The organism is Myxococcus eversor (assembly GCF_010894455.1).
Taxonomy (GTDB): Bacteria; Myxococcota; Myxococcia; order Myxococcales; family Myxococcaceae; genus Myxococcus; species Myxococcus eversor.
This window is the reverse complement of record NZ_JAAIXY010000013.1, coordinates 230,292-287,962: the sequence shown is the minus strand read 5'-3', so window position 1 is coordinate 287,962 and position 57,671 is coordinate 230,292. Positions and strand designations below refer to the sequence as shown.

Annotated in this window: 42 protein-coding genes and 1 pseudogene (2 of these 43 cut by a window edge); 20 read left to right on the top strand and 23 right to left on the bottom strand. The window is 69.2% G+C overall.

Going from position 1 to position 57,671, the window contains the following annotated elements; genetic code table 11:
* The 4 genes from G4D83_RS26285 to G4D83_RS26270 all read right to left on the bottom strand — a co-directional run.
* Window positions 1–1,050: the 5' portion of a glycoside hydrolase family 43 protein gene (locus tag G4D83_RS26285; protein WP_163867577.1), read on the bottom strand. The gene continues 381 nt to the left of window position 1, outside the view; only the first 1,050 of its 1,431 coding nucleotides appear in the window; it begins with the start codon at window positions 1,048–1,050; its stop codon lies off the left edge, out of view.
* Window positions 1,051–1,149: 99 nt separating this feature from the next.
* The gene (locus G4D83_RS26280; RefSeq protein WP_163867576.1) at window positions 1,150–1,419 is read right to left on the bottom strand and encodes a DUF2277 domain-containing protein; all 270 of its coding nucleotides are present in this window, start codon (window positions 1,417–1,419) and stop codon (window positions 1,150–1,152) included.
* A 139-nt stretch (window positions 1,420–1,558) separates the two neighbouring features.
* Window positions 1,559–2,830 carry an RNA polymerase sigma factor gene (locus tag G4D83_RS26275; protein WP_163867575.1) on the bottom strand — a complete coding sequence of 424 codons (1,272 nt, stop codon included), beginning with the start codon at window positions 2,828–2,830 and terminating at the stop codon, window positions 1,559–1,561.
* Window positions 2,831–2,989: 159 nt separating this feature from the next.
* Entirely contained in the window at window positions 2,990–4,324 is a 1,335-nt protein-coding gene (locus tag G4D83_RS26270) for a replication-associated recombination protein A (protein WP_163867574.1), read from the bottom strand.
* 267 nt (window positions 4,325–4,591) lie between these two features.
* Here G4D83_RS26270 and G4D83_RS26265 point away from each other — a divergent pair, with 267 nt between their 5' ends.
* Together G4D83_RS26265 and poxB are read left to right on the top strand one after the other, a co-directional pair.
* Window positions 4,592–4,948 carry a YciI family protein gene (locus G4D83_RS26265; RefSeq protein WP_163867573.1) on the top strand — a complete coding sequence of 119 codons (357 nt, stop codon included), beginning with the start codon at window positions 4,592–4,594 and terminating at the stop codon, window positions 4,946–4,948.
* A 116-nt stretch (window positions 4,949–5,064) separates the two neighbouring features.
* Entirely contained in the window at window positions 5,065–6,792 is a 1,728-nt protein-coding gene (gene poxB / locus G4D83_RS26260; protein ID WP_163867572.1) for a ubiquinone-dependent pyruvate dehydrogenase, read from the top strand.
* A 5-nt stretch (window positions 6,793–6,797) separates the two neighbouring features.
* Here the strand turns inward: poxB and G4D83_RS26255 are convergent, their stop codons facing one another.
* The gene (locus tag G4D83_RS26255) at window positions 6,798–7,259 is read right to left on the bottom strand and encodes a 2,4'-dihydroxyacetophenone dioxygenase family protein (protein ID WP_163867571.1); all 462 of its coding nucleotides are present in this window, start codon (window positions 7,257–7,259) and stop codon (window positions 6,798–6,800) included.
* 112 nt (window positions 7,260–7,371) lie between these two features.
* Between G4D83_RS26255 and pdxR the strand changes: the two genes are divergently transcribed.
* Complete coding sequence (pdxR, locus tag G4D83_RS26250; protein WP_163867570.1) at window positions 7,372–8,799, top strand: MocR-like pyridoxine biosynthesis transcription factor PdxR; 1,428 nt, start codon at window positions 7,372–7,374, stop codon at window positions 8,797–8,799.
* Between the two features lie 23 nt (window positions 8,800–8,822).
* Here pdxR and G4D83_RS26245 read toward each other — a convergent pair whose 3' ends face one another.
* Entirely contained in the window at window positions 8,823–9,206 is a 384-nt protein-coding gene (locus G4D83_RS26245; RefSeq protein WP_163867569.1) for a VOC family protein, read from the bottom strand.
* 124 nt (window positions 9,207–9,330) lie between these two features.
* Between G4D83_RS26245 and G4D83_RS26240 the strand changes: the two genes are divergently transcribed.
* The 4 genes from G4D83_RS26240 (at window position 9,331) to G4D83_RS26225 (ending at window position 14,915) form a co-directional block, all read left to right on the top strand.
* Window positions 9,331–9,930 (top strand): DUF998 domain-containing protein, encoded by a 600-nt coding sequence (locus G4D83_RS26240; RefSeq protein WP_163867568.1) that lies wholly within the window; start codon window positions 9,331–9,333, stop codon window positions 9,928–9,930.
* Between the two features lie 184 nt (window positions 9,931–10,114).
* On the top strand, window positions 10,115–11,458 hold the full coding sequence (locus tag G4D83_RS26235) for a hydroxymethylglutaryl-CoA reductase, degradative (RefSeq protein ID WP_163867567.1): 1,344 nt from the start codon (window positions 10,115–10,117) through the stop codon (window positions 11,456–11,458).
* Window positions 11,455–13,719 (top strand): MMPL family transporter, encoded by a 2,265-nt coding sequence (locus tag G4D83_RS26230; protein ID WP_163867566.1) that lies wholly within the window; start codon window positions 11,455–11,457, stop codon window positions 13,717–13,719. Before G4D83_RS26235 ends, G4D83_RS26230 begins: the two co-directional genes overlap by 4 nt.
* Window positions 13,716–14,915 (top strand): glycosyltransferase family 2 protein, encoded by a 1,200-nt coding sequence (locus tag G4D83_RS26225; RefSeq protein WP_163867565.1) that lies wholly within the window; start codon window positions 13,716–13,718, stop codon window positions 14,913–14,915. The genes G4D83_RS26230 and G4D83_RS26225 overlap by 4 nt, the downstream gene beginning before the upstream one ends.
* Here the strand turns inward: G4D83_RS26225 and G4D83_RS26220 are convergent.
* Window positions 14,858–16,264: an FAD-dependent oxidoreductase gene (locus tag G4D83_RS26220; protein WP_163867564.1), complete on the bottom strand. Its 1,407-nt coding sequence runs from the start codon at window positions 16,262–16,264 to the stop codon at window positions 14,858–14,860. The two genes, G4D83_RS26225 and G4D83_RS26220, sit on opposite strands and share 58 nt — an antisense overlap.
* Window positions 16,265–16,326: 62 nt before the next feature.
* On the opposite strand from G4D83_RS26220, the gene G4D83_RS26215 reads away from it, so the two are divergent.
* From G4D83_RS26215 to G4D83_RS26200, 4 genes are all read left to right on the top strand, one after another.
* Window positions 16,327–17,373 (top strand): phytoene/squalene synthase family protein, encoded by a 1,047-nt coding sequence (locus tag G4D83_RS26215; protein ID WP_163867563.1) that lies wholly within the window; start codon window positions 16,327–16,329, stop codon window positions 17,371–17,373.
* Window positions 17,370–19,340, top strand: a complete 1,971-nt coding sequence (locus tag G4D83_RS26210; protein WP_240356596.1) for a 2,3-oxidosqualene cyclase — start codon at window positions 17,370–17,372, stop codon at window positions 19,338–19,340. Before G4D83_RS26215 ends, G4D83_RS26210 begins: the two co-directional genes overlap by 4 nt.
* A gap of 464 nt (window positions 19,341–19,804) precedes the next feature.
* On the top strand, window positions 19,805–20,395 hold the full coding sequence (locus tag G4D83_RS46410; protein ID WP_240356594.1) for a DUF6310 domain-containing protein: 591 nt from the start codon (window positions 19,805–19,807) through the stop codon (window positions 20,393–20,395).
* 1 nt (window position 20,396) lies between these two features.
* The gene (locus G4D83_RS26200; protein WP_163867561.1) at window positions 20,397–21,155 is read left to right on the top strand and encodes a DUF5953 family protein; all 759 of its coding nucleotides are present in this window, start codon (window positions 20,397–20,399) and stop codon (window positions 21,153–21,155) included.
* Window positions 21,156–21,192: 37 nt separating this feature from the next.
* Here G4D83_RS26200 and G4D83_RS26195 read toward each other — a convergent pair whose 3' ends face one another.
* Complete coding sequence (locus G4D83_RS26195; protein ID WP_240356592.1) at window positions 21,193–23,262, bottom strand: lipoxygenase family protein; 2,070 nt, start codon at window positions 23,260–23,262, stop codon at window positions 21,193–21,195.
* Window positions 23,263–23,475: 213 nt separating this feature from the next.
* On the opposite strand from G4D83_RS26195, the gene G4D83_RS26190 reads away from it, so the two are divergent.
* The 4 genes from G4D83_RS26190 (at window position 23,476) to mxcH (ending at window position 30,498) form a co-directional block, all read left to right on the top strand.
* Window positions 23,476–25,503 carry a lipoxygenase family protein gene (locus G4D83_RS26190; protein ID WP_163867560.1) on the top strand — a complete coding sequence of 676 codons (2,028 nt, stop codon included), beginning with the start codon at window positions 23,476–23,478 and terminating at the stop codon, window positions 25,501–25,503.
* Window positions 25,504–25,523: 20 nt separating this feature from the next.
* Window positions 25,524–26,960 carry a cytochrome P450 gene (locus G4D83_RS26185; protein WP_163867559.1) on the top strand — a complete coding sequence of 479 codons (1,437 nt, stop codon included), beginning with the start codon at window positions 25,524–25,526 and terminating at the stop codon, window positions 26,958–26,960.
* Entirely contained in the window at window positions 26,957–27,802 is an 846-nt protein-coding gene (locus G4D83_RS26180) for a fatty acid desaturase family protein (RefSeq protein ID WP_163867558.1), read from the top strand. Before G4D83_RS26185 ends, G4D83_RS26180 begins: the two co-directional genes overlap by 4 nt.
* A 167-nt stretch (window positions 27,803–27,969) precedes the next feature.
* Window positions 27,970–30,498, top strand: a complete 2,529-nt coding sequence (gene mxcH, locus G4D83_RS26175; protein ID WP_163867557.1) for a TonB-dependent siderophore myxochelin receptor MxcH — start codon at window positions 27,970–27,972, stop codon at window positions 30,496–30,498.
* Between the two features lie 60 nt (window positions 30,499–30,558).
* Here mxcH and G4D83_RS26170 read toward each other — a convergent pair whose 3' ends face one another.
* From G4D83_RS26170 to G4D83_RS26130, 9 genes are all read right to left on the bottom strand, one after another.
* Window positions 30,559–31,782, bottom strand: a complete 1,224-nt coding sequence (locus G4D83_RS26170; protein ID WP_163867556.1) for an MxcI — start codon at window positions 31,780–31,782, stop codon at window positions 30,559–30,561.
* 35 nt (window positions 31,783–31,817) lie between these two features.
* Window positions 31,818–33,365 carry a PepSY-associated TM helix domain-containing protein gene (locus tag G4D83_RS26165; RefSeq protein ID WP_163867555.1) on the bottom strand — a complete coding sequence of 516 codons (1,548 nt, stop codon included), beginning with the start codon at window positions 33,363–33,365 and terminating at the stop codon, window positions 31,818–31,820.
* Window positions 33,362–33,619: a hypothetical protein gene (locus G4D83_RS26160; protein ID WP_163867554.1), complete on the bottom strand. Its 258-nt coding sequence runs from the start codon at window positions 33,617–33,619 to the stop codon at window positions 33,362–33,364. The genes G4D83_RS26165 and G4D83_RS26160 overlap by 4 nt, the downstream gene beginning before the upstream one ends.
* A complete protein-coding gene (locus G4D83_RS26155; protein ID WP_163867553.1) occupies window positions 33,619–33,921 on the bottom strand; it encodes a hypothetical protein in 303 nt (100 codons plus the stop codon). The genes G4D83_RS26160 and G4D83_RS26155 overlap by 1 nt, the downstream gene beginning before the upstream one ends.
* Before the next feature lie 383 nt (window positions 33,922–34,304).
* The gene (locus G4D83_RS26150) at window positions 34,305–35,576 is read right to left on the bottom strand and encodes a hypothetical protein (protein ID WP_205522712.1); all 1,272 of its coding nucleotides are present in this window, start codon (window positions 35,574–35,576) and stop codon (window positions 34,305–34,307) included.
* Window positions 35,577–35,739: 163 nt separating this feature from the next.
* On the bottom strand, window positions 35,740–37,830 hold the full coding sequence (locus tag G4D83_RS26145) for an FUSC family protein (RefSeq protein ID WP_163867552.1): 2,091 nt from the start codon (window positions 37,828–37,830) through the stop codon (window positions 35,740–35,742).
* A gap of 347 nt (window positions 37,831–38,177) precedes the next feature.
* Complete coding sequence (locus G4D83_RS26140; RefSeq protein ID WP_163867551.1) at window positions 38,178–39,503, bottom strand: leucine-rich repeat domain-containing protein; 1,326 nt, start codon at window positions 39,501–39,503, stop codon at window positions 38,178–38,180.
* 163 nt (window positions 39,504–39,666) lie between these two features.
* Window positions 39,667–40,251: a hypothetical protein gene (locus tag G4D83_RS26135; RefSeq protein ID WP_205522711.1), complete on the bottom strand. Its 585-nt coding sequence runs from the start codon at window positions 40,249–40,251 to the stop codon at window positions 39,667–39,669.
* Between the two features lie 129 nt (window positions 40,252–40,380).
* Window positions 40,381–42,126, bottom strand: coding sequence for a CocE/NonD family hydrolase (locus G4D83_RS26130; RefSeq protein ID WP_163867549.1), 1,746 nt, complete (start codon window positions 42,124–42,126; stop codon window positions 40,381–40,383).
* A gap of 156 nt (window positions 42,127–42,282) precedes the next feature.
* On the opposite strand from G4D83_RS26130, the gene G4D83_RS26125 reads away from it, so the two are divergent.
* On the top strand, window positions 42,283–42,870 hold the full coding sequence (locus tag G4D83_RS26125) for a TetR/AcrR family transcriptional regulator (RefSeq protein ID WP_255203577.1): 588 nt from the start codon (window positions 42,283–42,285) through the stop codon (window positions 42,868–42,870).
* A gap of 15 nt (window positions 42,871–42,885) precedes the next feature.
* On the opposite strand, the pseudogene G4D83_RS26120 reads toward G4D83_RS26125, so the two are convergent.
* A pseudogene (locus G4D83_RS26120) lies at window positions 42,886–43,197 on the bottom strand ((R)-mandelonitrile lyase); the annotation flags it as partial.
* An 88-nt stretch (window positions 43,198–43,285) separates the two neighbouring features.
* Complete coding sequence (locus G4D83_RS26115) at window positions 43,286–44,644, bottom strand: hypothetical protein (protein ID WP_163867547.1); 1,359 nt, start codon at window positions 44,642–44,644, stop codon at window positions 43,286–43,288.
* A gap of 457 nt (window positions 44,645–45,101) precedes the next feature.
* Between G4D83_RS26115 and G4D83_RS26110 the strand changes: the two genes are divergently transcribed.
* The gene (locus G4D83_RS26110) at window positions 45,102–46,091 is read left to right on the top strand and encodes a hypothetical protein (protein WP_338041944.1); all 990 of its coding nucleotides are present in this window, start codon (window positions 45,102–45,104) and stop codon (window positions 46,089–46,091) included.
* Window positions 46,092–46,197: 106 nt separating this feature from the next.
* Here G4D83_RS26110 and G4D83_RS26105 read toward each other — a convergent pair whose 3' ends face one another.
* A complete protein-coding gene (locus G4D83_RS26105; RefSeq protein WP_163867545.1) occupies window positions 46,198–47,739 on the bottom strand; it encodes a hypothetical protein in 1,542 nt (513 codons plus the stop codon).
* A 363-nt stretch (window positions 47,740–48,102) separates the two neighbouring features.
* On the opposite strand from G4D83_RS26105, the gene G4D83_RS26100 reads away from it, so the two are divergent.
* Window positions 48,103–50,514 carry an ABC transporter permease gene (locus G4D83_RS26100; protein WP_163867544.1) on the top strand — a complete coding sequence of 804 codons (2,412 nt, stop codon included), beginning with the start codon at window positions 48,103–48,105 and terminating at the stop codon, window positions 50,512–50,514.
* Window positions 50,515–51,082: 568 nt separating this feature from the next.
* Here G4D83_RS26100 and G4D83_RS26095 read toward each other — a convergent pair.
* From G4D83_RS26095 to G4D83_RS26085, 3 genes are all read right to left on the bottom strand, one after another.
* Entirely contained in the window at window positions 51,083–52,450 is a 1,368-nt protein-coding gene (locus tag G4D83_RS26095; protein WP_163867543.1) for a tail fiber domain-containing protein, read from the bottom strand.
* 108 nt (window positions 52,451–52,558) lie between these two features.
* Entirely contained in the window at window positions 52,559–53,317 is a 759-nt protein-coding gene (locus tag G4D83_RS26090; RefSeq protein ID WP_163867542.1) for a hypothetical protein, read from the bottom strand.
* Between the two features lie 10 nt (window positions 53,318–53,327).
* On the bottom strand, window positions 53,328–55,115 hold the full coding sequence (locus tag G4D83_RS26085) for a HEAT repeat domain-containing protein (protein WP_163867541.1): 1,788 nt from the start codon (window positions 55,113–55,115) through the stop codon (window positions 53,328–53,330).
* 345 nt (window positions 55,116–55,460) lie between these two features.
* On the opposite strand from G4D83_RS26085, the gene G4D83_RS26080 reads away from it, so the two are divergent.
* Both G4D83_RS26080 and G4D83_RS26075 read left to right on the top strand, forming a co-directional pair.
* A complete protein-coding gene (locus G4D83_RS26080) occupies window positions 55,461–56,696 on the top strand; it encodes a GAF domain-containing sensor histidine kinase (RefSeq protein WP_163867540.1) in 1,236 nt (411 codons plus the stop codon).
* Between the two features lie 63 nt (window positions 56,697–56,759).
* Window positions 56,760–57,671, top strand: partial view of a hypothetical protein gene (locus tag G4D83_RS26075; RefSeq protein ID WP_163867539.1) — the 5' portion only. The gene runs 465 nt beyond the window's last position; the window shows 912 of its 1,377 coding nt (coding positions 1–912); the start codon lies at window positions 56,760–56,762; the stop codon falls past the right edge of the window.

The window sequence follows — 57,671 nt, the reverse complement described above, 5'->3', positions numbered from 1 at the left end:
GCGGCGCGTCCCCACCAGCGACAGGCCGTCCGCTGAGAGCGCCTGGCCGTAGATGGGCGTGGGCTGGCCCACCGCGTTCCCATCCGCCTTCCACACCAGGTACCCCGTCCCCGCGGTGTCCGTGAAGAACGTGGCGTCAATCATCCCCATGCCCGCGTCGTGGATGAGGGGCCTGCCCAAGTCCGTGAAGGGGCCCAGCGCGCTGGTGGACGTGGCGGCGCCGATGGACAGCTTCCCGTCCGTGTGGCGCGCCGTGTAGTAGGCGATGAAGCGGCTGCCCACGCGGTGGATTTCCGGCGCCCAGAAGTCACCGGAGGCCCACGACGGCCGAGTCCCCGAGGGGAAGATGGAGCCCGCGCCCGTCCACGTCACCAGGTCCGTGGAGACGCGCAGCGGGAAGGCGCTGGCCGCGCCGCCGGACGTGCACGCGGCCACATAGCGGGTGCCGTCGTGGATGACGCCCGGGTCCGCGCAGTCCACGGCGACGACGGGGTTCTGGTACAGGCCGCCGCAGCCCGTGTAGCGGAAGGACATGCCGCACGCATTCGCTCCCGAGAAGTAGGGCCCCCAGCCGTTCGACAGCACGGCGTGGGAGTTGGGGGACGCGTTCACACAGGCCCTGTCCCAATACACGCGGCCCCCGACGTCGTCGTACTGCGCGGGGTGGTTCGCCGGATGCAGCCACGCGGCGCCGTATGTGACGCGCGTGGCGCAGGCCCCCGCGCCGGGGCAGGTGGTGTCGAGCGCCATCACACAGCCGTTGTGGCCCGTGAAGTACGGCTTCCAGCCGTTGGAGAGCACGGCGTAGGAGTTGGTGCCCTCGTTGACGCAGACGCCATCCCACGTCACCAGGTCCGCGGCGATGTCATAGCCGGGGTGACCCGCGGAATGAATCCACCGGTCTCCGTAGGTGATGCGCGTGTTGCATGCGAGCGCCCCGGTGGCACTCGCGGGCGCACTGGCTTCAGGCGCCTCCGGACTCCCGCTTCCACAACCCACTTCGAGCAGCGAGGCGACAACCACCACGGACCACCACGAGGACCGCTTCATCGGACGACCTCAGGACGCAAGGGCCAGCCTCGGCCGCATGCGCCGTGTGCACTGCGTGGGAACAGTCGGTCAGCGCTTGCTCGAAGGCGGCGCGGGACTTCAGCCGGCCTCTGCCTTCTTGTAGCGCAGCTTCTTCAGTGCCTCGAACCGCACCCTGTCTCTCGGGGGCGTCGTCGCCACCAGCCCGTCCAGCATCCGCTTCGAGCTTCGGTAGATTTCCTCGACGGCGACCTCGAACGCGTCGGCGTTCTGCTTCGACGGCTTGCGCGTCCCGGCGATCTTCCGGACGAACTGCAAGGCCGCCGCGCGGATGTCGTCATCCGTGGCGGGGGGCGAGAAGTTGAACAGGGGTTTGATGTTCCGGCACATGCGCACAGGGTAGTCCAACTCCCCCGCACGGCGGCCCTGGAGCCACGTCACCCGGGACGAGCGGCTGCTTGCGCACGACGGTCAACGCTTCGGCTCCAGGCGTCGCGGAAGATTTCCGCGAGAGTACGCGTCCTGGCGCTCACGCCTCCTTGCGAGCGCAGGCGGCGGCGCGGTCCAGGAGCAGGGCCTGTTCGCGCACGTTGCGGGTGAGCGTGGCCGCCCGCTCGAACTCCTTCCGGGCTTCGTCGAAGCGGCCCAGCTTGCGCAGCAGGTCTCCGCGCACGCTGGGCAGCAGATGATAGTGGGCGAGCGAGGGCTCCGAGGTCAGCGTGTCCACCACCGCCAGTCCGGCGGCGGGGCCATACGCCATCGACAGCGCCACCGCGCGGTTCAGCTCCACGACGGGCGACGGGGTGAGCCGCCCGAGCACCGCGTACAGCGACGCGATGCGCGCCCAGTCCGTATCCTCTGGCTGACGCGCGCGGGCATGACACGCGGCGAGCGCGGCCTGCAACGCATACGGCCCCTGCGCCCCGCCCAGCTTCTCCGCGCGCTCCAGCGCCGCGAGCCCGCGGCGGATGAGGAGCTGGTCCCAGAGCGCGCGGTTCTGTTCGAGCAGCAGCACGGGCTGACCGTTGGGCCCCACGCGGGCCCGCGAGCGTGACGCTTGAATCTCCATCAGCGCGACGAGCCCGTGGACCTCCGGCTCCTGGGACGCGAGCTCCGCGAGGATGCGTCCTAGCCGCAGCGCGTCCGCGCACAGCTCCGGCCGCATCCAGTCGTCGCCCGCCGTCGCGGAGTAGCCCTCGTTGAAGACGAGGTAGATGACCTCCAGCACCGACGACAGGCGGACCGCGAGCTCCTCGCCCCGGGGCAGCTCGAAGGGCACCTTCTCCTCGGAGAGCGTGCGCTTCGCCCGGACGATGCGCTGGGCGACGGTGGTGGACGGCACCAGGAACGCGCGAGCAATCTCCTCCGTCGTCAGGCCCCCGAGCAGCCGCAGGGTGAGCGCGACGCGGGCCTCCGTCGACAGGATGGGGTGGCAGGCGATGAACATCAGGCGCAGCAGGTCGTCGCCCACCTCGTTGTCGAGCGCCGCGTCCAGGTCCGGCGCGCCGTATTCCTGGTCCGACTCCAACTCGTGGCCCAGCTCCTCGTGCTTGCGCTCGACGCGCTTGCCCCGGCGAAGCTCGTCGATGGCGCGCCGCTTGGCGGTGGCCATCAACCACGCGCCCGGGTTGTCCGGGATGCCTGCCGTGGGCCAGCGCTCCAGCGCGGCAACCAGCGCGTCCTGCGCGAGCTCCTCGGCGAGCCCGACGTCACGCACCATGCGCGTCAGACCGGCGATGAGCCGAGCGGACTCGATTCGCCAGACCGCTTCGATGGCACGATGTTTCTCGGAGACCGTCACGCGGCGGAATAGAGCACCCTCATCCGGCGATGCAAGGACGGCCCGCGCCCGGACGAAGAGAACACTCGCGGGGGCGACAGGTGCCCAACGGCCACAGTGTGCCGTGTGTTGCGAGGGGTGCCCACACCGACCCGCGTCCCGTTGACTTCCGGTCCGTGACTACTCGTCCCGGCTGGCCTTGTCCTCGCGCCACCAGTGGCTCATGCGCTCGTGGACCTCCGCCTCGTAGCCCTCCTTGCTCGGACGGTAGAAGACGGAGCGCTCCAGCGGCGCGGGCAGGTACGTCTGCCCCGGGGCGTAGTGGTCCTTGAAGTCCCAGGGCGGCGTGTAGCCCTTGCCGTGCCCCAGCTCCTTCATCAAATCCGTGGGCGCGTTGCGCAGCGGCAGCGGCGGCGCCGCGTTGGGGTGCTCCTCCAGCGCGGCGAGCGCGGCGTTCATCGCGGCATAGGCGCGGTTGCTCTTGCGCGCGGTGGCCAGCGTGACGACGGCATGCGCGACGAACAGCCGCCCCTCCGGCATGCCCGTGGAGTGGAAGCCCTCCTCGCACGCCCGGACGATGGTGATGGCCTCCGGCATCGCCATGCCCACGTCCTCCACGGCGATGACCTTGAGCCTGCGCCACAGCGACACCACGTCCCCGGTCTGCAGCAGCTTCGCCGCCCAGAAGATGGCGCCCTGCGCGTTGGAGCCCCGGCAGGACTTCTGGAGCGCGCTCAGCAAGTCGTAGTGCTGGTCTCCATCCTTGTCGTGCCGCGAAAGCCCCGTGCCCACCGCCTCGCGCGCCGTGTCCACAGTGATTTCGCCACCGTCCGCCGTCAGCCCCGCGGCCATCTCCAGCGCGCCCAGCGCCTTGCGCACGTCCCCCGCCCCACCCCTCGCCAGCAGCGCGAGCGTGTCCTCGCCCACGTTCAGCTTGCGCTTGCCCAGCCCGCGCTTCTCGTCGGTGAGTGCCCGCTGGAGCGCGCCCTGGATGTCCGCGAGCGTCAGCTCCTGGAGCTGGAAGACACGACACCGGCTGACGAGCGCGGGGCGCACCTCGAAGCTGACGTTCTCCGTCGTCGCGCCCAACAGGACGAACAGGCCGCTCTCCACGTGCGGCAGCGCCTGCTCCTGGACGTTCTTCGCCCAGCGGTGGATTTCGTCGACGAAGAGCACCGTGCGGCGCGAGTACTGGTTGCGCGCGCGCTCGGCCTCCGCCACGACTTCGCGGATGCGCGGAATGCCGTCCGACACGGCCGACAGGATGACCAGCTCCGCGTCGACGCTGGAGGCCAGCATGCGCGCCAGCGTCGTCTTGCCCACGCCGGGCGGTCCCCAGAACAGCGAGGAGACAATCTGCTTGCGCTCCATCAACCGCCGCAGCGGTCCTCCGGGGCCCAGCAGGTGGGACTGACCGATGAACTCATCGGGAGTGCGTGGCCGCATCCTCTCCGCGAGGGGAGCGAAGCGATTCACGTCGACGGAAGCGGAGAAGAGGTCAGGGCCAGCGCTCATCGCCCCGGAAGCTCTCCTCTCCGACGCGCGCGGTCAACCACCGAGGAACACCGTTCGTGTCGCGCGGTCTTCTCTCACCCATGGTGCGGCGGCGGGTCCACACCCGTCGGATACCGGACAGGGAAAAGCGGGCCGGTCCACCCGAATGGAAAACGCACCGTGCGACTGGCGACGAAGCGATGGAGAGCGAGCAACACGCGCGCGGTGGCTCGACGCCGTGTCATGGGGCTGGCGTAAAGTCATGGCTCTCAAAAAGGAGGGAGCGCGATGTCATTCATGCTGCTGATGATGGAGGCCCCGGGGAAGCGCCAGGCCCGGCCAATGGAAGAGGGCCAGGCCGCCTACGCTCGGATGATGGCCTTCCAGGAGAAGCTCCGAACCAATGGCGTGCTCATCACGGGCGAGGCGCTCAAGTCCGACGACAACGCGGTACGCATCGAGAACTACGGCGGCAAGCGCACGGTGAGCGACGGTCCCTTCACCGAGTCGAAGGAAATCATCGGCGGCTTCTTCCTCCTCAACTGCAAGACGCGCGATGAGGCCCTGGAATATGCCCACGCGTGTCCCGCCAGTGAGTGGGGCATCGTCGAGCTGCGCGAAATCGCGAGCAGCTGTTACGAGTAGGCCGTAGCGCCGCCTGGCCGCGGGATTCCCTCCCGCGTCCGGGGCGACCGGCAGAGCGCCTGCATCCTCGCTGACTCGGGTTGTCTGGAGGCCTGGCGCCGCCCAGCTTCATCCCCATGAGTCACTCCAGTGTGGCGGATGCGCTCGTCCAGACGCTCATCGACGCGGGTGCGGAGCGCATCTACGGCGTCGTCGGTGACAGCCTCAATCCCATCACCGACGCCGTGCGCCGCAGCCAGGGCAAGCTGCGCTGGGTCCGCATCCGGCATGAAGAGTCCGGGGCCTTCGCCGCCTCCGCCGAAGCGCAGCTCAGCGGCAAGCTCGCGGTGTGCGCGGGGAGCTGCGGCCCGGGCCACCTGCACCTCATCAACGGGCTCTATGACGCCCACCGCAGCTACGCCCCCGTGCTGGCGCTCGTCTCTCACATCCCCAGCGACCAGATTGGCACCTCCTACTTCCAGGAGACGCACCCGGAGCTGCTCTTCCGCGAGTGCAGCCACTACTGCGAGATGGTCTCCAACCCGAAGCAGACCCCTCGCTTGTTCCGGCTCGCGGCGCAGACGGCGCTGGCGAAAGGCGGCGTGTCCGCCGTGGTACTCCCTGGAGACATCGCCGCGCTCGACGCCGGCGAAGACGTCCCTTCCACCTTCTCCACCATTCCCCCCATGGTGCGTCCGGTCGACGCGGAGCTGGACAAGCTCGCCGCGCTGCTCAACTCGGCCTCGCGGGTGACGGTGTTCTGCGGCAGCGGCTGCAAGGGCGCCCACGCGGAGGTGCTCGCGCTGGCCAAGGTGCTCCAGGCCCCCGTGGGCCATGCGTACCGGGGCAAGGAGTGGGTGGCGTACGACAACCCCTACGACGTGGGCATGACGGGCCTGCTGGGCTACGGCGCCGCGTACGAGGCGATGCACGCGTGCGACGTCCTGCTCCTGCTGGGCACGGACTTCCCCTACGACTCGTTCATGCCCGTGAAGCCCAAGATTGCCCAGGTGGACGTGCGGCCGGAGCATCTGGGACGCCGCTCGCGCCTGGATCTGGGCGTCTGCGGCGACGTCCGGGAGACGCTGCGCGCCCTGCTGCCCCGGCTGGAGCAGAAGGAGGACCGCCGACATCTGGAGAACGCCCTGGAGGAACTGGCCAAGGCGCGCCGCAAGCTGGACTCCCACGTGCGCAACGTCGGCTCGCACCGGCCGCTGCATCCGGAGTTCGTCGCCGCCATGCTCGACGAGGTGGCCGCCGACAACGCCGTCTTCACCGTGGACACAGGCATGTGCAACGTGTGGTCCGCCCGCTACCTGCGCGCGACGGCCGAGCGGCGCATCATCGGCTCCTTCACGCACGGCTCCATGGCCAACGCGCTGCCGCAGGCCATTGGCGCGCAGCTCCTGTACCCGGGCCGACAGGTCATCTCCATGTCCGGAGACGGCGGCTTCGCCATGCTGATGGGCGACTTCCTCACCCTGGCGCAGTACGACTTGCCGGTGAAGGTCGTCATCTTCAACAACAGCTCGCTGGGCATGGTGAAGTTGGAGATGCAGGTGTCGGGCTACCCGGACACGGAGACGGACCTGGTGAACCCGAACTTCGCGAAGCTGGCGGAGGCCATGGGTGTCATGGGGCAGCGCGTGGAGGCCCCCGAGGACGTGCGCGGCGCCTTCGAGCGAGCCCTCTCACACCCGGGGCCCGCCCTGGTCGACGTCGTCACGGATCCGCACGCGCTCTCCATGCCGCCCCGAATCACCGCGAAGCAGGTGGCGGGCTTCGCCCTTGCGATGACCAGGCTCGTCTTCACCGGCGAGGGCGGCGACGTGCTGGACACGGTGGATGCCCAGCTCCACCACTGACGTCCTCATTCCAAGGTGGCCAGGAACTCCGCACCGTTCGCAGCGCACCACTGTCGGTACGTCTCCAGCCGGGCCGCGGAGCCGACGCTCCTGGTGACGCGGCCCTCGGCGTCCAGGTACTCGACGGCGCCGCGCACGTTGATGAGAATCACCACCGGCTCATCACCGATGACCCTCCAACTGTCGGTGTTGCCCGGGGGCTCGTAGACGTAGCCGCCAGGACCCACCACGTCGCCGGTGTCGAGCAGCTCGCGCTTCCCGGAGAGGTTGAAGGCGTGCACCTCCCCCGTGTGCCGGTGGCGAGGAATGACGGTGCCGGGCTCCAGCCGGAAGAGGTACATCCAGCCAGCGTCATCCTTGAAGAAGCGCAGCGGCTTGAAGGAGAGGCCAGGGGGACCCATCGGCACCCAGGACATGCGCTCGGGGTCGACAGGGAGGGAAGCAAGCAGCGGCGTGGCGTGGCTCATGGGGCGGCTCCAGGGCGCGGTTGAGAAGTGCCCCCAGGGTGCTCCACCCATGGCCCTCCGACAGGTCCAGGTTTGACGAATCTCATTGGGCCAACCTATGGACGGCCCTGGCATGGACCTTCACGTCGACCTCAAGGACCGCAGGGACCTGGCGGGGCAGATATATCGAGGCCTTCGGGCGCAGATGCTCGACGGTCGCCTGCGCGGCGGAGAGCGGGTGCCGCCCACGCGCGAGCTGGCCCGGCGGCTGGGCGTGTCGCGCAACACGGTGAGCGTCGCCTACGAGTGGCTCGCCGCGGAGGGCCTGCTCACGGGACGCACCCGGGCCGGCAGCTTCGTCCAGGCTCCGCCTCGGGAGCATCCCCCCCGAGGCCGGGCCACCGCTGGAGTGAAGCTGCGCCCTCGGACCATCTGGAGCGAGCTGCGCACCCCTCGCCCGCCCGAGCCCCCTGCCCGCCATGACTTCCGCGTCGGCATCCCCGACGCCACGCTGTTTCCCTTCGAGGCCTGGCGCCGGCTGATGGCGCGGCAGCTGCGCGCCTCGGCGATGACGGCGGCCTACGCGGACCCCTTCGGACACCCCGAGCTGCGCGAGGCCGTGGCGCGCCACATCGGCGTGTCCCGAGGCGTTCGCGCCGACGCCACCGACGTGCTCATCACCCATGGCGCCCAGCAGGCGCTCGACCTCATCGGGCGCGTCCTTCTTGAGCCCGGGGACTGCGTCGCCGTGGAGGAGCCGGGCTACCCACCCGCGCGCCTCCTGTTCCAGTCGCTCGGGGCCCGCGTCGTGCCCGTGCCCGTCGACGCGGAGGGGCTCGACGTGAGCGCGCTGCCGGACGACGCACGGCTCGTCTACGTCACGCCGTCCCACCAGTTTCCGCTCGGCATCGTGATGTCACCGGCGCGAAGGCGCGCGCTGCTCGACTGGGCCCGCCAGCGGGACGCGGTGGTCATCGAGGATGACTACGACAGCGAGTTCCGCTTCGGCGGCCGACCACTGGAGACACTCCATTCCCTGGACCGCTCCGGGCGAGTGCTCTACGTCGGCTCGTTCTCCAAGGTGCTGCTCCCCTCGCTGCGCCTGGGCTTCCTCGTCGCGCCGCCGTCTCTCCAGCGGGAGCTGGGCCTGGCGAAGCAGGTGTCGGACTCGCACAGCCAGCTCGCCGCCCAGGCCGTCCTGGCGCGCTTCATCGACAGCGGCATGCTGGCCCGCCACCTGCGCAAGACGCGACGCGAGTACGAGCTCCGGCATGCGCGACTCACCGAAGGGCTCGCGCGCCACTTCGGCTCCGGGCTGCGCCTGCTGCCCTCCGTCGCGGGCCTGCACCTGAGCGCGACCTTCGCGCGGGGCGGCGCACGGCTGGAGAGGACGCTCACCGGGCAGGCGCGAGCCGCGGGCGTTGGCGTGGAGGCGCTCTCCCCCTACTTCGCCGGCACGCCCACGCGCCATGGCTGGGTGCTGGGCTACGGCGCGCTCACGTTGGACGGCATCGACGAGGGGCTCCGCCGCCTGCGCGCCAGTGTCGCCGGAGCGCTTTGAGCCCGCCCCCCCAGCGACGCGGCTCAGTCCCAGACGGTGGGCGGCGGGCCCTTGTCCGGGTGGTGCATCTTGACGACGCAGAAGCGATGGCCCGTGGGCGCCTCCATCACCCACCAGCGTTTCACCCAGCCGATGCGCCGCGCGCCCAGCGCTTCCAGGCGCGCGGCCTCCGCGTCCTGGTCATCCGCCTCGATGTCCAGGTGGACACGCGAGGGGTGGGAGACCTTCTGCAACGCGACGCTCAGCCCCACGGGCGTGTTCTCGAGCCCCACGTATTCGGCGCCGCCCTCGACTTCGAACTCGCCCACGCCGAGGCCCAGCGCCTGACTCCAGAAGGTGGCGGCGGAGCGCACGTCCCCGGTTTCACAATCGATGATGAAGCCCGCGAGTCGGCTGCGGTGCGACATGACGTCCTCCTCATGACGAAAGCCCCTGCAATCTGACGACGCCCCGAGCATCGGTCTACCCCCAAGGCCCGGGCCCCGCTCGAATCCGCTTTCACCGGGCCCCCCACCCCCTTGGAATAGATTCATGGGCCACCAGGTCTTCCTCACGGCGCTGCTCGCCACGACGCTCGCCACCGTGCCGCCGTGGTGGTTCGCGCGACGTCGTCCCGGATACAGCCACCTGCGCCACACCCTCAGCGAACTGGGCGCGCCGGGGGCCCCCGAGGCGACGCGGGTGGCGTGGCTCGGCTTCGCGCCCGCGGGGCTCGCGGTGATGGGCTTCGCCGCCGTGCTGAACTCACAGCTCGCGCCTGACGGAGAGTTCATCACCGGGCTGGTGCTGCTGTCGCTCTTGGGCGTCAGCTACGTGGGCGCGGCGGTGTTCCCCTGCGACGAGGGTGCGCCGTTCTGGGGGACCTGGAAGAACCAGATGCACAACCTGGTCGCCGGACTGGGCTACTTCGGCGCGGGCGGCGGCCTCATCGAGCTGCAGCGCGTGTTCGAGGACCTGCCCGCGCTGGCGTCCCTCTCCACGCTGACGGGCGCGGTGGGCAAGCTCGTCCTCCTGGGCATGGTCGTACTGTCCTTCGAGTCCCCCGTGCGCGGGCTGATTCAACGAACGGTGGAGGCGCTCGTGTTCGGATGGATGCTGCTGGTGGGCGCCTGGCTGATGCTCGTCCACTGAGCACGACCCTCGCACTCCAGGGAGGGGCGGGCACGCGACGAAATGTTCCTGGTGTCCACGGACGCGGTCCACGCCGTCCGCTCCTGGACCTCACGCGGACCGAAAGCCCCAGGGCCCCTGCCCAACTCCGTCGGTCGTCACCAGTTCCCATGGTGATTGACGGGCAGAGCAATGGGGGGCGTCTATGTCGGAAGTGGTGGACGAGGGATTGCCGCAAGTCCAACCGGGCACACTGTCCTCTCGCCTGCCAGGGTTCCACCGCCGCAGCGTGGAGGAGCGCTGGCGGGAACTGGCCCTGCGCGGAGATGTCTCACCAGAGGAGCTGCGGGTGCTCAGGGCGCTGGGCGCGCCGACCTTCGACGTCGTCAACCAGATGATCGAAAACGCGGTGGGCGTGTTCGCCCTGCCGCTGGGCCTGGGGTTGAACCTCACCGTCAACGGACGTGACCACCTGGTGCCCATGGCCGTGGAGGAGCCCTCCGTCGTGGCCGCGGTGTCCTTCGCGGCGAAGGTGGTGCGTGGGGCCGGCGGGTTCACCGCGGACGCGGACGCGTCGATGATGATTGGCCAGGTGCAGCTCACCCGGTACGGCAAGCCAGAGGTCGCCCGCTCGCGGCTGCTGGCGAGCAGGGAGCAGCTCCTCGCCCTCGCCAACAGCTTCCACCCCGCGCTCGAGCGGCGAGGCGGCGGCGCGCGCGACGTCCAGGTGCGCATCCTCCCCGCGCCAGAGGGGCCCCAGGGGGAGCCCGTCTTCATCGTCCACCTGCTGGTGGACACGCAGGAAGCCATGGGCGCCAACCTCATCAACACCATGGTGGAGGGCGTCGCGCCGCTCATCGAGCAGCTCACCGGGGGACGCGTCTTCGTGCGCATCCTGTCCAACCTCGCCGACCAGCGACTGGCTCGGGCCTCCTGCCGCATTCCCCTGGCGGCGCTGGCGGACTTCGGCCTGCCCGGCGAGGACATCGCCGAGGGCATCCTCCAGGCGAGCCGCTTCGCGGAGGCGGACCCCTACCGCGCGGCCACGCACAACAAGGGCGTGATGAATGGAATCGACGCGGTGGCCATCGCCACGGGCCAGGACTGGCGGGCCATCGAGGCGGGCGCGCACGCGTATGCCTGCCGGAAGGGACGCTACGGGCCGCTGTCCCGCTGGACGTTGGAGCAGGGGCACCTGGTGGGCCGCATCGAGCTGCCGCTGGCGCTGGGCATGGTGGGCGGGCCCATCAAGGTGCACCCCGGCGCGCAGCTCGGGCTCAAGCTCATGCGCGTCGACACCGTGCGCGAGCTGGCCATGGTGTTCGCGGCGGTGGGGCTGGCGCAGAACTTCGCGGCGGTGCGCGCATTGGGCTCGGTGGGCATCCAGAAGGGGCACATGGCGCTGCATGCGCGCTGTGTCGCGGTGACCGCGGGCGCCCGGGGCCTGGACGTGGAGAAGGTGGCGCGGCTGTTGGTGGAGCGCGGCAGCGTCAAGGTCGACACGGCGCGCGAAATCCTCGCGTCCTTCCAGGAAGCCCCCGCGCCATGAGCGACGCGACGGCGTCACCCTCCCTGTTCGTCCGGCTCGCCCGAGGCGTGCATCGGCACCGGAGCGTGGTGCTGGGGGGCGCTGTCGTGTTCCTGGCCCTGGCCATCTGGGTGCTGCTCCAGGGAGGGCACCTCACCACCGGCACCATCGACGGAATCGAGGCCGCGCGCGCGGAGGCACTGGCCCGGCCCGCCGCCGCCGGCTCGACGGACCAGACGCTGGCGGTCATCTTCCACCACGACGCCTGGACGACGAACGAGCCGCGCTTCACCCGGACCGTGGCGGAGGTGCTCGCGCGCGTGCGGCGACTGCCGGAGGTCGAGTCCGTGGTGTCGCCGGTGGACGCGCCCGCGGAGTTCCGCGCCCGCTTCGTGTCTCGCACGGGCCACGACCTGCTGGCCCTGGTGCGACTGAAGGGCGGAGAGCGAGAGGCCACCGCCGCGTTTCCCGCCGTGAGCGCCGCCTTGGAGGATTCACGGCTCGACACGACGCTGACGGGCAAGGTGGCGTTCCTCGCCGCGCTCAACCAACTGCTGGAGCATGACCTGCTGCGCGCGGAGCTCATCTCCTTCCCGCTGGCGCTGCTGGTGTTGCTCTGGGTGTTCCGCACGGTGGTCGCCGCCATGCTGCCCCTGGTGGTGGGCGGGCTCGCCGTGCTCTGTGGCGTGGCGGGGGTGCTGCTGCTCTCGCGCGTCACCAACATGGCGCAGTACACGCTCAACGTGGTGTCGCTCATCGGGCTGGGCGTGGCCATCGACTATTCGCTCTTCATCGTGAGCCGCTTCCGGGGCGAGCTGGCGCGAGGCCTGTCAACGGAGCAGGCCCTGGCGCGCACCCTGGACACCGCGGGGCGCGCGGTGGCGTTCTCGGGACTGGCCGTCACGGTGGGCCTGGCGGGGCTGCTCTTCTTTCGCGGCTCGTACCTGAGCGCCATGGGCCTGGGCGGCGCGCTCGTCGTGGCCTTCGCGGTGCTCTTCGCGCTCACCGTCCTGCCCGCGTTGCTCTCCTGGCTGGGGCCTCGGGTGGACAAGGGACGGCTGCCCTTCGGACGCGCCCCGGGGCGCAGCGGCCTGTGGCACGCGCTGGCCACGTGGGTGATGAAGCATCCCTGGCTCGTGCTGCTGCCCACGCTCACGCTCCTGTTGGCCATGGGGCTGCCGTTCCGGCGCCTGGAGCTGGCGGCCACGGACATCACCGCGCTGCCTCCCGACACGGAGGCCCGACAGGGCGCTGAGACACTGGCCCGCTTGTTCCCTCGCGAGGCCGCCACGCGGGTGCTGGTGGCGGTGGAGTTTCCCTCGGGAGACCCCTTCACCCCCCAGCGGGCCTCCGCCCTCTTCGACGCGAGCCGGAGGATGGCGGCGCTGCCCGGCGTGGTGGGCGTGGAGAGCGCGGTGGACCTTTCGCCCGGCATGGACAAGGCCGCGTATCAACAAATGGCCGCCGCGCCTCCCGCGATGCTGCCTCCGGAGCTGCGCGTCGCGCGGGATGCGTACCTCACGGGCAACGTGGCGGTCTTCCAGGTCCTGACGTCCGCGCATCCCAGCAGCCAAGAGGCGCGCGCGTTGGTCCGGACGCTGCGCGAGGAGCGCTCGGTGGGGGACGGGAAGCTGCTCGTGGGAGGGCAGACCGCCACGGACGTGGACGCGACGGCCTTCTTGAAGCGCTACACGCCCGCGGCCGTGGGCTTCGTGATGGGGATGACGTGCATCGTCCTCTTCGTGCTCCTGCGCTCCGTGGTGCTGCCCCTGAAGGCCCTGCTGATGAACCTGCTCTCGCTGGCGGGCTCGTTCGGGGCCCTGGTCTGGATTTTTCAAGAAGGACACTTGCACCGGCTGCTGCGCTTCGAGCCAGGCCCCATCGAACCGTCGCTCCCCATCCTGCTGTTCTGCGCCTTGTTCGGCCTGTCCATGGACTACGAGGTGCTGCTGCTCAGCCGCATCCGCGAGGAGTGGCTGCGCACGGGTGACAACACGCACGCGGTGGCGGAGGGGCTGGAGCAGACGGGTGGCCTCATCACCAGCGCGGCCGCCATCATGGTGGCCGTCTTCGCCGCGTTCGCGCTAGCGTCGGTGGTGGTCGTGAAGGCGATGGGGCTGGGCATGGCCATCGCGGTGGCGCTGGATGCAACACTGGTCCGGGTGCTCATCGTCCCCGCGATGATGCGCCTGATGGGAGACTTGAACTGGTGGGGGCCTGGACACCACAGGCACCCGCCGGCTCGGCGAGTTCCGAACGAAGGGACGGAGGTGAGGCCATGAACACGCGGGACGTGGCGTGGGTGGCGGCGGGAGTGGCGGCGCTCGGCGTGCTGGCCCAGGGACACCGGGGATTGATGGCGGGCCTGCGACGGCGCCCGGCCCCGGCCGTGAGGAGGTTCGAGCCGCCCTCGGTGACGGTCATCCGACCCATCCGGGGACTGGACGTGGAGGCGCGGCAGAACGTCCGCGCGCTGCTGGACCTGGACTATCCGGGCGAGTGGGAGGTGCTCTTCGTCTTCGACAGCGAGGAGGACCCCGCGTTCGCCGTCACCCGGGAGGAACTTGGCGCCCACCCGACGCGCGCGAAGCGGGTGGAGCTGCTCGTGGCGGGAGAGCCTCCGCGAGGCCTGACGGGAAAGCTCAACGCCATGCAGGTGGGCGTGGCGCGCGCCCGAGGCACGCTCCTGGCATTCAGCGACTCCGACACGCGGCCCGCGCCCGGGGTGCTCACCGCGCTGGTGAGCGCGCTGCTGGAGGATGAGCGGACGGGCGCGACGTTCGCTCCCATCTACGCGGCGGCGGAGGCACCCCTCGCGGGAGACGTGGGCTACGGGTTGCTGGTGAATGCCTGGTACGGCTCGTCGGTGGCACGGGCGGCCGGGCCCGACGGTGCCCTGCCCTTCATCATGGGTCAGTTGATGGTGTTCCGCCGGGAGGCGCTCACGGACATCGGAGGAGTGGGCTGCGCCGCCGGTCAGTTCGTGGATGACATGTACCTGGGGCGCCGGCTACATGAGGCGGGGTGGAAGAACCGCGTCATCCACACGCCCCTGCGCATCGTCACCGGACAGTTGGAGCTGCGCGCCTTCCTGCGCATCTTCCGGCGCTGGGTGCTCTTCTCGGAGGCGGGCCTCCCCTGGAACTTCGCGCGGCCCAACTGGGTGCGAGGGGTGATGGGCTGGCTCGCATGGGGTGGGCTGGTCGCGGCCGCCACCCAGAGGAAGTGGGGACACGCGGCCCTGGCGTCATTGCCCATCGGATTCTCCGTGTGGAGCCAGCTCCGGCTCCAGCGGGAATGCAACGGGCCGCGCATCTCCCCCCGGCACTATTGGGTGCCCGCGGTGCTGCCGCTGCTGGGCGCGGGCGTGGCGCTGTCGGCGCGGCTGTCGCGCGAGGTGGACTGGCGCGGCCGGAACTATCAACTGGATGCGAAGGCGCGCCTGGGTAACGCCCTGCCCGAACGGGCGAGCGTGTAGACTGGACGGCGGACGCGGCGATGCCACCAGTTCCCCATCTGCTCAACCGTACTCGCCACGGCATCTCGCAGGGGCGGCCCGACCGAGCGCAGCAGCGGCACGGCGGCCCGGAGGCGCACCGGCTGTCGGCGCGACGGGCGCAAGCCCACCAGGGCATGGCCGACGACGCAGAGGTACTCACGCGCCATCACCCGCATGCGCGAATCCTCGGACGCGAGCAGGGCCATGGAGGCGCTGGCTCCGCGCGGGCTGTGCTCCCAGTAGTGCAGCAGGCCCTGGCGCAGTGCGCCCATGCCCTCGTCCTGTCCGGAGCAAGCGTCGTAGAGCGCGGAGGCGAGCGCGACACGGGTGCGCTGGGCCGGCCGCCGGGCGCGCTCGTAGGACTCCAGCGCGCGAGGAACATCCTCCGGGTGCTGGCGCAGCGCGTCCTGGAGCGCGCGCGCATCGTGAAAGCACGAGGCCATGCCGCTGCCGGTGAGCGGGTGACAGCACGACGCGGCGTCGCCCACCAGCACGGCGCTCCCCACCCTCACCGTCGCGGAGAGCCGGTCGTCATTGGAGGCCATGCGTGGTGCCGGGGGTTGCTCCAGTGCGCGACGGACCTCGCTCCGCAGCGCGGGAGGAAGTGTGCGCAGCAGCTCCGGCCGCTCCTTCAGCGTGTCGGCGGTGCTGCCCAGGGGGAGGTCCACCATCACCCGCGCCACACCGGGTTCAATGGCATAGGCCAGCGCGTACAGCGGCCCTCCCACGAACTGATGGCCATGGTCGGGGTACGGCAGGCAGGCGCTGTCGACGGTGAGGCCCAGCATGGTGGAGATGCGCGTGAAGTGCTCGGCGATGCCCAGCATGCGCCGCACGGGCGACGCGCGTCCGTCCGCGGCCACCAGCAGCCGGGCGCGCACCGTCTGGTCGACGCCTTCGTGGGAGAAGCGCAGTCGGACGCCGCGCTCGTCGTTGTGCTCCACGGCCGTCACGCGGGCGCGGGCCAGCAGGGTGACGCCCGGTCGCCGGGCCACTGCTTCCAGCAGGGGGATGGTCAGCGTGGCGTGCTCGAGCGACAGGCCCGTCGCGCCATGTCCATACGGAAGGAGGACGGTGCGCGCGGGGGAGGAGAAGACGACCGCGAAGCCACGCACGGGTCGCGCCTTCCAGGCGTCCACGACGTCACCGAAGCCGAGTCCGCGCAAGTCACGCACCCCGGCGGGGTGAAGCAGCTCTCCAGAGAGCTGCTTGTGGCGGTCCACGCCCGCGTCCACCAGCAGCACGGACAGCCCCAGGTCGGCGAGCGCCGCCGCCGTGGCGCAGCCCGCGGGGCCGCCTCCCGCAATCACCACATCGACATCGCGCACGCAAGCCACCCCCATGACGCAAGAACTGGTCATGGATACGACATGACGCAGTGGAGGAAGCCATGGTTGCCCTGGAAGAGTCGTTCTGCCGAGCGGTGCTACCCAAGGTCTCCCGGACATTCGCGCTGAACATCCCCCTGCTGCCGGAGCCCCTGGACCTCGCCGTCACGGTGGCCTACCTGCTCTGCCGCGTCGCGGACACGCTGGAGGATGAAGCCCGCCTGCCATTCCAGCGGGAGCTGTTCGACGAGCTGATGGGCCTCGTGAGGCTGGAGCCGGGCTGGGAAGCACGCTCCCAGGCCTTTGCCCGCCGGGCCGCCTCGGCGCTGCGTGAGTCCGCGCCCGAGGCCGAAGTGGAGCTCCTCATGGGCATCTCCACGGTGCTGAAGACCCTGGCCTCGCTTCCCTCCTGGGTCCATCCCCACATCGTGCGCTGCATGCGCATCATGACCGACGGCATGAGTCAGATTCAGCGACAGCACGGACGCGCCGCGCGGGTGCTGGGGCTGCCGGACCTCCAGGCGACGCTCACGTACTGCTACTTCGTGGCGGGCGTGGTGGGCGAGATGCTGACCGGACTCTTCATCGACTACTCGCCGCTCGTCACTCCAGCGAGACAGGCCCTGCTCGTCCCGAAGGCCGTCGCGTTTGGCAGGGGGTTGCAGCTCGCCAACATCCTGAAGGACGTGCGCGAGGACCTGGACAACGCACGCTGCTGGCTGCCGCTGGACCGGATGGCCGCGTACGGCCTGGAGCCGGCCACGCTTGCGCTGCCAGGCAATCGCGCCCGGGCGATGGCGCTGCACACGGAGCTGGTGGCGGTGGCGCGCCGTGAGCTGGATGAAGCGCTCGAATACTCGCTGGCGATTCCGCCCGAAGAGCCAGGCCTCCGGCTGTTCTGCCTGTATCCCCTCTTCTTCGCGGTGATGACGCTCAACGTGGTGGAGGGAAATCCCGCGGTGTTCGACCCTACCCCGGTGAAGATTGGCCGGGACGCGGTGCTGAACGTGATGCTGCGCACGCAGGAGCGGGTCGCCTCGGATGCGGCGCTCCGGGCGTTCTACGCGGAGTGCTCGCGCGTGCCCCAGGGGGCCGAGGCGATGAGATGATGCAGCGGGCCCGTGACGTGCTTGCCCGGACCCAGGAGGCGGATGGCTCCTGGAAGGGCGACTACAGCGGGCCCCTCTTCTTGAGCCCGGTATACGTGGCCGGGCTGTATGTGCTTGGACGGGCTCCGGACGCACGCACCCGGGAGGGCCTCGTCACCTACGCTCGCGCCCATCAGAACGAGGATGGCGGCTGGGGGCTGGACGTGGAGTCACCGAGCCTCGTCTTCACGACGGTGCTCAACTACGTGGCGCTGCGGCTGCTCGGCGTCGAGGCCGAGGACCCGGGCCTCATCCGTGCGCGAGATTGGTTCCTGCCTCGGGGCGGACCGCTGGGCAGTGGCTCCTGGGGCAAGGCCGTCCTCGCCCTGCTGGGGCTCTACGAATACGACGGGCTCGCGCCCACGCCGCCGGAGCTGTGGCTGCTGCCGCGCGCGCTGCCGTTCCATCCGTCGCGCCTGTGGTGCCACTGCCGCATGGTGTACCTGCCCATGGGCTGGCTCTATGGCCGCCGTGCGCGCGCCGCCGAGACGCCCTTGCTGGCCGAGCTGCGCCGCGAGCTGTATCCCCTGCCCTACGCGGACGTGGACTGGAAGGCCGCACGCAACCGGGTCGCCGCCACCGACGTCTACACTCCGCGCGGCGCGTGGCTGCGGGCGGTGAATCGCGTGCTCGGGCTCTACGAGCGGCTGCATTCCAGGCGGCTCCGCGACCGCGCGCTGGAGGAGTCGCTGGCGCAGATTCGCGGCGAGGACGAGGCCACGCACTTCATCTGCATCGGGCCCATCAACAAGGTGCTCAACACCGTGGTGTGGCATCTGGCCCGGCCAGACGGCCCGGAGGTGCGCGCCCACCTGGAGCGCCTGCCGGACTACCTCCAGCGCACTCCGGAGGGCGTGACGGTCAATGGCTACAACTCCTCGCAGCTCTGGGACACCGCCTTCGCGGTCCAGGCGCTGGTGGTCTCAGGCCAGGAGGAGGCACGGGCCACGCTCGCGCGCGCGAGCCGCTTCCTGGAGTCGGAGCAGGTGCTGGAGGACTCTCCGCGTGCCGAGCGCTTCCACCGTCATCCGAGCCGAGGGGGCTGGCCCTTCAGCACGCGCGCCCATGGCTGGCCCATCAGCGACTGCACGGCGGAGGCGGTGAAGGCGTGTCTGTTGTTGGAGCCGCTGGGGCTCAACCGCGTGCCTCGCGAGCGACTGGCCCAGGCCGTGGAGTTCATCCTCTCGCTCCAGAATCGCGATGGCGGGTGGGCCACGTACGAGCGCACACGAGCCCCCCGCTGGATGGAACGGTTCAATCCCTCCGACGTGTTCTCTGGCGTCATGGTGGACGTCAGCTATGTCGAGTGCACATCCGCCTGCGTCCAGGCACTCATCGCCTGGCGAAGGGCCCGGCCCGGAGCTCCGGTGGGTCAGGCCATCGCGCGCGGCCTGGACTTCCTGCGCCGCACGCAGCGGCCTGACGGAGGCTGGGAGGGCTCGTGGGGCGTGTGCTTCAGCTATGGCACGTGGTTCGGGGTGACGGGCCTCGTGGCCGGTGGCGCCCGGCCTGGAAACCCGGCGCTGCGCCAGGCGGTCCGCTTTCTCGAGGAGCACCAGCGCGAGGACGGCGCCTGGAGCGAGACCATCCAGAGCTGCCGTGAGCGTCGCTGGGTGGAGGGGGCCACGGGGCACGCGGTGACGACGTCATGGGCGCTGCTGTCACTCGTGGCCGCCGGCGAGGGTGACTCGGAGGTCACTCGCCGAGGAGTGGCGTGGCTGCGCGCGCGACAGGGGGCCGATGGCCGGTGGCCACGCGAGCCGGAGGCGGGGGTCTTCAGTCGCACCTGCGCCATCCACTACGACACCTATCTGCGCATCTTCCCTCTGTGGGCGCTGTCCCTCACGGGACGGGAGGAGCACCGCGTGCTCTCGCCCTACCAGGAGGCCGCGCGCCGTCACCCGGAGTTCAGCGGCCTGACTCCGTAGCCCCCCAGCACCAGGCCGAGCGAGTTTGATGACCTCATCGCCCACACCAGGGCGTCAGAGTGCTCTCGTCGTTCGCGCGTCCTGGCATACTCCAGCAGACATAGTTGACCCCGGCGCCCGGGCCCGACTGAAAGGACGTCACCATGCGTCTCCGTGCCTGTACCGCCCTGCTGCTCTTCCTCTCGGCGTGCGCTGCGTCGACACCAGAACCACGAGGTCGCGTGACCTCGAACCCGCGGGTCGCCAACCTCCAGCGCGCGGCCAGGCTCCCGTGGAGAGACGGGGGCCGGTGCGTCGTCCGTGAGGCTTCTCAGCCCTGGCCCATTATGGCGGAGCGGTGTTTTCGCGCCCTCGACCATGACCGGGTCCGCTTCAACGACCGGACCGGAAGATGCGCCGTTGCTTCGGCGGGCACGGCTACCCTGGGAATCGGCCTCTGTATCCTGGCTGCCCCTGAGCTTGTTGTGGGCACGGTGATTGTCGTGGGCGTGGTGGTGGTGGGAGTCGCCATCAAGGAGGCATTGGAAGCATATGAACTGAGGGGGAGCAGCTCCGACGAGCCAGAAGCCGTCGCCAACACGAAGCCCACTCCTCACGAGGACTCCTCCCCGAATCGAACGCCCAATCCTGAAACTTCAGGGCAGGATTCGTTCCCACCCATTCCGACCGACCCGCTGGGGCGACAGCGCCGACCGGAGTGCAGGCCCATTCCAGGACCGCCCCGTGGAGGAAACGACTCGCATGACGAATGCGCCAACAACGTTCCGGGCAACAACTTTCCCGGCCTGAATGTACTCATCAACGGCAAATACTTCGATGCACTGGTCCTCACCACTCGCACTCTGTGGGAGGTCAAGACAGATGATTTCGAGAAACAGTCGCCCCGCTCGCGAAGGTTCTTCGTCAAGATGAAGCTGGCCGAACTGCAGCGCGAGGCGCTGCTCGCCAAGGAGTGTGGATATCACTTCTTCGTTGGAGTGCGCAGCGAGGCTCACAAAGCCGAGCTGAGGCTGGCGGATCCCACTCTCAATGTCGTCATCATGGATTGGTGTTGAAATGACATCCAGACAGGATGAACTCGCCATCATCGTCTACGCACCTGTCTTCCAGGGCGACGAAGGCCGTGCGCTGGCCATCATCCATGGAATGGAGCGTGCGCTTCCTGGATTGCGCTTGGAGTGGACCTCCTCTGAAAAGGAGGACCTCATCGCGTTGCCCGACCGCGACGCATGGGTCAGAGCCAACAGGACGAGCAGCGGCTTTCTGTTCCTGAGCAACGACAACGACGAGCATCCTGTAACGATTGCCGCGTGGGAGAACCCGAGCGGGCTTGCAGCGGGAAGCCCACCGCACGTCGAAGTCCATGTCGACCTTCCACTCGACACTGCTGGCCCTGATGCCACCACCGACGTCCTTGAGGCCATTGCAGAGGGCGCGGGTGCACTCTGGGGACACGCAACACCGTTCAAGGCGGGGGTGGAGATCGCCGAGCAGACGAGCCCCATAGTGGAGGGGCCACCGCGTCCTCCCCGTGGGCTGCCCGCACTCAAACTCCCCGAGATGCTCCACTCGCCGGAGATTCCGCATCGCCTCGGATGGCTGAACTACTGGTCGGCCGCTACTGCCCGAGCCATCGGGTTTCCCGACCAGGCCCGGGATGCGGACCTGCTTTCCCGCGCGCGTTACACGGCATCGGGCGGATGGGTCGTGCGGCTCACGAACGCGCCGCTCGACCTCGACAACCCAGAGCACCTGGCCACGCTTCTGCGTACCTATGAGCGCTTCCCTGCAATCGGCGGCCGCTCATTGCCTTGAATCGTTCATGCCCCGAGGCAACGCGAGCTTTCGGCGGCTATATGTTGATGCGCGAGCTGACCGTCCTGATATCCAGCCCCAGCGCTGAGAACTCGGCGGCGTGCGCGCGCAGCAGCTCCACGAACCGGGGGTGCACGTCATCCTCTTCGTTCGCCAGCAGGAAGCCGTAGTTCGTCTTGGACAGCATCCACGAAATCCACAGCATCTCCGTGGCCTCCTCCGGCGAGGGCGCGACGTCCAGGTCCGCCTCCGTCGACAACGCCCCACCCTTCCCCCAGCGCAATCCCAGACACGCGTACAGCACCTCGCCCGCGTCGTCCCACTGGAGGTTGTTGGCCCACGCGTGACGGAAGGTCGCGAAGTAGATGACGTAGCGACACAAGCGCTTGAGCGACTCCAGCTCCCCGGGCTGGGGGACGTCCGTCCACGTCACCGCGCTGACCGCCTTGGGCACGGGCTCTTGCGTCTTCGCGTCCAGGTCCATGCGCTCGGAGCGCACGAACCACGGCGCGGCCTTCCCTGGCACCATCGCCCGGAGGTAGCGACACACGAAGGCCGGCGCGGAGTGCGCCACCAGGTCATCCGAGAAGCGCCGCACCTCGCGCCACTCGGCCTCCAGCGCCACGCCGTGCTCCGCGAAGAACGCGTCCACGTGCTCGCCCAACAGCTTCCAGAACAGCCCCGCCGCGCGCGCGTAGCGGTGTCCCTCGCAGACGGGCGGCGCGGGCTCGAAGCCCTTCCAGTCGTAGCTGCCCAACAGGTGCTGGAGCCGCGACTGCACGCCCCGCTCCGTCAGCGCGCTCGCGCGGGTGATGTAGCCCGTGGGCCCGACGAGGAAGCCGTTGGCCGAGCGGTTGATGAGCACCACCTCACGCAGGTGCGGCATCAGCAACCAGCGCAGCGGGCTTTTTCGCAGGTTGCGATGCGCGGCGATGGCGTACTGCTCGACGTTGAAGTGACACTGCCCCAGGTGGTTGCCCAGCTCGGTGTCCAGCGTCGCGCTCACCCGCGCCATCCGCTTGGCGGCCTCCCAGCCCTCGCCATCCGCGGGCGTGAAGCTCCGCCGCGTCACCGGTGAGCCAGGGGCCGTCGCACCCGGCTCGCGCAGACCCAGGATGATGCGCACCGGCAACAGCCGCTCCTCCACCAGCCGCAGCCGCACGTCCACATCCGGCAGACAGTGGATGCCGTCCTGCTCGTACGCGTTCCACGGGAGGTAGAGCCGGAACGCGTTCGCCTCTCCGGGCGCCTCCGGGTCCTTGTCGAGGACGCTGGAGAACATGCCGTTGAGCAGCCGCTCTCCGAAGAAGGCGTCCGTGCGCGTGGAGCCCGGCGACTCGCGCTCCATCCGCACCGTCATCGCCTCCGGATAGTCCGCCTGAATCCTGTCCAGCGCGGGGGCCTGTCCCAGCTTCCCCTTCAGCAGATGCCCGCGCTTGACGAGTTCTATCGGCGCCACGGCCTTCAACATCGCCAGCGCGCGGCCCGGCGCATAGGCCGTGGGCGCCGTCCCCTCCTCCGTCACGAGCAGGCGGGCCAGCGGCGTCGTCGAATCGTATTCCCAATACGGCAGCCTCAACGTCCCGAAGTCGTGGTGCAGTCCCCCATGGTCGTCCGGCCCATGCTCGGAGCCGATGCGCCGCCACGTCTCCACCACCTGCCCGTCCGGACGGAAGGTGTGCTGCGGCTCGAAGAAGCGGACCTCCAAGTCGGGCAGGTCTCCCACGCCCGCGTCGGCGGGGTCGTAGCGGACCGAGAACCCACCCTCCGGGTCCGTGAAACCCTCCCCCAGAAAATCATCCGGCGCGCCGAAGTCCCGGTCCCACAGCTCCACCTTGATGTGATGCAAGGGAATGGGGCCTTCAGGACCGTCCTGCTCGAAAACCAGACGTCCCACCACCACCGCCGGCAGCGTGGAGGTGTCCCGCACGGTGCGACCCGCACGGACCCGAGGTGCGAGCTGACGACTCAGGGCCAGCCGCTCCTCCAGCTTCAGGCCCGAGTACCACCGCGCCAGCTCCTGGGCGTCCAGCACTTCATTCCCGCCACGCTCGCGTCCCTTGAACCCGAGAGCGCCCATCCACCGACGCAGCACCGCGAACATCATCCCCGTCCCCTGCCCCTGGCCTCGGGCCTTTCAGTGCCACCGTCTGTCATCAGCCCGACCTCCACGGGTGTCCCTCACTCATGACAGGGCCACTGGAACCTTCGCTGATTCCGTGTGCTGAGCGACGCCTGCATCCGTCCGCGGGGAGGGTAGCATGGCTTGCAGCCCTCGCTTTCCCCGTCCTACGGTCTGCCCCGTTCCGTAGAGGGTTCCATGACTGTCGAGTACAAGCTCAAAATCCGCACGAGCGCGAAGCTCGGCGCGGGCACGGATGCAGACATCTCCGTCACCCTGGTGGGCACGCAAGGGGAGAGCGGGCCGCACGCGCTGGACAAGCGCTTCCACAATGACTTCGAGGCGGGCGCGGAGGACATCTACTCCGTGAAGTCCATGGACCTGGGCAACCTGGTCCTCTTGCGCTTCACCAACGCGGGGGGCGTCGCGGGAGACTGGTTGCTGGATTGGGCCCACGTCACGTCGGAGGGAAGGCAATGGCGCTTTCCGCTCTTCCGGTGGGTGCGGGGCGGGGCCACGGTGGATGTGCTGGAGGGCGCCGCGAAGATTCCACGACAGGCGGGCAGCGCGCGCGAGTCAATGGCGCGACGCGAGCTGCTCAAGCACCGTCAGCAGATGTATCCCTGGCGTGCCGCCTCGGCCACCGAGGGGCTTCCCGGCGCGCTGGACTTGAGCGAGACGCGGCCCCTGCCCAAGGACGAGCTGTACCGGGGCCTGACGGAGGGCAGCTACGAGGTCGTCATCGCCAAGACGCTGGCGTCCATCAAGCTGCACCTGCCCATGCTGTCCAGCGCGTGGAACGGGCTCGTCGACATCTTCGACTTCTTCAAGGGCCTGGAGGTCCCCCAGCTCTCGCAGCGGTGGAAGGACGACTACGAGTTCGCGCGGCAGGCCGTGCAGGGCATCAACCCGCTGCACATCACCCTCATCCCCAGCCTGCCCGAGGGCATGCCGCTGACGGATGACGAGGTGCGCGGCCTCTTGTCGCCCGGCACCACGCTGGCGCTCGCGCTCGACAGCAAGCGCATCTTCCTGCTCGACTTCGAAATCCTCGACGGCATCCCCATGTACCGGAAGGTCAACGAGAAGGGCGTCGAGGAGCGGCGCTGGGCCCCTGCGTCGCGCTGCCTGTTGTACCTGGACGACACCCGCCATCTCCGCCCGCTCGCCATCCAGTTGGGTCGCGACGCCCAGAAGGACCCGGTCTTCACGCCGAATGACGGCGAGTACGACTGGCTCGCGGCGAAAATCTACGTCCGCTGCAGCGAGGGCAACACGCACCAGATGGTGGGCCACGCGCTGCGCACCCACTTCGTGGCGGAGCCCTTCGTCGTGGCGACGATGCGCAACCTCCCGGACCCGCACCCCGTCTACAAACTCCTGCGCCGGCACTTCCGCTACACGCTCGCCATCAACGAGGGAGCGCGCAAGGGCCTGCTCGCCGAGGGCGGGGTATTCGATGACTTCATCGCCACCGGGGGACCGGACAAGGGCCACCTCCAGCTCGGCAAGAAGGGGTACCAGCGCTGGAAGCTCATGGACAACAAGCCTCGGCCGGACTTCGAGCGCCGGGGCGTGCTGTCCCCTGACGTCCTGCCCTATTACCCCTATCGCGACGATGCCCTCCCCTTGTGGGATGCTTTCGAGGAGTACATCGGCGGGGTGCTCCGGCACTTCTATCGGACCGACGCGGACCTCGAGGGCGACACCGAGATGCAAAGCTGGTGGAAGGACCTCACCGAGCACGGCCTGCCCGTCGACAAGCTGCCCTGCCAGGAGCTCTCCCGCGTGGACGACCTGGTCGACATGCTCGCCACCGTCCTCTTCACGGTCAGCGTCCAGCACGCCGCGGTCAACTACCTGCAATACGAGCACTACGCCTTCGTACCCAACGCGCCCTTGTGCATGCGCCAGGAGCCGCCCCGTCAGAAGGGCGTCCTGGGCCCGAGCGATATCACCGCCATGATTCCCAGCAAGTCCCAGACACTCTGGCAGGTGGCCATCGGCCGGGCGCTCTCCAGCTTCGGGGAGGATGAGGAGTACCTGCTGAACGAGTTCGGCTGGCGCGAGGAGTACTTCCAGGAGCCCGAGCTGTTGGCGTTGCGCGAACGCTTCCACCAGCGCATGCGAGACCAGTTGGTGGCGGTGAAGGCTCGCAACGCGCGCGCCGACGTGCCCTACACCGTCCTGCAGCCCGACAAGATTCCCTGCGGCATCACCGTCTGAGCAGCACCGGAGGCTTCACCGTGCCGAACCTGCTCTCTCGCGGTCTGTTCAACCTGTTCTTCGGCGGCCGGCGAAAGCCCCTCGCCAGCCTGCCGGGACCGCCGCCTGGCATCCTGGGCAACATCGGGGACTTCCTGGGCGTGCAGCCCTGGGACGTGTGCGCCCGCTATGCGCGGGAGTACGGCCCCGTCACCGTCGCCTGGCTGGGGCCCTCCCCCGCGCTGGTGCTCAACGACCCCGGCGTCATCAAAGAGGTGCTGGAGACGCGCCGGCTGGAGTTCGAGAAGGGCAACATCGGCGAGCAGATCCGCCACTCCGTCACGGACGACACGCCGTTCACCGCGCAGCAGGGAGAGGACTGGAAGCGCAAGCACGGCATGGACCCGCTGGCGCAGCCGTGGACCCAGGCGTGGCGAGAGGCCCAGGTGGAGCCGATGCGGGCCGCCATCGCGGAGTCGGTGGAGGCGCTGCTCCACACACACTCACCCGACCTGACGCCCGGGCTGCGCAAGCTGACGTTCGATGCGTTCTGCGTGGCCACGGTGGGCGAGAAGCTCCCCACGTCCGCGTACGACGACTTCATGCTGCTGGCCGCCGCCGCGGATGCGCGCATCCAGGCGAAGCTCCCCCTCAAGTTCGTCTCGGTGCCCAAGGGCTTCCCGGCGGCCAGGGAGCGCTTCTACGGGCTGTTCGCGGACAAGATTCGCGCCGCGCGCCAGGCCCCGGCCGCGCACCGGGTCGACTTGATGTCGTGGACGCTGCGCGAGATGCCGGAGCTGGATGACCAGGTCCATGCGAACCTGCTCGGCTCGTTCTTCTTCGGCGGCGTCTTCTCCTCCAGCACCACCCTCGTCGCCGCCTACCACCAGCTCCAGAAGTACCCCGCCGCGGAGGAGCGCCTGGCGCTGGAGTCCGCGTCGCTGGCGGAGGAGCCGCTGACCCATGAGCGGCTCCGCGGGGCGCCCTGGGGCGAGGCCGTCGCCTTGGAGTCCCTGCGAATCCTCCCCGCCGTCCGCGTCCTGATGCGTCGCTCGCCGTCCACCGAGACGAAGCTCGCGGGCGTCATGGTGCCGCCGGAGACCACGCTGATGATCTCCAACCAGCACCTGCACCGCGACGCGACGCATTGGACCAGCCCGGAGACGTTCGACCCGGAGCGCTGGCTGAACGGCGGCGCGGCCAGCAATCCGCTCGGCAGCGGCCACTTCTTCCCGTTCGGCCGGGGCCCTCGGGCCTGCGTGGCCGGAGACTTCGCCATGGTGTTCCTGCGCACCGCGCTGGCGACCCTCGGCGCCCGGGTGCGCGTCCACGTCGATTCGACGGAGCCCTTCGAGGAGGGTTTCTTCTTCGGCGTGGTGCTTCCGAAGGGCGTCTCTGGGAAGCTTGTCCCGCGCGAGCGGCAAACCCTCTACCCTCCCCTGGGAGCCCGTCCCACCCCCGCTGTGGAATCCGCATGACATTGTTCCGACATCCCAGAGACCGCATCCCCGTCCTGCTGTTCGCCACGGTGTTCGCCCTGGACCTGACGGTCTACTTCACGGCGAGAAGCTGGTGGCTCCCCCTCCTCTGGCTCGCCTTCTGGGTGATTCCCAAGGGGTGGATCAGCGCCTGGAACCACCACCACCAGCACGTGCCCATGTTCCGGCACGCGCTGCCCAACCGCCTGCTGGAAGTCATCTTCGGCTTCCAGACGGGTGTGACGTCCCAGGCGTGGTTCCTCCACCACGTGGTCGGCCACCACCGCAACTACCTGGACCAGGAGAAGGACGAGGCCCGCTGGAAGCGCGATGACGGGTCCACCATGGGCGAGGTCGAGTTCTCCGTCATCAACACGCTGCAGGCCTACCCCCGGGCCTACGCCGTGGGGCGCTCACACCCGAAGGCCCAGCGCATCTTCCTGGCCATGGGCGCGCTCCACGTGGCGCTGCTCGGCGTCCTGTTCTGGCACGACTGGTACAACGCCCTCTTCGTGTTCCTGCTCCCCATGGTGGCGTCGCTCTACGTCACCGTCTGGGCCACCTACTTCCACCACACGGGGCTGGAGACGACGGAGCACTCGGAGGCCTCGTACAACATCGTTCACCGGGGCTACAACCTGATGACCGGCAACCTGGGCTTCCACACCGCCCACCACACGAAGCATGGCGTGCACTGGTCCCAGCTCCCGGAGCTGCACGCGCAGCTGGCCAAGGACATCCCCACCACCCTGTACCGCCAGCCGGGCATCCCCTTCGTCTGGTCCAACCCGGAAGCGAAGGTCGACCCGGGCGAGACGGAGCTGGGCGCCATCGTCCAGTGAGCGGCCCTCCCTCGCCGCGAGCCCGTGACGTGGGGCTCGCGGGCGAGGAAGCAGGACCTCACGAGGCGGACGGGCCGCGCGCCTTGACCGCCTCGCCGCAATCCTCGATATCCCCCTGGCCGCGCAATTGATATTGCGTCGCAAAACCAAGTAGTCCGGGATTGCGGATGTTCTCACCGGTCACCTCCCTCGCGTTGCTCCTCTCGGTGGCCTCCCCGGCCCCGTCCACGCCGTCCCCTTCCGAGGGGCCCGCTCCGGCCTCGGCCACGGCGGAGGCCCCACCGAGCGACGAGGTCCAGGTGCCTCGGCGCCTCGACAGCGTCGGGGTCCCCTATCCCGAAGCCGAGCAGGCGGCCGGGCGCGAGGGCGAGGTCGTCCTTCGACTCACGCTCGATGAGCAGGGCACCGTGACGGACTCGGAGGTCGTCCGCTCCGCGGGCGCGGCCTTCGACGAAGCCGTGCGGACCACCAGCCTCTCCTTCAAGTTCGAGCCCGCGCGCGTCCGGGGCGAGGCCGTGGCGTGCCAGATTGAGCTGGCTCACACCTTCAAGCTCGACGCGCCCGCCTCGCCTCCCGTCCCCCAGGCGCCCATCACCGAGCCCACGGCGGAGCCTGGCGCGACAGCGGAGCCCACGCCGCCGGTCCCCGAGGAGAAGAAGCTGGAGACCACCGTCTCCGCGCGCTCGGACGCGGAAGAGCGGCGCCAGTCCGCCGAGGCCGTGAAAATCGTCAGCATCCAGCGCGCGCGCTCGCGCTCTGGAGATTTGGGCCAGGTGCTCGCCTCGCAGGAGGGCGTGGAGGTGCGGCGCACGGGTGGGCTCGGCAGCACCGCGCTGTTCGCGCTCAACGGCCTCACCGACGACCAGATTCGCTTCTTCCTCGACGGCGTGCCGCTGGACCTCTCGGGCTACCCCTTCGGCATCGCCAACGTGCCCGTCAACCTGGTGGACGCCATCCAGCTCTATCGGGGCGTGGTGCCGGTGCGCTACGGCGCGGACGCGCTCGGTGGCGCCGTCAACCTCACCTCCGCGCCACTGGAGACAGGCGCGCATGGGGCGGTGTCCCTCCAGGGTGGAGCCTTCGGCACCTTCCGTCTCACGCTCGGCGGCGGTTACAAGCCCGCCGAAGAGGGCTTCTACGCGCGGGCCCACTTCTTCGCGGACACCACGAACAACGACTACTCCGTCGACGTGGAGGCCGCGGACGACCGGGGCTCCATCCGTCCCGTCACCGTCAAGCGCTTCCACGACGGCTACGAGGCGCTCGGCGGTGGCGTCGAGGCGGGCTACACCGGCCTGTCCTGGGCGGACCGCATCGTCGTGCGCGCCTTCGGCTCCCAGCATGACAAGGAGCTGCAACACAACCTGGTGATGTCGGGCGCTCCCTACGGCGAGGCCCGCTACGACGCCGACTCGCTGGGCGCGCAGCTGCTCTACGCGAAGACGTTGTCGCCGAGCGCACGCCTGGATGTGCTGGCCGGCTACGCGTGGCAGGCCACGAGGCTCACGGACGTGGGCGAGTGGGTCTACGACTGGTTCGGAAACCGCGTCAATCCGCGCGAGGTCGCGGGCGAACTGGGTGAGAGCCCCATCGACCAGACCGTCTGGCAGCAGTCCATCTACGGCCGCGTCAACGTGGGCTGGGACGTGGCGAAGCACCAGACGCTGCGGCTCGCCTTCGCTCCGACGCTGATGGTGCGGACCGGTGAGGAGCGGCGCAAGGTCAGCCCCAGCGACCCGGACCGGCTCGCTCCGGAGCGCTCCCAGCTCACCTTCGTCACCGGCCTCGAATACCAGGTCGACCTGCTCGACGACGCGCTGGAGGTCATCCTCTTCGGCAAGGACTACGTCTACGTGGCCAAGGCCGAGCAGCCGCTGGAGACGGGGGGCTGGCGCGACAAGGACCGCGACCTGCATCAGCTCGGAGGTGGCGCGGCGCTGCGGCTCCGGCTGGGCTCGCCCGTCTACCTCAAGGCCAGCTACGAACGCGCCACGCGCCTGCCGCGCCCCGACGAGGTCTTCGGCAACGGCGTGCTCGTCCAGGAGAACCTCGACCTGGAACCGGAGCACAGCCACAACCTGAACCTGGGCCTCGCCACCGTGCCGCTGCGCACGAAGCTGGGCAGCTTCCGGGGCGAGCTCAACGGCTTCGCGCGCTTCGCGGACAACCTCATCCTGCTCGCTGGCAGGGACCGCGACTGGAGCTACCAGAACGTGTACGCGGCGCGGATTCTCGGCGTCGAGGGCTCGGCCGGGTGGAGTTCACCGGGCGGCCTCTTCAGCCTGGAGGCCAACGCCACGGTGCAGAACCCGCGCAACGCCTCCGGCCAGGGCACCTTCGGCGCCTTCGAGGGACGACGCCTGCCGAACCGTCCATGGCTCTTCGCCAACGCCACGGCCCGGGTGTCGCTGCGAGGGCTGGCGCTGGCGGAGGACGAGCTGTCACCGTTCTGGAGCACCCGCTACGTGAATGGCTTCTTCCGCAACTGGGAGGGCCTGGGCACGGTGGAGTCGAAGGACAAGATCTCCACCCAGTTCGTGCAGGCGGCGGGAGTCGGCTACCGCGTCCGGAGAGGCAAGCTCACCGCGGGGCTCACCGCCGAACTGGAGAACGTCACCGACGCGCGCGTCTTCGACTTCTTCGGCGTCGAGCGGCCCGGCCGCGCGGCCTGGCTCAAGGGCACGCTCGAGTACTGACGGACGGCAAGGACGACGCGCCCGGCCTCGAAAGAAGCCAGGCGCGTCAGGCACGACGGCTCAGCGCACCTTCACGAACTGGTACGCCCAGCCCTGCGTCTCGAAGCGCTTCACCGCCGCGCCGCTGACGCCCAGCTCCCAGATGGCCGTCTTGCTGTAGTCCGCCGTGGGCAGCAGCAGGAACGTCCGGCCGTCCAGCGCGAAGGAGTAGTAACCGCCCGCGATGAAGCCGAGCTCCTCGATGGGCGACGCCGTGCCAGCCTCCAGGTTCACCCGCCACAGCTTCCAGTGCAGGCCGCCGGTGATGTCGGTGGCCTTGGTGTTCGCGTCGATGGTCATGTCCTCGTCGTGGAACACGGCGACGACGCCGGTGCCGTTGCCCAGGTAGCGGAACGCCGCCGTCTGACGGCCGCCCACCAGCGAGGACAGCGAGCGCGTGAAGGTGGTGTCGATCTCCCGCGAGCCGGCCTTGATGCGCACCACGCAAGTGGCGGGCGCGGTCTCCTTGAGGACGGGCGCCGCGGAGCTGAACACCCAGTTGGAGAAGTAGAGGTTGCCGGCCTCGTCCTGCGTCGCCACGTCGAGCCCGGGGCACGGCGCGTCCAGCAGCTTCACCAGGCTGTCATCCGCCTTCGAATAGATGGCGATCTGCGAGGTGGGCAGGAAGTCGAAGTAGCTGCCATCCGTCCAGTAGAACGCCTGGAACACATCGTCACCGCGAACCACGCGGGCGCGGTCATAGCCCGTCTTCACCACCAGGCCATCGCGCTCGCGGACCAGGCCCGGCACCTCGGCGGGACCGGAGATTTGCATCGTCGAGGGATTCCAGATGATGCGCTTGGACTCCTCCAGCGACATGTACGCGGTGGTCGAGTCCACGAACTGGTTGAAGTAGAGCGGCGAGGTGGCGAGGCCGTAGCTGGCGAAGCTGATGCGCCCCGCGTCCTCCAGCGTGCCGTCGTCCTTCACCGTGTAGCGCGACACCTCGGGCGCCTCGCCCGCTCCGACGAAGAGCATCCCGTCGACGGCGCCAATCGTCGCGAAGCCGGAGTGCTCGCGGGCCTTCGTCAAATCCAGCCCGGTGATGTCCAGGGAGTTGAAGACGCTCACGTACGTGGCGCTTCCCGCCTGCGAGAAGACCGAGGTGGCCAGGCTGTACACGGGCTCCTTGGTATCGGACGGGCCCGGCGTCTTGTCGTCGTCGTCTCCGCAACCCACCAGGGTGGTGGTGAGCAGGAGGGTGGTGGCGGCGGATGCCGTGGCGAGACGGCGAAGGGTGCTCATGATGGACTCCATTGAGGGGGGTGAAGCGTGGAGGGTCAGGTCGGTACGGAGGCGGGAGCGTCCGGCTCGACGGTGGAAGGGGACGCCACGGGCGTGGGGCGCTGGAGGCGACGGATGCCGCGCGCCGCGCCAGCGAGGAGGAGCGCCAGCGCCACGAGGCCCAGCTCCGTCGCCAGCACATGCGCCGAGCCCGAAGCGAAGGGCAGCCGCCCCATCCTCGCCCCGTCGATGAGCGGGACGATGACGAGCAGCGCGCTGGCCGCCATGAGCAGGCGACGCGCATACCGCGCGGGCTCACCGCCGACGAAGGCGCCCGCGATTCCGAGCCCCCAGGCCGCGAGGAAGAAAGCGTGCTCCCAGCTCGGACGCGTGGACAACTCGGCGGGGAGCAGCTGGTTTGCGATGAAGAGGCTCGCGACGGCCAGCGCGAGTCCCGCGCAGAAGCCGGAGGTCAGCTTCGCGAGCACGCGGTCGAAGCGATTGGACGCCTTCGCGCGCCGCCGCTCCAGCCAGAGCAGGTTGCCCGCGAGGATGCCGAACGCGGAGACGAAGGCCAGCAGGGCGTAGAGTACCTTCGCGGGGAAGCTGGCCCAGGTGGCGAAGTGCAGCCCGTACAGCGGGTCCATCACCCGCGAATAGATTGTCCCTCCGCCCGTGTCGCGGGACCACAGCAGCTCGCCGGTCCGCGCGACGCGCACGTGGGTGAAGGCGTGGAGCGTGCCCTCGCGCTCCCCTGGAAGATGGACGGCGCCCTGCTCGTCACCGAGGTTGTCGAAGAAGAAATGGGAGTGCTCCGACGCGGGGAAGCGTTGCTTCGCCACCGAGAGCGCGTGGGCGAGGTCGGGAGCACCGGCGGGCTGGCCTGACGCGGCGGGCGGAGCCGGCCAATCCACGGCGCTCGCCTTCACCTGGGGGTCGCCATGCATCGACGTCTTCACCACGGCGGGCTCGAACCAGTCGTCGAGCCAGAGAATCCCGCCGGTGATTCCGAAGACGAGCAGGAAGGGCGCGCTGATGACGCCAATCACCTTGTGCGTGTCGGACCAGAACACCCGGCGCGCGGAACCCGGACGGAACCGCACGAGCTCGCGCATCATCCTGCCGAGTTGGAGCAGCAGCCCGGTCCCCACCAGCAGGACGAGCACGGCCGAGGCGAGCCCCGTCAGGTGCTGCCCTCCGGGTATCGGCTCCAGGAAGTGCATCGCGTTGAGGAACTCGCCCAGGTCGCTGCGCTCCCCGAGCTGGCGGCCGGTGACGGGATCCCACCAGAGCGGATGGATGGCGCCGTCGGTCATCCTCCACAGGCGCAGCCACGGCTCCTCTTCGGTGGGCAGGGAGATGCCGAACCAGACCGGGCGCGACGCGGCCTCCGTGTCGGCCAGCCGCTGCGCGAGCGCGACGGCCTGCGCCTCCGGGACGGCGATGGGCGCGCGGAACGTGGGCTCCTGCCAGGGCGACAGCTCCTCCGCGAAGAGGGCGAAGGCCCCCAGGAAGAACGTCACGAACAGGACCAGGGACGACAGCACGCCGGCCCACGCGTGGGCATCCCAGAGAATCTCGTAGGCACGAGCGGAGAGCTTCACGCGAGCACCAGGACGACGGTCGCCACGGCGGCGACCCCGGCGGAGACCGCCCAGGCACGCATGGCGCTCCGGGCAAGCAATGCCAGACACACGGCGGTGGCGGCGGCGGGCAGGACGGCGAGCACCGCGATGAGCAACCGGACATCCGCGGGCACGGGTAACACCGCCGGTACGGCCAGGCTCGCGAGCACCGCGGCCCCGGGAGCGCCCGTCACGGCGGCGGCGATACGGCCGGCTCCATGCTGGTGGGCCATCAGGCGCCTCCCCACCACAACACCGCGAGCGCCAGCGCGCCCAGCGTCCACACATACCGCGTGGCACGAGGCCACAGCGGCACCGCGAGCGCGAGGAGCGGGACGACCAGCATCGCCAGCACGGCGGCGCAGGTCAGCCCCACCGCGAGCCCCTGGGCCTTCACCGCGAACCCCACGGAGGCGAGGAGGCAGAACGCCCCCAGCGCCCTCCCCCACGGGCGATGACCGTCCAGCAGCGGAGGAAGCGCGACGCCACGGAGCACGGCGAGGCCCAGCACCATCAGCAGGGTCGATGTCGCCATGTCCTCCTCGCGGGCCGGCAATTGAGAATGACTCGCAATTGCGAATCGCGAGCAGTTCAACCGCACCCACGCGAGGATGTCAAGGCGAGCCGTGAGCCCTGCCTGGAGAGGCACCGTCAATGCGAGGAACGCAGGTTTTGGGCGCCTGGATTCAAAGCAAGACGCCAGAAATCCAAGGCTTGGGAGGGCGGGCAGGAAGACGAGCGTGGCTCTCCCGCTCGGCGCGACCGAGGGCGATGGTGGCCCGCGCCGGGAGCGAAGACAGAAGCGGCTCGGGGGGGTACCTGTGCAACCCAATAAGACGCGAAGGCGCCCCCGGTGTCATCGAGGGCGTCTACACCACGCCGCACAAGCGCTGCCTCGGCGGCAACGACTGACGCGGCTCAGGGCGCGTTGAAGAGACTCGGGTCGCCCTGGCGGGAGCGGAACAGGTCGACGATGTAGTTCATGCGCTGGTCGAACTTGGACCAGTCATTGGCCGAGGAGCCCTTCAGCGAGTTGGGCGTCTTGTCGTACTGGGACAGGAGCTTGTTCAGCTCGCCGCTCTCGATGGTGCGCAGGTGTTCGGGGAACGCGCCCTGCGCCCCGGGCTTCACGTCGTCACCCAGGCTCAGGCTGCCCTCCGGCAGGCCAATCTTCATCATGTGCTCGGTGGCGAACTTGCGGAACTGCCCCGTCAGGCTGTTCACGACACTGTCCACCGCCTTGTCGACCAGGCCCGTTGCCTTGGCGCCCTTGTAGGCGAGGTTCGCCGGGAAGGGCAGCGCATTGCCAGCCGCGTCGAGCGTGGCCTTGACGATGGGAGCAAAGGTCTCCTTGAGCGGAGCGTTGAGGGCGCGCTCGACCTCGCCTTGAATCAGGCTCTGCTCGTGGACGCCAACCTTGTCATTGGCGGAGAGCATCAGCTCCGCCTTCTTGTTCGGGTCCTTCTCGAACATCGCCTTGGCGTAGTCGGAGAAGGCTGCCTTGAGATTCTCCTTCCCGGGCGGGAAGCCCTCCAGGTACTTCTCCACCTTGGCGGCGTCGTACTTCGTGTCGCCCTTGAAGGTCTCCGTGAAGCGCTGGAACTCCGGCGCGATGTCCCGGAAGAGCTTCTGGTTGCCATCCGCGATGGCATCACTGACACGGTTCAGCGCGTCCCGGATGGGGACCTTCAGGGCCTCCGTCAGCGCCGGGGCCAGGGGATTGATGGCACCCAGGCCGATGTTCGTCAGAGCGCCGAGCCACTTGTTGTCGCCCTTGAGCTGGTCCATGAAGGCCTTCGGCAGATCCTCCTGCCGGATGCTCACGCCGGCCTGCTTCGAAGCCCAGACACCAAACGTGGCCCAGTTGGCGTTCTCCTTGCCCAACAGGCCGGCCATCTGATTGGAGAGCTCGTAGTAGCCCTGGGTGATGGCGTGGTTGCGCGCCACCGGGTCCTTCATGTTGGCGATGCCTTCAATGTCGACCTTGCCCGACACGGGCGCCTTGACGGGGACCGTCGGATTCAGCTCCACGGGCGCCTTGGCCGGAGACCTGGACTCGAACCGCGACTCGTCGCGCAACAGGCGCTTCGGGGCGGCCTCCTCGGCCTTCGCGGGAGCATTCTTGGGCAGAGGCTCGGGGACAAAAACCGGCTGCTGACGGCGGCGGGTCAGGTCTTGGATGGCGCTCATGACCAGATTATCGAGAAGCGCGAATTCCGGTTGCGCGTCTGGGGTCGGATTCCTCCCCCGGGTCGAAGCAGCGCCATGAAAAGAACCCCTCGGGTTGTCCGTGGTCGCCGCGCGTCAAATGACAGGAAATGACTGCCACTCAATGGACGTCAGCGTACAGCCGTCACGTCCACACCAGCTTCCCCACCGCGCCATGCAGGATTTCGAGCTGGCGCGGCACCCGCTCCACCAACGGCCCTGACACCGGGTCGTTCGCGATACGGCGCAACGGAAGCTCCGGCATCGGAGGGGGCGTCTGTCCCTGATTCAGCGAGTCCGCGAGCACATCCAGCGTCCCACTCGCCTTGTGCGCCACCACGTCCAGCACCTCCGACGATGGAATCACGGCCTTCTGCTCGCCCAGCGCCGTCACCGACGCGGCGAGCCTGCGTGAGTACGTCAGCAGCGCCATCGCGGGCTCCAGCCGATGCGCCGGTCCTCGATACTCCGCCATCAGCCGCTCGAAGGACGCCTCCGCGTCAATCATCGCGAGCCCCAGGTCCCTGCGCGCCGCGCTGACCTTCGGCTCGGTGCCGCTACGGCTCGCCGCCACCTGCCGGAAGTAGTTTCCATCCGCTCGCAGCATCGTCGCCGCGGCATCCGGGAAACGCCTGCGCTCCGGATACGGCCACAACAGCCACACCCCCGCGAGCGCCAACACACACGCCACCAGCACGCCCAGCGCCCGGTTCTCCGCGACAGTCCAATCCCCCGCGCTCAGCGTCGCCAGCAGAAGGAAGTCCGGCGTGAGCAGAATCTGGAACGCACCGAAGTTGAGCGGCAACAACGACACGGAGACCGCCGTCAGCACCCCAATCACCAGAATCAACACCAGCGGAGACCCCACCCCGGTGGCAATCACCGCCGCGAGCGTCCCGCCCAGCAACGTCCCCGTCACACGCTGGAGCGCACGCTCCTCCGTGTTCGCCGAGTAGGGCTGAAGAATGCCGATGGCGGAGAGCACCACCCAGTACGCCTCTCCCAACCCCAGCACCCGCGTGAGCACCAGCGCCAGACAGGCGACCGTCCCCGCTCGCAACGCATGCCGGAGCACCACGGACCGCGAATTCAGGTTCGCACGCAACGTCTCCAACAGCGGGCGGCGCTGGCTCGCCAGCAAGAGGGACCGCGGATGCCCCAGTGCCACTGGGTCGCCACGCCGCATCGCCATGGCGGCTCGCTGCGCCGCGACGGCGTGTCCTTTCAACCGCGTCAGCAGCTCCGTCACCGAAGCGGGAACCACTCGCAGCCACTTCCCTCGGAGCCCCAGTTCCTCACGGTGGGTGGGAAAGCGCGGCCAGTAGACAGCCGCCGTGTCCGGTGCGAGTGACACCGTCGCCACCCGCTGGGAGATCTCCGCGTACCAGTCACACGCGCGCGCCACCTGCTCCCGCACGGGACGGAGCCTGCGCTCGGGGCTTGCCACCTCCATCGCCTGGGCCAGGGCGAACAACACCCCCAACACCTGCTCGCTCACCTCCAGGAGCACGAGCAGGTGCTCACCTCGCCGCGATTCATCGGAGCGCCCTACCCGCGTGGACGCCAGCGTCTGTCGAGCCCCCTCTATCTTCGCGCGCAGCGGTAGATGCCGCGTCGTGCCCGCCGTCCACACCTCCGCGGGAGCCCCCTCGCGCGCGAGCGTGGCGAGGTCCCGCGCCCCATCCGCGAGCGACGTGTACACATGCGCGATGGCGCGCCGCGACGGGCGATAGGGGTGCACCGGCCAGAGCACCAGCGACTGCAACATCGCCCACCCGCCCCCCAACAGGAGCGCCCCTCCGCGCGTCAGCGCCGCGTCCAGTTCCACCGCATGCGCCCCCAGCGACGCCACGAAGATGACCGCGAGCTTCTCGCCCACCGAACCCGCCGTGTCGCCGTAACACCGGGCGAACGTCAGGACGAAGACCCCCACCAGGAGCAGAGTCGCATCCACGAGCAGGCGCCCGCCCGCCAGCGCGGCGATGACTCCCACGAGGGCTCCAAGCACCGTCACCGTGCCCATCACCCGAGCCCTGCCCCGATACGCCCCTCCGGGATTCGCCAGCGTCACGAGCAATCCGGTGAGCCCCAGCCAACCCGCGTCCTTGAAGCCCAGCAACGTGGCGAGCGAGTACGGAATGGTGACGGCCAGCGCCGCGCGAACACCGGCCGCCCACGCCGGCCTGCCCGGCTGGAGTCGGAAGAATCTCCGGATGTGGCGCAAGAGACGATGCATCCGCGAGCCTCCCCTGTCCGCGATGAATGTCCTCATGTGCTCACGCACCGCGTCGCCCGACAGCTCCCCCCGCTCGCAGGGGCGCCCGCTGGGCGACATGGACAGCGAGGCACGCGCCTCCGGCACGCTCTCGCGATGAACAGGCGGCACCCCCCAGCCACACGGTCCGCGCGATGACCTCAGCCCAGAAGCCGCCAAGGCCCTTGCTGGAGTCGCCTCCTCACGTGAGGGGGCCGCCCCCGCTGACCAGGCGACTCCCGCCCCTGTGCATCGACCTCATGCAAGAACAGCTCATGGGCCGCCGTCATCAATGCCTCCCGCGCTCGCCTGCGCGTGGCATCGGCGGCTCAGTAGCCCACGTGCAACCGGCCCGGAGGCAGCGCCGCCTCCAGTCGCTGCGCTTCCGTCGCGGGAAACTTGTCCAGGCCCACCTTGAACTGCTTGAGGCGCGCGAGCGGAGTGAGGTCCGCGGGCAGTTCGGGTACCTCGCCCTGGAAGAAGCCGGAGTGGGTCAGCTTCGGCATCCGGCCCAGACCCTCCACCAGCGCCCGCAGCTTCTCCGGCGGCGTCTTGAAGAAGCGCCACCACCAGAGCTTCTTGAGCTTCGGCAGTCGCGTCAGCACCTCCGGGAAGCCGTCCAACCCCTTGGCGTCCAGGTACAGCTCCTCCAGGGACTCCAGCTCGCTGAACTCATCCGGAAGACGGGTGAGCTTGTCGCAGTAGCGCAGGCTCAGCTTCTTGAGCACGGGAAGCCGACACAACTCCACGGGCAGCGCGCCCACCGGCAAGCTCTCCAGACTCAGGGAGCGCAGCGCTCGCAACTCACCGATGCGCGGTGAAATCACCTCGATGGGATTGGAGTCCAGCGTGAGGCCTTCCAGCCCCGTGAGGGAGAAGACCTCCTCGGGAATGACCTTCAGCTTCTTGAGCGAGAGCCCGAGCCGAGGCGCCTTCTCTCCCTTCGCCACCTTCTCCTTCGCGGCGGCGATCGCCTTCTCCACCGGGCCCAGCCGCGTGTCAGCCAGGACGGGCTTTCCCGCGCGCAGCATCGCGCGCAGCGCCCTTCCGTCCAGCGTCGAGTCGAAGACGCCGTCCTCGTCCTCGTCCTCGTCCTCGTCCGTCCACGCCCCCGGAAGCAGCGCCTCATGCGGCGCCAACGTCTGACGCGGCTTGCCCGGCGCGGTGAGCTTGCTGCCCACGAGGACGTCCACGTCGAGCGCGCCTTTCACGTGGAGGTGGTGGTGCTCCTCGACGAGCACCCGGGCCTTCAATCCGCCCCCCACCCAGAAGACGTCGTCGCCCAACGAGTCTCCGAAGAGGAGCCCTCGAATCCGGACGTCGCCCGCGATGAACATGGCCGAGAGCGTCACCACGTTCTCCACCTCCAGGTCGCCCAGGACGACGAGGAGCGTGTGGTCGGCCGCGTGTCCATCCTCCAGCAGCCCCTTCAGCCTGAGGCTTCCGGAGACGACGAGCGGCCGGGGCCCGACAACCAGCGTGTCCGCCTCCAGGTCACCTTCGTGGAAGAGGACGCCTCCATCCGTGACGCCCTTCCACCAGGAGGACAGCTTCTGACGCCACTCGGGCGTCGTGGCGGTCTCCACTTTCGACCAGGCTTCCCGCTCGGAGACCTCACGCCCCCAACTCGTCACCGCACCCTGCTTCGCCGCCATGTCCCTGAAGCTCCCAGCGAAAGTTTCCCAGCGCGGGCATCAGTTCATGAACGATGGCGGGCATCAACTCTCCGCTCCCCCAGCGCCCTGCCCTCCAGGCCCCGGAACGACAAACACAGACGCGGCTGGCTTCGCGTCTCACCGGGGCCACCCTGCCCGTGCGTCAACGCCTCGCCCGCGCCGCGGCGACAATCCAGTTCCTGAACTCAACGGCGAGGTGCTGGCGGTGCTCCTCGAGGATGTCCTCCGGGCAGGCTGCGGGGAAATAGCAGGTCAGGTTCGCGTTGAAGCCCTCATCGGTGTCGCCGAACTGGGTCAGCACCCGGCCAACCAGCGTGCCGTCCGCCAGGTGCATGGCGCCGAGCCTGCGGAACGGGTAGTCGGACTCGGGCAGCAATTCGTTGCGCACCTCCGTGGCCCAGCTCGGAGCCGTGTCGAAGCCTGGAAGCACGACTCGGCAGACATGGGGGCCGAGATTCTCGACGATGGTCACCGTCCAATCCGCGTTGGGGGCAATCACGTAGTGTTCCGGTTCGCCCGCCAAGAGCACGTTCTCGTCACTGAAGCTGTTCTCGAGCCAGTGTACGAACTGCGCGGCCTTGAGGCCTCGAACAGCCAGCACGGTGGTGCCGGAGATGAACTTCCCCGCGGAGGCCTCGGCCCTCTCGCGGAGGAACGCGTTGCCTGCCTTGATATCTTCGCCCAGAAGGTCCAGCAGTCCTTGCCGCCCGATGCGGGCCTTGAGCAACGCGAGCGCCCGGCGTGCGACGACGAGCTCGAAGTCATCGACCCCACCCGCAGAGGTGGGCCCTGACACGAGTTCGACAGCAAAAGCCGTCGTCTCTCGTGGGCCCGTTCGTTCTTGGCTGGTCATTCTTCAGCTCCTCGCCTGGACGGGCAGTTGCAGGTAGGAGGCGTGCTCGCCGCCGGTGTGGATGACGTGCCGTCCGCTGTTGGCGGGGGTGTACTCGCGGATCGCGGGCATCATCGTTCCCAGAAGGCTCCTGCCGCTGATGACGAAGCGGAGCTGTTCGCCGGGGTGGAACGCGAGGCCCATCGGAAGCAGATCGATCTCGACCTCGACGACCTCACCGGGCGAGAGCTTCTCGATTCTGTCGAAGCTGTGGGCGGGCACGGCGTCGGTCGACAGCGTCTCGTCCAGGTGGCGCAGCGAGACACGGAGGCGTCCGTCCGAGCCCTTGTACCGAAGGATTGAAGCGCCGCGTTCGGTGACGTCCTGCACCAGCGCGCCCTGGTTGGGCACGGTGAACTGCTGCAGGGGCGTGCCGTACGCATCGAGCTTCTGGACGAGGACGAAGAGGTCCATGTCGTCGGAGCCACGCGCCTCGACCCAGAGGTGCGCCTTCGGGTAGCCGACCAGGACGGTCTCCGTGTCGAAGCGCGTGATGAACGACACCACATCGGGGTTGGAGCTCACGTCGTAGCTCGCCGTCGCTTCACCGGTCGGTGCTGTCGTGGTCAACGAGCGCGAGCGGCCATCGAGGTAGTACTTCGTCGGCGCGACGCCCTTTGGAGGGAACTCGTCAGCACCGACTCCGACCTGGTCGCCACCTTGGAGATCAAGGACGGAGTACCGGACGCGCGGCGTCTGCTCCCACCCGTTGTCCTCACCCTTCAGGTAGCGGTCGAAGAAGCGGCGCAGCTCCTCCCTGTTCGCCTCGTCGTAGTAGTCGGGCCACTCCTGGGAGTTGTGGATGCGGAGCCACTTCTCCTTCGAGGCCATCCGGCGCCAGGCGCGGAACGTGCCCGCCGTGTGCAGGGTGTTCGAGTAGCTGGCCACGACGTATGCCGGAACGGTGATGCGGTCGAAGCGCGGGATCTTCTCCTCCCACAGGTCCGTCATGAGGGGATACCGCTCGGCCTCCGCGAGGAGGTCCTCCTTGCGCCCCTTGCCCCAGTAGCTGTTGTCCTGCAGCTGCCTCGCGAACCCGGTGTCGGGCATGCCGCCGCGCAGGACGAGGTCCCGGTAGACGTCGCTGACGCCCTCCCACGGGTTGATCGCCGCGAGGTGCTGGGGCTGTTCGGCGGCGGTGAACCACTGCGACACCGCGAGATAGGACGTCCCGCTCATCGCGACCTTGCCGGTGCACCACTCCTGGACGGCCAGCCACTCAATCAGGTCGTGACAGTCGCGGCCCTCCTGGCGATCCCAGACGACGCTGTCCCCCTCGGAGTCGACCACGCCCCGAATGTCTGGATTGCAAATCGCATAGCCCCGCGCGCACCAGTACGCCGGGTCCGGCCCCTCGAACTTCTCCAGCCCCGACACAATCCCGTTGTCGAGCCCGACCATCTGGAAGATGCCCATCACGCTCGGAGAGGTCCCCTGGCCCTTCCCGTATGGACTCCAGGCCACGATGACCGGCACCTTCCGCGTGCCGGCGGGACGAAGCACATCGACGTAGATCTTCACGCCGTCCCTCAAGGTGACGGCGACGTCCTTCTCCAGGACGATTTCGACCGGCAATGGCTGGAACGGGGGCGCGAGCCGGAATCCGACTGGCAAGGTCCGGGTGCCTGGAGCAAACCCGCTCAAGACGCCGTACCTGGCACCCGGAGCCAACGGCTGGGACGGTACGAACACCTTCTGGTCATCACTCATGACGAGCTCCTCGTGTCTCTTCAACCAGGGACCGGCCCCGTGTCGGTCCTCGTCCTTCGGGCCTCGGACATGGATATCCGCACTCCCGACACCCTTGCTATAAAGAACGAACATTCTGTTTGTCAAGGCAGTCTCAGGTGTGGATAGGCTGCTGTCATGCCCAGGCTGAGCGAAGGTTCGAGGCAGCGGCGGCGCGAAAGCATCGCGGCTGCCGCCATGCGCTGCTTCGCTCGTCAGGGCGTCGCCGGCACCTCGATGGCGGACATCATCCGTGAGGCGGACTCATCCGCCGGCTCGGTCTACTCGCACTTCACGAGCAAGGTAGAGCTCCTGCGCTTCGCGGCCTCGACCGCGCTGAGCGAGTTGGTCGCGACCGTGAGCGACGAGCTCCCCGCGGAGCGCACGCCTGCCAGCGTCCTCGCGCACCTGCTGCGGTCGAGGAGCGACAAGGCGCACGCGCAGACCCTCCTCCAGATATGGGCGGATGGTCCTCGCGACGCGGAGATTGAAGAGATTGCACGGGACAGCGTGATTGAGTTTCGCGCACTCGTGCGGACGGCATTGCTGCCCTGGTGTCAGGAGCCCGCCCGCGCGAGAAAGAGGCCTCCAGACATCGCGGCGGACGAGATTTCCGACGCCATCGTCACCGCCGTTCAGGGCTACGTGGTCAGAGTCAGCATCGACCGCAAGCTCGACAGTGAACTCGTCGCGAGCCGCCTGATATCCGTCTTCGAGAAGGTCTGACCCCGCGTCCCGCGCTCAGGGTCGAGCGTTGTATTGCGCGTCGGTGACCTTCTCCAGCCACTCGACGCTCTTGCCATCCAATTGCTCCTGGATGGCCAGGTGGGTCATCGCCGTGGTGGGGGATGCGCCATGCCAGTGTTTCTGTCCGGGAGGCGTCCAGACGACATCTCCAGGCCGAATCTCCTCCACCGGCCCGCCCCACGCCTGCACCCGGCCCACCCCCGCCGTCACCACCAACGTCTGGCCCAGCGGATGGGTATGCCACGCGGAGCGAGCGCCGGGCTCGAACGTGACGTAGGCACCCGCGGTGCGCGAGGGAGCGCTCGGCTGGAAGAGGGCATTTTCATCTCAGCATCCTTTCGGGCGCAAAGCCCCTATTAGACGCGACCGACGCGATAGGCCCTGAAGCCTCGCTTCACAACAATGCCGGAGGCTCCGTCACGGCGGGCGGCGGGCTCGACAGGCTGTGCAGCCTGATGAGCTGGAAACAGGAGATGACGGCACAGAGGAGAATGAGGGCGCCCATCAGGTACCACCCGATGAGGAAGATGACGGCGCCGAAGAGGAGATTGAACGGGAGGGCAATCCAACCGGGGATGGGGCTCCGCGTGAGCACCAGCAGCCCGGCGAGTCCCAGGAGGGGAGACACGAAGCACAGCCCCCCCAGCATCGAATGGAAGGGCTCTCCCTTGGGCGAGGCCATCGTGGACTGGACGCCCACCACCACAAGCAGCACCGCCGCGACACTTTGGGTGATGGCCAGGTCCCGCAGCAACTCCCAGCGCAGGACGGTGGGCACCTTCTCTCTCGCGCGACAATCAGCGCAGTGCGTTCGCTCGGACGCGAGCGTCTCTGGCAGACAGGCTTCACAGAAGAACCCGCCGCAGCGAGGACAAGTCTGCACCTCTTCCACCCGAGGGTGCCGGGGGCAGCGCGCCGTCGGTTCCTCGGGGGAAGGCTCATCCATGCCAGCGGAGAGCGCCTGGAACACCGGCGGCGCGGGCGCTCGCGTCGCACCGGCGAGCGAGGCGAGACACCGGGGGCAGAACTCCGCGTCGCGAGGTGCCACCGCGCCACAGGCGCAGCGCACGCGCTCGGCGTCCTCGACCGCACCCACGGCCTCGGCCCAGCGCGCCGTGTCCAGGACCTGACCGGCCTCCCAGATGACCGCGCTGCCGGGCTCGGAGTCCCGCGTGAAGAGGCCGGGCTTGACGTCGGCGAGGAAGCCCTCCGGCATCGCGCGCGCCGCGTGACGCCGCGTCCCCGGCTCACCAGGCCCCAGGCCCATGGACGGGGCCAGGGTGACAGCGAGAGCGGGAAGACCGACACCCGTGGTGGCCAGCACACCGGCCCTGAGGAGCGTACTCGACAGCGGGCGGGCCACGGGCCGGACCTCCACCTGCTCCAGCGTGTCGAACAGGCGCCAGGGAGGACGCACCCGCGTGGCGTCCTCGGGAACAGGCGCCTCGACGAGGAAGAGCAGCTCCTTCACGTCGGCCTCGAGGCTCAGCGGAAGAACCCACCGCAGCGCCTTTCCCCCCTCCAGGGAAGGGAGGCTCCCGCGCCACACCTCCCGCCGCGTCGCGGCTTCGACGACGCGCAGGCTCATCGACGGCGGCAAGGGCGTGAAGGCCGCCTGGAGCCAGATGACGGCGCGCGCCTCGGTGCCATCCACGGCCCGGAGGACCGGTTCCACATGGAGCTGGACCCCCCCGAACTCACGAGGCTGCCGCCCGAGCGCATCGAGGATGTCCGGCAGAAGGCTCTCGTCCATGGACGGAAGGCAACAGCAGCCGCCCGCCAAAAACAACGGGGGAACACCGACTCCCGGAGGCACAGCCACCCTTGACTCCGATGGCGCACAGGCAAGCACATCGGATTCCAGGTCCCGATGGACCTCACTCCGGGTGCGCGCTGCAATGCCAGAATCCCGCGCGCCACCCGCATGAAACATGTGTCAACTGTCATCAAGCATGTTCCTGAACCCAGGGACGGCACGCGTACTCAAGAAGACGCGACATGTGACAGAGTCGTCACCTTGCTGGATTTCCAGAGGGACCGCTGTGCCTGGAAACCCGTCATCGTCGTGGCTTCTCCGTGAACACAAAAACACTTCTGTCCCGGGAATTGTCAGCAACCCGTGTTACTGGTGTATGGAGCCGCTGTCTCACTGTCGTCCCCCCGAAAACAGGAGTTCCCAGATGCGTCGTCTCGGGTCAGTCGTTCTGTCCATGAGCCTCTTCGTCGGCTGTGGTGTCGCCGAAACCGAATCGCCCTCTCCCGCGCCCGTGCAGAGCGAGCAGCAGCAGGCGCCGCTCACCGCCTCCGACGTGGACGTGGCCCCGGAGTGCCAGGGCATCCTCACGTTCGTCAACACCGCCACCTTCGCGAAGCTCGACCAGTACCTGCCGAGCAACGTGGCGACCAACATCGTTGCCCGTCGCGCCACGGCGAGTTTCGTATCCCTGGCGGACCTGTCCTCCGTCTCCCTGGTCGGCGAGGCCCGCCTGGCGCAAATCGAGAGCGGCGCGCGCGCCGAGGGCGCCATCACCAGCACCTGCGTCGGAATCATCGACCAGCTCGCCGTCTCCGTGGATGACCAGGCGGAGCTGGTCTCCCTGGTGAACAGCATCAGCGACACGGAGCTGCACGACGTGCTGCCGTACGCCTGGAACGGCGCGGTGAACCTGCTCAACCAGCGCCCGTACGCCTCCGCCCACGCCATTGGCGGCACCACCGGCATTGGCGCGGTGAGCCTGCGCAACCTCCGCAACGCCGCCACGCTCAGCAAGCCGCTGGAGTCCCTCATCAACGCGGTCAACGCCCTGCCCCAGCCGGACCACGGCGCGAAGATGGCCCGTCACTTCAACTGGTACGACGTGCTGGGTGACCGCTACTACCACTTCGGCATCCACGAGTGCTTCGGCTTCGAGCCGGGCGAGTCGCCGTTCGACGCCCCCCTGCGCGCCACCCCGGCGGACGCCGCCGAGGTCCGCGGCAACTTCCTGAGCGCGCTGAACTTCGCCAACCGCAACAACCAGCTCAACCCCACCACGTACACCCACGGCGTCAACAACCTGAACGCCCTCACCGAAGGCCGCTCCTTCAAGGGCTGCTACTTCGGCTACGCGAATGACCCGTGGAGCGGCAACAACGTCGCGTTCTTCGTCGACACCGTGTCTGGCTTCAGCCTGATGACGCGGACCTACTGGAGCGAGTGATTCCCGCCCGCTCCTGAAGTCAGCCCCAGGTTCCTATCAGGAGCCTGGGGTTTTCATTTTCGGGCCCGGCTGTCGCGGGGGGCGCGAGGAGTGCCGTCGTCTGCGCCTATGGTCCCGCGTCGGGCGACACGCAGGCGTTGCTCAAGGCGGTGGACCAGAGCTGGCTTGACCGCGTCTCGTCATACGCGCCGAAGAACACACGCGAGCCCACCTTGAGGAACCCGTAGGGATAGGACGACGGGTTATGCGCCTCGGTGGAGATGTTCTTCAGGCGCCGCGTCCCGCCCGGAGTGCCGTTGCTCACCCAGGGCTCCACGCCGATGCCGCCATCCTCGAGCGAGCTGAAGAAGACCAGGTCATCCGACACGGCGACGAGCGGAGCGCCGTACTCGTCCGACAGGCTCATGGGCCGACGCAGCAGGGTGGTTCCCGCCGCGGTGCCATCCGTCACCCACAGCTGCGTGTCACGCACCCCCGGACCGTTGGTGCCGATGTGGACGGAGAAGAAGAGCTTGGAGCCACCCGGGGCCTTGCTCACCTCGTTGATGAAGGGGAGCGCCACGCCCTGCGAGGCGTAGGCGTTGGGCAGGCTGACCACGGACGTCGGATTGCCGCCCGCGAGCGGCACGCGGTAGAGGACCATGTACTGGGTGGTCACCGACGTGGTCGTGACGTAGGCCCAGGAGCCCAGCGCCCCCAGAATCTCCACGACTCGCGAGGAGCCGAAGGACGCCAGCCGCACGGTGCCCGCGGCGGTGCCATCCGTCTTCCACAGCTCCTGCAGCCCGGAGGACTCGCCCAGGATGAACAGGGTGCTCTCGTCCGAAGACTCCACCGAGCGGATGAAGGCCTGCGCTCCGGAGGTGAGCTTCTTGAGCCGGACGGTGCCCTGCGTGGTGCCGTCCGTCTTCCACAGGCTGGTGCCCGCGCCGGACAGCTCACGCACGAAGAAGAGCAGCGCGCCGCCCGCCTTCGCGTCCAGGTAGCTGACGTCCATCTCCGTGCCGAAGTCGCGCAGGCGCACCGTCCCCGAGGACGTGCCATCCGACCGCCACAGCTCGTAGCGGGTGCTGGGGGACGTGGTGCCGTCGTACGTCTCCTTGAAGAACACCAGCGCGTCGTCCACCGGCGTCAGGTGGCTCAGCGAGGAGTGGTCCGGGCCGGGTGTCAGGTCCTTGACCAACGCGGTGCCCGGGCCCGTGCCGTCGCTCGCCCACAGCTCCATCCCATGCGCCGAGTCCCCCGCCATGAAGAACAGCCGGGAGGGCGTCGCGGTGAGGTTCGTGACGACGGGCCAGAACGTCCCGGTGGAGTTCGGGAGGCTCTTGACCTGGAGGGTGCCCGCCTCGGTGCCATCGCTCTTCCACAGGGCGCGGCGGCCGTCCTCGAAGTTCACCGCGAAGTGGAGCGTCCCCCGGAAGTCCTCGAAGGGACCGGGGCCCGCCGAGAAGAGGGCACTGCCCAGCTCGGAGGGAGGCAGGATGGCCTTCACTCGCTGGGTGCTCGCCTCCGTGGGGAGGCAATACGACGCGTCCAGCCCCTGCTCCACGTCCGCCGAGGAGGCAGCCGACTCTTCCTCGGGCAGTGCTCCCCCGCAGCCCGCCCCCACCACCAGCAACGACACCATCCACCCACCGCGCCACGACATGCCGCCCCCTACAGGAAAGACTGGGAGGGAGGGTGTGTCCCATGGTGCCCGGTGCAAAGTGCCCGCAAGACCTACCTTGCTCGCCTGCTTGGAGGGACAGCGCGTGCGGTGGGATTCGCACCTTCGCGTCAGGCGGGCTTCGGAGCTTGTCCACTCCACACGTGGGGCGCATGCCCCTCGTGCCGGTTGCTCACGCACCCTCGTCGAAGTGCTTGAGCCGCGAGGTGGCGCGTCCGCTTCCGGGAAGCGCGCGTGCCACATCCGGACAGCTGGGCGCGACGAGCGGGGACACCCTGTCGGACAGGACGTCCCTCCTTCCCATGGAGTTCATGGCGCTAGAGTTGCACCAACGCCACCGCCCCCATGTCCTCGCTCCTCCAGGAAGTTCGGCTGTCGCTGCGTCGGATGCTGCGCGAGCGCGCCTTCACCACGGTGGTGGTGACCACGCTCGCCCTTGCCATCGGAGCGACGACAGCGGTGTTCAGCGTCGTCTATCAGGTGATGCTGCGCCCGCTGCCCTACACCGAGCCCGAGCAGTTGGTGCGGCTCTACCAGTCGAGCGCGCAGCGGGAGCGGCTGGGGGTCAGCCACCTCATGCTGCAAGCATGGCGTGAGCACGTCCGCGCCTTCCAGCAGGTGGAGGGTCTGGCCCTTTGGGACCGCACGCTCACGGGGGATGGCACCGCGCCGGAGCGGCTGCGAACCGGCCGCGCGACGGCGGGGCTCTTGTCCATGCTCGGCGTGCAGCCGGTGCTCGGCCGCGCCTTCGGACAGGAAGAGGTGGCGGCGGGGCAGGACGATGTGGTGCTGCTCGGCCACGGCCTCTGGCAGCGCCGCTTCGGAGGAAGGCCGGAGGCGCTGGGACAGAGCCTGATGCTCGATGGCAGGCCGCACACCGTGGTGGGCGTGCTGCCGGCGTCCTTCCGCTTCGCACCCGACGTGGACCTGTGGAACCCGCTCGTGCTGGAGCCCGTCTGGGAGGCCCATCATCCCGGGGACGTCACGCTGCGAGCAGTAGGTCGCCTGAAGGCGGGGACGTCGTTGGACACCGCGCGGAAGGAGTTGGAGGGCGTGGCCGTGCGACTGGCCCAGGAGCCTGCGATGGCGGGGCAGGCGTTCGGGGTGCGGCTGGTGCCACTGCACGAGCTGGTGGTGGAAGGGGCGCGCGAGCGGCTGTGGCTCTTGTCCGGCATCGTCGCGCTGGTGCTGCTCGTGGCCTGCGCCAACGTGGCCAACCTGCTACTCGCGCGGGCCAGCGCACGCGAGCGCGAGGTCTGCGTGCGCGCGGCGCTGGGCGCCGGACGGTGGCGGTTGGCCAGGCAGTTCCTGGTGGAGAGCGCCCTGCTCGCCCTGGCGGGTGGTGGCATGGGACTCCTGCTCGCGCTGTGGGGCCTGGACCTGCTGCGACTGCTCATCCCCCCGGGCGTGCTTCCTCCCGAGAGCGTGCGACTGGAGTCTCATGTGCTTGTCATCGCGCTCGGCGTGTCGCTGTCCACCAGCCTGCTGTTCGGCCTGGTGCCGGCGCTGCGCGCGGCGCGGGCGGAGGCCCTGGGCGCGCTGGGCGTGGCACGTGGAGGACGAAGCGTGACGGGCACCGGGCGACTGCGGGCGCTGCTGGTCGTCGCGCAGGTGGCGCTGGCGCTGGTGCCCCTCGTCGGAGCGGGACTGATGCTGCGCACGCTGCGAGCACTGCATGAGGCGCCGCTGGGCTTCGAGCCTCACGGCGTCATCGCCACGGACGTGCTGCTCCCTGGAAACAAGTACGAGGACGACGCGAGGAAGCGACTCGCGCTCTCCACGCTCGTGGAAGACGTGCGGACGCTTCCCGGGGTGTCCTCGGCGGCGCTGGCCAGCACCGTGCCCTTGTGGGGTCGCAACGGGGTCAGCGGCGTGCTGCTCCCCGGCGAGTCACCAGCCGCCGCGGACACGCGAGAGCTGGCCACGTTCCGCACCGTGAGCGAGGGCCTCTTCGAGACGCTGGGAATCCCGCTGAAGGAGGGGCGTGCCATCGCGGACACGGACACCGGGAGCGCGCCCCAGGTCATGGTGGTCAACGAGACCTTCGCGCGCCGGCACTTTCCAGACGGGCAGGCGCTGGGTAAGCGGGTGAAGTTGACGATGGACGGCGAGGACTACCGCGAGGTGGTGGGCGTGGCGCGCGACGTCCGCCACGGCTCCGTGGGCGAGGCGCCCCACGCGGAGGTCTACCTCCCCATGAACCAGTTCCCGGCGCTGTACATGGTGCTCGTCGTGCGCTCCTCGACGCCGCTGGACGCGCTCGTCCCCGCGCTGCGCGAGCGCTTCCGCGCGGTGGACCCGGACCTGCCGTTGGGTACCGCGCGGGCGCTGGAGGACGTGGTCGACGCGAGCCTCGGCCCCACGCGTGTCATGGGAGGACTGCTGGCGCTGCTCGCGGGCCTGGGCCTGTCCCTCGCCGGCGTGGGCCTCTACGGGGTGGTGGCGTATTCAGTGAGCCAGCGGACCCGCGAGCTGGGCATCCGCATGGCATTGGGAGCGACGGACTCCCAGGTGCTCCGGCTGGTGGTGGGCCAGGGAGCACGACTGGCGACCACGGGTGTGGCGGTGGGCATGGTGGGGGCCGTCCTGCTCGCGCGAAGCCTGTCGGGAATGCTCTACGGCGTGCACGCCTTCGACGTGGCGACGTTCCTGACCGTCCCCGGCCTGCTGGGAGTCGTGGCGCTGCTCGCGAGCTGGCTGCCCGCGCGCCGCGCCCTCCAAATCCCACCCAGCGAGGCCCTTCGCTCGGAGCAGTGAAGACCGAACCTCAGACGCATTCCATGAAGTCGTTGCAGACGCACTGACCCCCCAGCGGACGGCACTGAAAGAAACAAGAGCAGTCCTCGTTGGTGCAGATGTTCTGACACGACTCCAAGCCCGCCTCCGCCTGCGCCGGCTGAAGCACCCCCAATGCGCCTCCGACAACGACGCCCACGACAAAGACCCACTTCTGGAATCCCTTGCGCATGACAAGCCTTTCGATGGGGACGGCGGCGTCAAGGCTAACACAATCCAGCAAGCCTCCCGCCCCCGCACCAGGTCCTCCCGCGTCCGCCCCCCTCTCACCCGAGGCCGCATCCAGAAGGGCCCCGGCGCGACGCCAATCACGAGGAGACCTGTCATCCAGTACACATCGGATGAACCATGTGCGACAGCCCGCACCCATGTATTGGATTGAAAGCAAGCCGTTCTACGTATGTTCCACTACTTGGGGATGATGGATGTGACACAGCCGTGCTCACGGGAGGGGCCCGGCCTCCCGGAGGGCCCCCGTGTTGTCCCCTGTGTCCGTGGCGACGCGGACCGGGTGCTCACGCAAGAGCGTTCAACGCGTGCGGGGCATGGCTGACTTCAGCTCCGCCACGCTGCGCTTCAGCTCGGCCAGCTCCGCCTTCAGCGCGTCGACCTCCGCGTCACGGACGTGAAGCTCGCGCGTGCGGCGCTCCAGCGCCTGGATGGCGGCCATGTTCACCCCATCGATGTCGAGCATGCCGATGCTGGTGTCATCCGTCCCCAGGCCGAAGGCCGCCCGGAAGTCCTGGGCCACCGGCCCCAGGTGACGCACGCCCGAGGCCTCTTCCTTGTAGCGCCAGGTCTCCACGGGGAGCCGCGCCACCTTCGCCAGGAGCTGCTCGCCGTCGACGTGGCGGAAGTCCTCCTTCTGGTGACGGTCCGACGTGCAGCTGAACACACCGGAGCCCGCGGGCAGGTTGCAGCCCGTGGTCAGCGCGGCATTCGTCCGCAGGAAGACGCCGCCCGCGGCGCGCACCATGAACTGGTTGTCCAGGGTGTTGCTGGCGACGGTGGTGGTCGACTCGTCTCCCCAGATGAACGAGCCCGTGCGGCCTCCCGACGTCACCCGGTGCCCCAGGGCCGTGCTGTAGTCCGCGTTGGCCGAGACGCGGTATCCCACCGCGATGGAGCCCTGTCCCGTGGCGCTGTTGGTGTAGCCCATGGCCACGGAGCCGAAGCCGCTCGCGATGGAGCTGGCGCCACTCGCGAAGCTCGCCGTGCCAGACGCCTGGTTCTGCGAGCCGAAGCACACCGCCACCGTGCCGCTCGACAGACACTGGTCGCCGAAGGCGAAGCCCCCGTACGCGCTCGCCCGGGACTTCGTGCCACCTGCCCAGGAATACATCCCCAGGTTGGCGTCATTCCATTCGTCGTCCGCATAGCCCGCGCGAAACGCGGCACGCGAGGGAGCCCACATCAGCCGGTACCCCTTGCCGCTCATCGGGACCGCGCCGACGCCCAGCTCGCCACGCGCCAGCAGTCCGCCCGCCGAGTCCACGGTGAAGAGGGGAAACGCGTCCCACATGAGCGTGTCAGCGACGGTGTTCGTCACGCGCAGGAGTGGCGCGGGAGTGGTGACCGCCGCCGCCCCGTCAACGAACATGCCGGACTTCGCGGTGGCCGCGCCCGACAGGGACAGCGACGCGTCCTGGGGCTGCGTCCCATTCTGGATGTAGCTCCCATTGCCGGGCAGGGGTGCACGCGCATCCGTGAGCCGGGGGTCATTGCCCTCCGCCACCGTCCCAGGCCCCGAGCCGTACGCGACGCTGACGACGTTGTCGTCAACCAGCCGGAGTCCCGAGCCCACCTCCCAGTTCTTGGCGGGGGGCGTGTCGGAGCCACAACCCACCGAGCCCAAGGCGATACATCCCAATGCGACGAACAGTGTCCCGGTCCTCATGCGTCTCCCGTTCCCGATGGCCTGCGCCGGGTGAACGCACTCAACCTCAAGCCTTCGCGGGTGGGGGGCATTTCCCACCCCGGGTCAACATGACACGCACCGCGCGATTCAGCGCGCGGGTGGGACGCAGCGGTTCAAGTCATACGGCCGGCTCCGCGCGCACCAGTCGGGCCGTCCGGAGGACGCCCAGGAGAGGACGAGGTCCGGTGCGCCTCCACCCTCGATGGAGCCGGGCCAGGTCTCCACGAGTTGGAGTCCGTCCTTCTGGCTCCAGCGGTACAGCTCCGGCGGCCCGTCCCGCTTTTCGGCCTCCAGGGCGAACGCCATCGTATGTCCGGGCCCGCACAGGACGCGGGGCGCGGCGCGCAGTCCCTTGTAGACGACGACACGGCGGACCTCCGTGTCACTCTCGAACCACACCAACTCCAGGGTGGTGCCCTTGTAGCCCTCCCCCTCGAAGTGCGCCAAGGGCGAGATGACAATCAGCTCCGAGTCATCGCACCACTCCCTGTCCTGCGCGAACACGGGGAAGCGGCTGAGAATCGCTCCGGACCGGGTGTCGACAAGGATGTCGGTGCCGTCTCGCATGCCCACGAACGCCCGCTTTCCGGTGGGGCTGGGGGAGGCGTTGCCCACCTCCGGGATGCGCACCGAGCCGACCGTCAGGACGGAGTCCGTCCGACAGGAGCCGCTCTCCCAGTCGAGCACCTCGCAGGTCCGCACGTGGGTGATGACCGCGGAGCCCACCGTCTCACTGCGCACGGACTCGGTCCGTCTGCACCTGCATCCCGCGGCCATCAAGACGACGAGCAGGAAAGCCGCATGGCGCATGGCGCCGCTGGGACGACGAGACGAGGTGCGGGACATGGAGGAGACTCTAGCGCACGTCGAAGCAATAGAAGACCCGAGGGTGTCCAGAGCCCGTGAGCACGTCGGTGTGCAGCTCCAGCCGGTAGCAGGGTTGCTCTCCCTGCTCCGAAGCAGGCCAGGTCGTGCGCTCCACATGGAACGCGGTCAACAACTGCGGCGTGCCCGGCCGTCGCAACCGGAGGTGGCCGACATCGACGGAGTAGTCATGGACCTGGACCTGCTCCTCCAGGTCGATGCTCTCCAGCTCCCCTTCCCGATAGAACACCAGCCGGTCCGAGACGGGATACCAGTCGGGGTCCCTCACCCACGTGGCGAACGCCACACCCAGTCCCGCCGGGTCGAACAGCTCGCGCTCCGGGCGCTCGTCGTCCTCCACTCCCGTCCGGTCCTGCTCCAGTCGCGAGAGCGCCAGGCGAACTTCCGCGCGCACGTCGCGCCGCGGCTCCGTGGCCTCCAGCGCGAGCAGGTCGGAACGCGCCTCCGACACCAGTCGTCGGCCCAGCGCGCGCACCGCCTTCAACCGCACCTCGGGCTCGGGGTCCGAGAGCGCCTTCACCAGCGCCGCGTCCACCTCCACGCCGGCCCTGTCCGCGAGCACCCCCGCCGCCGCCGAGCGCACCCTCGGGTCCACGTCTCGCGTGAGCGCCACGGCCAGGTCCTCATCAGCCGCCGACGCCGCGCCGGTGAGCGCGAGCGCCGCCTGGGAGCGCACCTGCCAGTCCGGGTCGCCGCGCAGCAATCCGCGCAGCGGGGCGAGCGCCCGCGATGCGCCGACAATCCGAGGCCACGCCACCACCGCCGAGGTTCGCACGCGCGCGGACGCGTCCTGGAGCGCCGCCTGGAGGACCGGTTCCCCGTCTCGTGCGCCCAGGGCCCCGAGCGCGGTGACGAGGGAGGCGCGCTCCTCCGCGTCGGTGGCGCGCCGCGCTTCGTCGATGAGTCGCGGAATCGCCGCGCCACAGCCGAGTTCACCGATGGCGAGGATGGCCATCTTCCGGAGCTGCGGAACCGGGTCCTCCAGCAGTGGAATCAGCGCCTCGAGCCCCGCCGTGGTTCCCCGTCGAAGCAGCGCCTGGAGCGCCCGCATCCGCACGGTGGGCGAGACATCCGCGAGCATGGCCAGGAACGGCTCCTCGAAAAGCGTGTCGCGCGGGGTGAGGGCCTCGACGGCCGCGACGCGCACCTCCTCGTCCACGTCCTGGAGCGCCGCCACGAGCGCGCGGTCCGCGGACGGACCCTCCACCGCCGCCATCGCCGCGACGGCAGCGACTCGGATGGACGGCAGCTCATCCGCGAGCCCCTGACACGCGAGGGACAGCCACTCCGGCGTCGCCTCCTCACTCGCGACATCGAGCAGGGTCAACCGCTCGGACTCCGACACGTGGGCATAACGCTCCCCCAGCAGCGCGCCCGCGGCGGAGGTGTCGATTCGCGCGAGGGACTCCATGGCCTGGCGCCGCACCGTGCTGTCCACATCCGCCAGGACCTGGACCAGCCGCCCCCAGGCCACCTGTCGGGGCGCGAGGGCGAGCCCCCGTGCAGCCATGGCCCGGACTTGCGCGGACCCATCCCCCAGCGCGGAGAGCATGAGGTCCTGGGCCTCGCGAGCCTCCAGTCCCCGCATCGCGAGCAACACCAGGACCCGCTCCAGCTCCTGTCCGCCCGAGAGCGCCGCCCGCGCCGCATCGACCAGGTCCGTGCGAGCCCGCAGCCGCGCGATGCTCTCGGTGAAACCACCTGTCTTGGACTCCGCGAGCTGGCGCACCAACTCCGACGTCGTCAGGGGCTCGCTCATGGCCACCCTCGGATGAGACCACCGGCGGACGCTGGCCCGCACTCTCGCCCCGGAGCTGTTCGCGCTCGTGCCACGTACTCCCCCCTGGCTCCGTGCCCTCGGAGCGAGAGTGTAACCCCTCGCTCCCTCGGCGGGACTCAGGGGTTTCCACGAGGCGGGCCGCCTCCCCCTGGCTCTGGCGCCCCGCACCCACCCAGGCACCGGGAGGGAGACAGTCCGTCGTCCTCCCTGTCAGCAAGGAGGCGATCGCACACAGCCCCACCCGGATGCGGGAAGGGCCTCGCGCCCGTGAGCAGGCACCCCAGTCAAAGAATGATGAGTGAGGGCACCGCTGTTCCTCTTCACATGGCCGCCGATGACAGCACCCTCGCAGGTCCGCCACCGCTCGCGTCGGCGGCCCAGCCCGTCGGCCTCACCGCGGACGTCCAGGCCATCGCGCGCATCGATGCCGTGAAGACGGTGCTGCGCGTGCTGCTGCAGACCACGGGGCTGCGTCTGGCCGTGGTGGCGCGCGTCACGGCCCAGGAGTGGCGGTGTTGCGCCGTGCTGGATGAGATGAACTTCGGCCTCAATCCGGGCGACACGCTGGCCATCACCACGACCTTCTGCGACACGGTCCGCACCTCGGCGACGCCGCTGCTCGTCAATCACGCGAGCGAGGACCCCCGCTTCTCCGACCACCCCGCGCCCAAGCTCTATGGCGTGGAGAGCTACATCGCCGTGCCCCTCTACCGCGGGGACGGCTCCTTCTTCGGCGTGATGTGCGCGCTGGACGCGAACCCCGCCCTGCTCGCCGACGACAAGCTCGAGGTCTTCCGCCACCTCGGAGAGCTCATCGGCCATCAGCTCGAGAACCAGGACGAGTTGGAGCGCAGGGATGCGCAGCTCTTCAGCGCGAAGGAAGCGGCGATTCTTCGCGAACAATTGATTGGCATCGTCAGCCACGACCTCCGCAACCCGCTCAACGCCATCCTCCTCTCCGCCTCCACGCTGGTGCGGCGAACGGACCTGGACGAGCGGGCGCGCAAGGCCATCCGACGCATCGTGGACTCGGCGGACCGCGCGCAGCGCCTCATCCGGGACCTGCTGGACTTCACCCAGACGCGCATGGGCCAGGTGCTGCCCGTCAATCGCCAGCCCATGGACCTGCACGAATTGACCCGGCAAGCGGTGGACGAGGTGCAGTCCGTCATGCCGGAGCGGCTGGTGGAGGTCGAGACACGGGGCGATGGGAATGGCGCCTGGGACTCGGACCGCATCGCCCAGGTGATTCACAACCTGCTCTCCAACGCCGTGCAGTACAGCCCGCCCGACGCGCGCATCCAGGTGCTGTGCGAGGGAGTCTCCCAGGAGTTGGTGCTGCGAGTGAGCAACGCCGGGCCACCCATTCCCATGGACGTGATTCCCACCCTCTTCGAGCCCATGCGGCGCGGCACGGAGCACGGAGCGGAGCGGCGCAGCATCGGCCTGGGCCTCTTCATCGTGGACCAGATTGCCCGGGCCCATGGAGGCCGCGTCGAGGTGGACTCCACGCAGGCGCGCGGGACGACGTTCAGCATCCACCTTCCGCGCCGCGACTGACCGCCACGCCCGAGCCCTCGCAATCGGGAATCGCGTCCAGGCGTGTGGGCTATAAGGCGCGCCATGGAGTCAACGCCGGCCCACCTCGCGCCCTCACCCACGGACCCCTGGCGGCTGCCTGTCTTCTGTCTGGCGGCGGCCTTGGTGCTGGCCCTGACGCTCCAGCTCACCAATGGCACGCTCCGCGAGGACTCCCTTCGAGGCCTCACCCTGTGCCTGGGCCTGAGCCTCTTCGCGGTGGTCGGCCCGGGCCTGCGCCGTCCCTGGACGTGGGCGGAGCCGGTGCTCGCGCTGCTCGTGGGCGTCGCGCTGCTGTTGCAACTCCAGGCCCTGCTGTCGGACTACCCCGCGGCCTCGCTGCGGCTCAACGGCCCCTGGCCCTTCGCCCCCTTCCATGAGCGCCTGGCCACCGCGGCGCTCGTCTCGGGAGCGCTGCTGGTGGGCCCGGAGCGACTGCGCCAGGTGGGAGTGCCCGTGCTGTTGGGGGTGTACCTGCTGCTGGGAGGATGGATTCTCCGGCATGCCCCGGCGCCTCACATCGACGTCTTCGTGTTCCAGGTCCAGGGCGCGGACGAGCTGCTGCGCGGCGGCAACCCGTTCGCGATGACCTTCCCCAACATCTACGGCCATTCGCTCTGGTACGGGGACGGGCTGGTGAAGGACGGGCGCCTGTTGTTCGGCTTTCCCTATCCGCCCCTGAGCCTGCTGTTCGCGACACTCGGCCGCGCGCTGGCGGGAGACCCGCGCTGCGCGCAGCTCATGGCCACGGCGCTGGCGGCGGGCTTCATGGCCTATGCGCGCGGCGGACGGCTGGGCGCTGGCGCCGCGGCGCTCTACCTGCTCACCCCGCGCGGCTTCTTCGTGCTGGAGCAGTCCTGGACGGAGCCGTTCCTGGTGATGCTCCTGTCGGCGAGCATCTTCTGCGCCCTGCGATTCCCTCGCGCCCTCCCCTACGTCTTCGGGCTGATGCTCGCC

Bases quoted from the DNA above. Each gene is read 5' to 3' on its own strand.
- G4D83_RS26280 (WP_163867576.1), bottom strand. From the start codon at position 1,419: ATGTGCCGGAACATCAAACCCCTGTTCAACTTCTCGCCCCCCGCCACG.
- G4D83_RS26270 (WP_163867574.1), bottom strand. From the start codon at position 4,324: ATGAGCGCTGGCCCTGACCTCTTCTCCGCTTCCGTCGACGTGAATCGC.
- G4D83_RS26265 (WP_163867573.1), top strand. From the start codon at position 4,592: ATGTCATTCATGCTGCTGATGATGGAGGCCCCGGGGAAGCGCCAGGCC.
- poxB (WP_163867572.1), top strand. From the start codon at position 5,065: ATGAGTCACTCCAGTGTGGCGGATGCGCTCGTCCAGACGCTCATCGAC.
- G4D83_RS26255 (WP_163867571.1), bottom strand. From the start codon at position 7,259: ATGAGCCACGCCACGCCGCTGCTTGCTTCCCTCCCTGTCGACCCCGAG.
- pdxR (WP_163867570.1), top strand. From the start codon at position 7,372: ATGGACCTTCACGTCGACCTCAAGGACCGCAGGGACCTGGCGGGGCAG.
- G4D83_RS26245 (WP_163867569.1), bottom strand. From the start codon at position 9,206: ATGTCGCACCGCAGCCGACTCGCGGGCTTCATCATCGATTGTGAAACC.
- G4D83_RS26240 (WP_163867568.1), top strand. From the start codon at position 9,331: ATGGGCCACCAGGTCTTCCTCACGGCGCTGCTCGCCACGACGCTCGCC.
- G4D83_RS26235 (WP_163867567.1), top strand. From the start codon at position 10,115: ATGTCGGAAGTGGTGGACGAGGGATTGCCGCAAGTCCAACCGGGCACA.
- G4D83_RS26230 (WP_163867566.1), top strand. From the start codon at position 11,455: ATGAGCGACGCGACGGCGTCACCCTCCCTGTTCGTCCGGCTCGCCCGA.
- G4D83_RS26225 (WP_163867565.1), top strand. From the start codon at position 13,716: ATGAACACGCGGGACGTGGCGTGGGTGGCGGCGGGAGTGGCGGCGCTC.
- G4D83_RS26215 (WP_163867563.1), top strand. From the start codon at position 16,327: ATGGTTGCCCTGGAAGAGTCGTTCTGCCGAGCGGTGCTACCCAAGGTC.
- G4D83_RS26210 (WP_240356596.1), top strand. From the start codon at position 17,370: ATGATGCAGCGGGCCCGTGACGTGCTTGCCCGGACCCAGGAGGCGGAT.
- G4D83_RS26200 (WP_163867561.1), top strand. From the start codon at position 20,397: ATGACATCCAGACAGGATGAACTCGCCATCATCGTCTACGCACCTGTC.
- G4D83_RS26195 (WP_240356592.1), bottom strand. From the start codon at position 23,262: ATGATGTTCGCGGTGCTGCGTCGGTGGATGGGCGCTCTCGGGTTCAAG.
- G4D83_RS26190 (WP_163867560.1), top strand. From the start codon at position 23,476: ATGACTGTCGAGTACAAGCTCAAAATCCGCACGAGCGCGAAGCTCGGC.
- G4D83_RS26180 (WP_163867558.1), top strand. From the start codon at position 26,957: ATGACATTGTTCCGACATCCCAGAGACCGCATCCCCGTCCTGCTGTTC.
- mxcH (WP_163867557.1), top strand. From the start codon at position 27,970: ATGTTCTCACCGGTCACCTCCCTCGCGTTGCTCCTCTCGGTGGCCTCC.
- G4D83_RS26170 (WP_163867556.1), bottom strand. From the start codon at position 31,782: ATGAGCACCCTTCGCCGTCTCGCCACGGCATCCGCCGCCACCACCCTC.
- G4D83_RS26160 (WP_163867554.1), bottom strand. From the start codon at position 33,619: ATGGCCCACCAGCATGGAGCCGGCCGTATCGCCGCCGCCGTGACGGGC.
- G4D83_RS26155 (WP_163867553.1), bottom strand. From the start codon at position 33,921: ATGGCGACATCGACCCTGCTGATGGTGCTGGGCCTCGCCGTGCTCCGT.
- G4D83_RS26150 (WP_205522712.1), bottom strand. From the start codon at position 35,576: ATGAGCGCCATCCAAGACCTGACCCGCCGCCGTCAGCAGCCGGTTTTT.
- G4D83_RS26145 (WP_163867552.1), bottom strand. From the start codon at position 37,830: ATGCATCGTCTCTTGCGCCACATCCGGAGATTCTTCCGACTCCAGCCG.
- G4D83_RS26140 (WP_163867551.1), bottom strand. From the start codon at position 39,503: ATGGCGGCGAAGCAGGGTGCGGTGACGAGTTGGGGGCGTGAGGTCTCC.
- G4D83_RS26130 (WP_163867549.1), bottom strand. From the start codon at position 42,126: ATGAGTGATGACCAGAAGGTGTTCGTACCGTCCCAGCCGTTGGCTCCG.
- G4D83_RS26125 (WP_255203577.1), top strand. From the start codon at position 42,283: ATGCCCAGGCTGAGCGAAGGTTCGAGGCAGCGGCGGCGCGAAAGCATC.
- G4D83_RS26115 (WP_163867547.1), bottom strand. From the start codon at position 44,644: ATGGACGAGAGCCTTCTGCCGGACATCCTCGATGCGCTCGGGCGGCAG.
- G4D83_RS26110 (WP_338041944.1), top strand. From the start codon at position 45,102: ATGAGCCTCTTCGTCGGCTGTGGTGTCGCCGAAACCGAATCGCCCTCT.
- G4D83_RS26105 (WP_163867545.1), bottom strand. From the start codon at position 47,739: ATGTCGTGGCGCGGTGGGTGGATGGTGTCGTTGCTGGTGGTGGGGGCG.
- G4D83_RS26100 (WP_163867544.1), top strand. From the start codon at position 48,103: ATGTCCTCGCTCCTCCAGGAAGTTCGGCTGTCGCTGCGTCGGATGCTG.
- G4D83_RS26095 (WP_163867543.1), bottom strand. From the start codon at position 52,450: ATGAGGACCGGGACACTGTTCGTCGCATTGGGATGTATCGCCTTGGGC.
- G4D83_RS26090 (WP_163867542.1), bottom strand. From the start codon at position 53,317: ATGTCCCGCACCTCGTCTCGTCGTCCCAGCGGCGCCATGCGCCATGCG.
- G4D83_RS26085 (WP_163867541.1), bottom strand. From the start codon at position 55,115: ATGAGCGAGCCCCTGACGACGTCGGAGTTGGTGCGCCAGCTCGCGGAG.
- G4D83_RS26080 (WP_163867540.1), top strand. From the start codon at position 55,461: ATGGCCGCCGATGACAGCACCCTCGCAGGTCCGCCACCGCTCGCGTCG.